Origin of the sequence: Candidatus Chloroploca mongolica, from assembly GCF_004762035.2 — a bacterium.
Lineage (GTDB): Bacteria > Chloroflexota > Chloroflexia > Chloroflexales > Chloroflexaceae > Chloroploca > Chloroploca mongolica.
The window spans coordinates 68,283-109,888 of the sequence record NZ_SIJK02000019.1; the positions used below are offsets into that span (position 1 = coordinate 68,283).

Here is a 41,606-nt window from a genome sequence, read left to right on the forward strand (position 1 = left end):
TTCGCCTGATGAGTTGACGTTTATCGAACGTTGCCAGGGCTATCTGGAGCGATTAGTTCAGGCTGTCGATCTGGCCGAGCTTGACCAATATAGCGCTGGCATCTTTCAGGCTCTGCTCCCTGAGCATCGATCTACCGTGGTGTGGGATGAGGAGCACCAAGCGACCGTGCCCCTGACCCACGCGGTCAGCAGCTTGAGCCAGCACCATGTTGTCACTGACCCTGAGCATGATCGGGTGGTGTTTGCGTTGCGTGCCACGGGCCATCTCCTCGGCTATGTCACCATTACACCAGGGAACCTTACCGCCGCGCAGGTCACCGGGATCAAACTGGTAACGTCGGTGATGGCCCTGGCCTACTATACGCTGAACCATCCGGTGCCCAGCGCCCTCGAGCAACGCAAAGCCCGGTTGCGCCCCGATCTCGAACGGCTGCGTGATGCCGTGACGATGGAGCCATTGCTGCATGATCTGTGCGCGCTGCTCCGCTCGGTCTTACCTTTCCGAGTCATCGCATGTCTGCTGCGCTACCGCAATAGTGTCTGGCTCGAGATGAGCTATATTAATAGTGGTGATATAGCCGAGGTGCCACGCCTCTATTGGCGCCTAGATGCCGGACTGATCAGTGCGGTCATCACAAGCAAGCAGAGTCTCTATGCTGAAGATTATGTCACCGAGTGCGAACGGCGGGGGATCGCACCCCTGACGGCTAACAGCCCAACGCCGATCTTTGCCTGGATGGGGGCGCCGCTCTACTCGAACAAAGAGTTATTCGGGGCGATGATCACCTATAGCGATGTGCCCGATGTGCGTCTCAGTGCCGACGATCAGGCATTGTTTGCGTGGGTGGTCGCCGAGATGGCAGGCCCGATCCGCAGCGCCCAGCGCTACGAACGTGCTGCCGAAGAGGTGCGCCAGCGCGAGGCGCTGAATCGGATCGCACGCGCCATCAATTCGAGCCTCGATCCGGATGCCGTGCTCCGCCTTATTGTCGAGCGCGCCCCGATCCTGCTGCACGCCGAAGAGAGTTCGCTCTTGTTGCTCGATAAGCAGACCGGGGAACTGGTCTTTCGGTGCGTCGCCAATCCTTCGGGGCATCAACTGGTCGGCCAGCGGATTCCGCCAGGGCAGGGGATCGCCGGCCATGTGGCAACCACCGGCCAGGCTATCATCATCAATGACACCCGATCAGATGGGCGCTTTTATCGTGAATTTGACAGCGAAAACGGATTTACTACTCGATCAATTCTCGCTGTCTCACTGCGTGGAGTCGATGGGATCAAAGGGGTCATTGAGGTTCTGAACCGCCGTGACAATGCCCCTTTTACCGACTATGATCGTGGCCTGCTCGAAGCTCTGGCCGATCAGGCGGTGATCGCCCTCGAAAATGCCCGCCGGTTTGCCTCGGTCGATCAGGCCTTGACCGAGCGCTTGCACGAGCTCGACCGTTCCAATGCCCGCCTCTATACGATCCTGCGTGCCTCGAATGTGCTGCGCTCGGCGCGTCAACTCGAGTTGCTCTTGCCAGAACTTGCCACGCTCTTGAGCAAAAGCTCGGGCTTTGCAAGCACAGCGATCTTTCTAACCCGGCGCAATGATACCGGTCAGAGCTATCTCGTTCAGGTGGCCCGGTCAGGCGGCGGGCAAACAGTTGTGCCCGAACAGATTGCGCTGGAAGCCTTCGAGACGATGTTGTGCCCGGTGGTCGCACGTGGACGCATCACCTATCTGCTTGAAGGCAGACCAACATCTGCGCCCCCAGAAGATCCGGCACCCGAAGCTCATCCGCCCCAGATTCAGCGCTGGCAGGCGAACGACCGCATCTGGTGCAAGCTCTTTGATCATCAGGGAACCTTGCTCGGTGCCCTGGGTTTTGATGATCCCGAGGATGGGCTGCGTCCAGATACGGTTCAGGTACAGATCCTTGAGATCCTCACAAATCAGGTGGCGACGGCGATTGAAAATGCTGAACTCTATGCTGCCCAACAAGTCAATTTGAATCGGATGCTTGCACTCAATGGGCTGGGTCAGGCGATCAATACGAGCCTGCGCTCACCAGAACAGATCTATGCCTTTACGACCCACGGCATGCAAGAGTTGAGCGAAGCCCGCTGGGCCAGGGTTTTTTTGTTCCACGCAACGACCAACGAACTCCAAGCAAAGTTTCACACGGGCGCACAACCAGGGGATCAACAGCGTGTGCTGCACCTCGCCCAGCGTGCGATCGCGACCCGGCGCCCTCAAAAGCAGGCCCATAGCGAAGCCGAAGCACGCGAGGGCATTCTTGCGCTGCCCCTGCCTGGCACCCTCAAACCCGCCGGTGCCATCTGTATGGGCTATAGTCAAAGTGTGCCTGAAGCCGCCGAAATTGAGACTTTGATCCTCTTTGCCAGCCAGGCGGCGCGTGCGGTTGAACATCTCCACCTGCTTGACGTGATCCGTCAGGGTCGAGATCAACTCGCTTCGATTATGGCCTCGACCCGAGAGGGGATGCTGCTGATCGATCAACAGCAGCAGATCGCCGTTGCCAATGACTCGTTTCTGCACCTGGCTGGCACGACTTCGTGGTCGCCAGTGATCGAAACGCCAGAGGCGCTCGACGGGCTAACGCTCGACGCGTTGCTTGCGCTCTGGCAGCAGAATGTCGAGGCGCTGCCTGATGAATTTGAACGACTGGCCCAGGGTATGGCAGCCGTGGCACATGGTGATGAACCCGCAGCCTATGGCCAGTTGCATAACTGCATCCGTGGGGCACGCTTTCTCGAATGGTCGGTGTTGCGGGTTGCGACGAGCGAAAGCGTACGGTATCAAGCCTCGCCGGGCCAGATGATGTCGCCGTATGCCATCCTGGTGACAATACGCGATATTACCGCAGCCAAAGAGGCGGAAGAACTGCGCAGCGAATTGACCAATATGATGGTTCACGACCTGCGTAGCCCCCTGACGAGTATTATTACCTCGATCGATATGGTGCTGCGCGGGCGATTTCATGCTGGCAAACCAGCGATCCAGCACGAGATTCTTTCGATCTCGTATGATAGTGCGCAAAAATTGCTCGCGATGGTAACGCTGCTCCTTGATATTAGTCGCCTCGAAGATGGTAAAATGCCGCTGGAGTATGTGACCCTCGCGGTTGATGATCTCGTGCGGCGGGTGCTCGATCAAATGCACCTGATCGCCGAAACGAAAGAGATCAGGTTCCAAATCGAGCTCGACCCCGAGGCCCAAACACTTGTTGGTGATGATGAGTTAATCCAACGGGTCTTCCAGAATATCATTGATAATGCGCTCAAGTTCAGCCCGTCGCGGTCGCAGATCACCCTTGAGGCGCGGCGCATCAATGACGCACAGCTAAAGTCCGCAGTTCCTAACGATCAAGCACCGCAGATTGACCCGACTTCTGCGATTGAGTTTGCCATCCGCGATACCGGCACCGGGATCAAACTCGCCGATCAAGAGCGGATCTTTAGCCGGTTTGCCCAGGCGGGTACGCACCGTAAAACCGGAAGTGGCCTCGGGTTGGCCTTTTGCAAACTCGTGATCGAGGCCCACGGGGGTCGGATCTGGGTCGAGAGTAGCCCAGAGCAGGGCAGTACCTTCTTTTTCACGCTCCCCACAGCAGCCAGGTAAGACGATGATGCTGTTCCGTTGTTTGCTTGTGATGCTCGCCCTTGTGTTGGTGGCTGGCTGCGGTTCGCTGCCGGCCACTGCAGGCATGGCCGAGGTAGCCCTCCAACCAACCCTGCCGATGACTGCGGTGCCTCCAGTGGCAACAGAAGACACAGCAACGCCAGTACCTTCTCTGTCCCCCACCCCCGAACCGTCCCCCACCCCTGAACCGACAGCAACGCCACAACCGTCCCCCACCCCCGAACCGTCCCCCACCCCCGAACCGTCCCCCACTCCCGAACCGTCCCCCACCCCTGAACCAACGGCAACGCCACAACCGACGCCGCCCCCGCTTGCGGCCTCCGCCGGAGCCTCAACGACGCGTCCGGGACGGCTCGTCATTCCAGCGATCGGGCTTGATCGCGAACTCTTTCCGGTGGGTCTGGATCGAAATCGCGTACCCATCGTGCTTGACCACGAGATTGCCTGGTACCAGACCAGTGCAACACCCGGTCAGGGCGAGAATATCGTGCTCTGGGGGCATGTCTTGCGTTTCCGCGCAACGCCGCACATCCCGGCACCCTTCGCCCGCCTTCAAGAACTGAGCATCGGGTCACGGCTTACGCTGTATGGGCGTGACGGCAGCGGTTATGACTATACGGTCACGCGCCAGGTCTGGGCACGCCCCGAAGAAGTCCAGTACATGCTGCCCCAGGGACGCGAGCTAGTCACGATGATTTCGTGCATCGGCGAGAAGGTGATTGTGGATGGCAACGTCGAAATGACGCACCGCTTGATCACCATTGCGGAACCGGTGCGGTAAGCCCAAGACAGAGATTGAATCTGCCCATACCTGATTATACTGGAACAGCTTGCTAAGAGATCGCATCGCCGTCGCTCCTTCACCGAACATCGCCGAGGTCGCTCGTTTCATCTTCGAGTATACAGCGTTCAGGCACAATTGTGTGGGCGGACAGACGCGCCTTCGCGCCTTTGCGTCACACAAAACCGCGCTGGGACACATCGCGTTTGCCGCCTTCTGCACCCTCTGGTATGATGATGCGACCCGTACCGCCGCCTTCGAGCGCCTTCGAGCCGGTCGGAACGCATCCTGGACATGAGCGCACAGGATTGGCAAGGCGCTCATAACCGAGGGCCTGCGCCGTGTCCGCGACCTGAGGCCGCGGCTGGTTCCTATGCAGAAGCAGCCGGGGTGTTGGATCCCTCGCTGGGTTTCACCGGGTATGATTGATGTGTCTAAACCCTGGATCATCGCATGGTAGACGATCAAAAAGGTCATTGCGGGCGGTTTTTGCGACTACTCATTCTCCCTATCGTTTTGCTGCTCACCGCCTTTCAGCCCGTCGCCGCACGTGAAACTGGCGCCACCTTTGCCCCCGGTGCGCACCTCCGCTTTGAGCATCTCACTATTGATGACGGCCTTTCGCAAAACGCCGGTCTTGCCCTGCTGCAAGACCGCCAGGGCTACCTGTGGATTGGTACGCAAGACGGCCTGAACCGCTACAATGGCTACACCCTCACCCACTTCAAACATGATCCCGATGACCCGGCTAGCCTCAGCCACAACAGCATCATCGCGCTCTACGAGGATCGCGACGGCTTGCTGTGGATTGGCACCTGGGGCGGTGGCCTGAACCGCTTTGACCCGGCTACACAACAATTCACCCGCTACGCGCCCGACCCCGCCAACCCCACTAGCCTCGGCCACCCCATTGTCACCGACATTCTCCAGGATGCGCAGGGTGTTTACTGGGTCGCCACCCTCGGCGGATTGGAACGCTTCGACCCGGTCAGCGGCATCTTTACCCACTTCCGCCACAACCCTGATGACCCCGCCAGCCTGTCCAGCGACGCGCTCTCGGTCATCTTGCCAACTGCCGATGGCAAACTGTGGATCGGTACGGGCGCGTTCAACATCCCCGGCGCAGGGCTGAACCTGTTCGACCCGGCTACCGGCACAGCCCAACACCTGGAAAAAACCGGCGACTGCCTGGCCTCCCCCAACATCGCCGACCTCCTACTTGCCCCTGATGGTGGCGCGCTCTGGATTGCCTATGGCGGCTACGGTGTTGCGGGTGGCGGCCTTGACCATTATCACCCCCAAACCGCTGCTTGCGCTCACTTCGACAACAGCCAAACCTTTGGCACCCAGATTGCCGATAACAACTTCACCGACCTGGCCTTCGACCGTGACGGTACGCTTTGGGTAACCAGTTGGTCGGGCGGTCTCTGGCGCATGGCTCCCGATGGACAATTTACCGGCATTCATCACAACCCCGCCGACCCCGAAAGCCTTTCCAGCGACAACACCTTCACCGTTTGGCCCGACCGCTCTGGCGTCATCTGGGTTGGCACGCTCAGCGCCGGCATCAACAAACTCAACCTCGATACGCTGCAATTCCGCACCTACCGCCACGATGCCGCTAACCCCAAGAGCCTGCCCAGCAATCACATCAGCGCCCTTACCGAAACCAGCGACGGCATTATCTGGCTGGGCAGCATCGAAAACGGCCTCGTGCGCTTCGACCCGACTAGCGGCGAATTTACCCCGTACCGTTCCGACCCAGCCAACCCAAACAGCATTTCTGGCGATATCGTGCTCACCCTCTACGCCGATTCCGATGATACGCTCTGGGTCGGCACCTTCGGCAGCGGCCTGAACCGCTTCGACCCTCAAACTGGCCTGTTCACCCGTTACCAGAACGACCCCGCCGACCCCAACAGCCTGCTCGAAAACCAGGTTACCAATCTCATCCGTGACCGGGCCGGGCGGCTGTGGGTGAGCAATTTCGCCGGTCTTTCACGCCTCGACCCTGGCGCGACGGGCTTTGTCAACTATCCCATGCCCGCACCGCCGGTCTCTTTTGGCCTGGTGGGGGATGAACTGTGGGCTGGAACATGGGGCGGCGGCCTCTACCGCCTCGATCTTGCCGACCCCCGCAGCCTGGATCCCACCACAGCGACCTTCGCCACCCTGAAAAACGACCCCGCCAACCCCAACTCACTCAGCAATGATGGCGTCTGGACGATGCTCCAGACCCCTGATGGCATCGTCTGGCTGGGAACCCAGGCCGGCCTCAGCCGCTACGACCCCGAAACTGGTCAGTTCACAAGCTACACCGAGAAAAACGGCTTGCCCAACGCCTCGATAATGGGGCTTTTGCAGGATCCACAGGGCTTGCTCTGGTTGACCACCAATCATGGCGTGGTCAGGTTCGACGCCCAGACCGAGACGTTCCAGGTCTACGAGAAAAGCGACGGCTTGCAAGGCAACGAGTTCAACTCGAATGCCTATTTCCAGGCCCGCAACGGCGATTTTTACGTCGGCGGCGTCAACGGCTTCAGCGTATTTGACCCGCTCAATCTGCGTCAGAACGAACTCCCGCCCCCGGTAGTCGTTACCGACGTTTCGATTTTCAACATCCCCCAGGCGTTTGACCCTGCGCAAACGGTTCGCTTAAACTACGACCAGAACTTCATCTCATTTGAATTTGCCGCCCTCGATTTCCAGTCACCCTCCAAAAATCAGTATGCTTACATGTTGGAAGGCTTCGATAAAACATGGGTGCAGGCTGGCACGCGCAATTACGCCAGTTACACCAACCTACCCGGCGGCGACTACACCTTTCGCGTCCGCGCCGCTAACAAGGACAGCATCTGGAATGAAACCGGAACCTCTGTGCGGCTGACGGTCGCGCCACCTTTTTGGCAGACCTGGCCGTTCCAGTTGGGGCTATTCCTGGGCATGGTTTTGCTCGTTGCCGGTGGCTTCCAGTGGCGGGTACGGGCGGTGCGCGAACAAAACGCCCAATTGCAAAAGGTGCTCGAACAGCGCATTGCCGAACGAACCGAGGAACTGAATCTTGCCAACGAGCGCCTACGCGAGAAAGCTGCGCAGGATGCCGTGACTGCCGAGCGCACCCGCTTGGCGCGTGACCTGCACGATGCCGTTACCCAAACCCTCTTCTCTATCACCATAATCGCCGACGTACTGCCCGATATTTGGAACATGAATCCGAACGAGGGCAGACGCCGCCTAGAGGAGATGCGCCAACTCACGCGTGGTGCGCTGGCTGAAATGCGCACCCTGCTCGTCGAACTGCGCCCCAACGCTCTGGTGGAAGTGCCGCTGCCGACACTTTTACGCCAACTGACCGAAGCGATGATTGGCCGCTCACGCATAAACATCCAACTCAGCGTCGAAGGGGAACGCAAGTTACCGCCCGATGTGCAGGTTGGCCTGTATCGGCTCGTCCAGGAAGCCTTAAACAATGTCGTAAAGCACGCCAAAGCGAGCGAGGCCGTGGTCACCCTACGGCTGGGCGAAACCGTCCGTCTGACTGTGGCCGACAATGGTGTTGGCTTCGATCCATTGGCGGTCACTGCCGACCATCTCGGCCTGAAAATTATGCGCGAACGCGCCGAAGCGCTTGGCGTGCAGTTGCGTATTTACAGCGAACCCGGCGAAGGGACGCAGATTTCAGTCGTTAAGGAGATCGTATGACTGGCAAAATCCGCATCATGCTCGTCGATGACCATGCCGTTGTCCGCTCTGGCCTGGGCGCGTTTATGAGCGTCAACCCTGACCTGGAACTGGTCGGCGAGGCCGAAAACGGTGAACAGGCCGTCGCCCTGGTTGCAATGCTCAAGCCGGATGTTATCCTGATGGACTTGATGATGCCGGTCATGGATGGCGTGGCCGCGACTGCCGCGATCAAAAAGCAACATCCGGGGATCCAAATCATCGCCCTGACCAGCTTCCACGAGGACGAGTTGGTCCAGAACGTGCTCAAAGCCGGAGCGATCGGCTACCTGATGAAAAATGTGACCGCATGGGAATTGGCCGCTGCGATCAAAGCTGCCAAAGAGGGCAAAATGATCCTCTCGCCCGAAGCAGCTCAGGCCCTTGTCCATGCCAGCCAGCAAGCCCAGGAAACGGAAGTGCTCACCGAGCGCGAGCGCGAAGTGCTGAAATTGTTGGTCGAGGGCCTGAACAACGCCGAAATTGCCGAGCGGCTGGTGGTCAGCCTTTCCACGATCAAGTACCACATCAGCAACATCCTGATGAAACTGGGCGTGGATAACCGCGTCGCGGCCGTGACGATGGCGATCCAAAAAAAACTCGTTTAATCCTCTTCCTGTCCACCTGACCAGCGCCCAACTCCCCCGTCGGCGGGGGAGTTTTTGTTTCCATAGTCGTATCATGCTGAATATCCGCATGTCACACATCACCTAAAGGAGTTCAACCATTATGACATTAGGAAATCACAGTGGAATGGTGAAACTGTCGGCGAAATCGGCATGACTATAGCCACCGCCGCTGTGTTGGGTGTTCCCCTGGTTTTTATCAGCGGCGACCGGGCAGCTGTGCGCAAGGCGCAAGCCTTTGTCCCAGATCTTGAGACTGTGGTGACGAAAGAGCCGATCTTTACGCATGTGGCAAATGTTTTCGACCCCGTGCCGTTGCTCTCACTCGCCCCGAAAAAAGCCCGCTTTCTGATTCGCGCTGCGGCAAAGCGCGCCCTCCAACGCCTGCCCGAAATCTCCCAGCCTCCCCAGCCGCCCTTCAACCCACTGGAGAGGTAGTAATCTCAATGAGTACCGTCATTCTCAGCCCATTTCTCGGCCTGATCATCTCCTTTGGTGAGAAATATGGCTGGCGCGGTTTTCTGCAAACCGAATGAAACAATCCTGCTCGTGCTTTCGTGAGACATGTATGAAACTGACCCTGAGAAAATACCAATCCGACCATGATTACTGGAACATTCGTGCGCTCCTGCGCGAACTATTCCTGGCGAACGACCACCGCGAAATCAGTTGGCCACTCTACCGTTGGGATTACTGGCGCTGGCACGTCAACGAGAATATCCTCAAATTCGACCTTTCGGCTGCGATTTTTATCTGGGAGACCGCCGAGGGTCGGCTGGCAGCCGTGCTTCATCCCGATGGGGCTGGGGAAGCCTTTTTGCAAGTGCATCCTACATGTCGCTGCCCTGAACTTGAAGTGGCAATGCTTTCAGTGGCAGAAACGCAATTTGCCACCACGCAGGCCGATGGGCGGCAGCGTCTGGTCGTGTGGGCTCACGAGAACGACCAATTACGGCAGGATGTGCTGAAACGGCGCGGCTATGCCAGGGGCAACCATCCCGAATACCAGCGCCGCCGTGAAATGAGCCTACCGATTCCAGACGTTCCTACCCCCGCAGGCTATACCCTGCGCGCCCTGGGCGACCTGGACGAACTTCGGGCCCGCAGTTGGCTCTCGTGGAAGGTTTTCCACCCACATGAGCCGGATGAGAAATACGAAGGTTGGGCCTGGTACACCAACATCCAGCGCGCCCCGCTCTACCGCCGCGACTTGGATCTGGTGGCCGTCGCCCCCAATGGCGCGTTTGCCGCCTTCTGTACCCTTTGGTATGATGAGGCGACCCGCACCGCCGCCTTCGAGCCGGTCGGAACGCATCCTGAACATCAACGCACAGGCTTGGGCAAGGCACTTATGGCCGAGGGCCTGCGCCGCGTCCGCGACCTGGGGGCCACGCTCTGCACGGTTGGCTCCTATACAGACGCCGCCGGGGCGTTGTATGCATCGCTGGGTTTCATCGAGTATGATGTGTCTGAACCCTGGGTTAAAGCATGGTAGACGATCAAAAAGGTCATTGCGGACGGTTTTTGCGACTGCTCATTTAATTCAGAAAGGAAAAACATCATGAAATCAAAATCTATTTTCATCGTTTTGTTCGCTGTTTTGCTCTCGATGCTCCTGTTTGGCTGCGGCTCAAGCACAACCGAACTCACCGGCACCGACATGGATGCCGTGCTGGCTTTCAGCGAAGACAAAACCGATGCACTGCTGTCGGGTATGAACAATAACGATTATGCTGCCTTCGCGCAGGATTTCGATGTGGATATGCGCAAGGCCATGCCCCAGGCGCAGTTTGACGCCCTGAAAAAGGATCGCGATGCAAAACTGGGTCTCTACGTCTCACGCGAGGTCAGTAGTGTGGTGCTGTCTAACGAGTTTTATGCGGTGAACTACACTGCGAAATTCGAGAAGGATGACAATGTGGTAGTGCGTGTGGTATTCCATGTGGCCGAGCCACACCAAGTCAGCGGGTTGTGGTTCAATAAATAACACGCACTGTTGGGGCGGAATTCCCAAAACAGGTTCCCGTCTGGCAGCGGCTGGCCTGGGGCTGCTGGTCGCCTTTTTCTAGATCAAACCGGCCGGCCGCCACGACATCAACGCCCCCACCGTGCTGACCGAGCAATACTACGCCGTGCTGGAAGCCCCGCACAAGTAGATCGTCTGGTTCGAGTCTTCGGGGCATACCTCCTAGCCGCCCGCCAATCCAAACGACTCAGAGGCTGTCTGAAAGGTCGACGGTACAACCGCTACGAGTTGGGCGACCGCGTCAGCATGGCGACCGAACCCTGCCCCTGCGGCATCACCCTGCCAGTGGTGAATGTGGAGGGGCGCACCGATGAAATTTTGCGCTTCGTCGCTCCGGGCGGGCAGGTTGTCCCCGTCCTGCCGCTGGCGCTCTGGTCGGTGATCAAGGAGACGCCGGGCGTGCTGCGCTTCCAGGCCATCCAGACCGCGCCCGATCAACTCAAAATCCAGCTGGAGGCCAAGCACGCCGCCGAGGGCGCGCCAACCTGGGAACGGGGTTACGCCAACGCCTATTTTGCCAGCCAGGGCCTAGGAAATGTGGCGATCATTCGCACTCCCGAAGTGCCTATGCGCGACCCCAAGAGCGGCAACATTCCGCAACATCTGGAAAGAGAATTCCCTGTCCACCTGACCAGTCTCAAACTCCCCCCTGGGCGGGGGAGTTTTTGTTTGTCGTCCGCTACACTATGAGCACGAAGCTTTCAAGATTGATTGGAAATCACAGATGAACATGAAAGCCTGGTTTGCCCGTCATCCCATTTTCACCTACATCCTCCTGACGATGATCTGGTCCTTCGGCATCTGGTCATTGTTATTCCTGTACATCCAACCCGGCGGACTCATGCAAGCCCCACCCAGCGCCTTCATCTTCGTCATTCTGGGTGGGTTTGGGCCTTCACTCAGCGGCCTGTTCACCACTTGGCTGGTGTACGGACAAGCGGGGCTGCACGCTCTGTGGGCCAGGGCACGTATGGGGAAGGTGGGAGGTTGGTGGTTTGCCTTGCTGGTGATCCCTGCAGTGACGGCGCTCACGCCACTCGTACGCTGGCTGGCAGGCTACCCGGTGGATCTCGGCGCCATGGCAAACCTGCTCGGCCCTGGCATTGCCTTGGGACTCACCGCCGGGTTGATGGAAGAATGCGGCTGGCGCGGCTTTCTCCTGCCGCACCTGCTCAAACGCCACTCCCCACTTGTCGCCACCCTGTTGCTGGGCCTGGTCTGGGGTGGCTTGTGGCACGGCTATGCGGATTACTTCGCGCTTGGCGGCAGGGGCCTCGACTCGCTGATTTTGATTAGCCTGCTCGGCCCGATCTTGTTGACCGCCTGGTCCTTCATTATTACCTGGGTCTATGAACGAACCCAGGGCAGTTTGCTGATCGCCTACTTTATGCATGCCAGTCTTTCCTCCAGTGCGTTGATTTTCGGGCAAACCTATACCACCACCGCCGAAGAGATGACCTGGACGGCAATCAGCACCGGGTTGGCCGTGCTCGCGGCGGCTTTTATCTGGCTGTTTATCCGGCGTTCTGGCCCACAAGCATCTTGCTGACGTTCTTTGAAGGCAAGCTTTAGCTCGAGTACCTGTATGATGCATACCCAACACGACTCCTACGCCGCCGACTATGACGCTCAGGTGCGCGCCTACGATTGTTACATCGCCGACCTGGTATTTGGGCTGTGTTATGAATTCATCCGTCCCGGTCAAAACCTGCTCGATGTCGGAACAGGCAGTGGACTTTCGGCGCAGCCCTTTGCCAAAGCCGGGTTGCACGTCGCGGGCATGGATTTTTCCCCCGCCATGCTTGAAATTTGCCGGGCCAAGGGCTTTTTCGCCGCTTTGCAGCGGCACGACCTGACGACAACGCCCTGGCCTTATCCTGCGGCGCATGTTGATCACCTGATTGCTTGTGGCGTTTTCCACTTTATTGCTGAGTTAGAATTCATCCTCGCCGAGGCCGCGCGCCTGCTCAAACCAGGTGGCCTGTTTGCCTTTACCACGCGCTTGCCAACCGCCGACCTGCAAGGAAAACCATATACCCATCACCTGGCGGGAGATCTCGCGATTTTCTCGCATGCGCAACACGACATCGAAGACGTGCTCAAACACTCAGCACTGACGCGTCTGAAACGGCAAAAATGCTTCATTGGTGAGGATATTTTTCTGATCTGGGTCACGCAGAAATCATCGCAACTTCATTGACATGCACGCGTGTTCCTGGTGAACACAAACACGGTATTACCACCAACCCCAACGCAAAGCGAAAAACTGATGTACAAAAAGTTCTTCATCTTTCTTGGCCGCCTGCTGGCACTTTTGCTGGCGCTCGTTTTGTGCCTGCCCATCTTGCTGCTGCCGCAGGCTACCGCCGTTCCCGCCTGGGTCTGGGTTCCGCTCGCCGCAGGTAACCTGGGCTTGCTGTTCGCCTTTTTCTGGCTTAAACCAGTCGGGAAAGCGACCCTGGTCTCGCTGGCTGGCGTGTTCGTGGTTGGCGTGCTGGCTGTTGCCGCCTCGCAGGCCTTTGCGATGACCCCGCCCATCCTCGGTGCCGATGGTAAACCCTTGCCCGGCAGCATCGCCACGCTCGAAACCGTCACGCTCAATGGCAGCCAGCAGTGGCTTTCGATCCGTGGCAAAGACACGACCAAACCGGTGCTGCTGTTCCTGGCGGGCGGGCCTGGCGGCAGTCAATTGGCCGCCGCACGCTTCGCCCTGGGCGGGTTGGAAGACCACTTCGTTGTGGTCAACTGGGAGCAGCCTGGCGCGGGCAAGTCCTTCGATGCCGTAGACCGTGCCACCCTGACCCCAGAGCGCTACATCGAAGACGCGCACGCCCTGGTGGCGATCTTGAAGGAACGCTTCAGTCAGGAGAAAGTCTATGTACTGGGCGAATCGTGGGGCAGCGCACTGGGTATCTGGCTTGTCCAGCGTTACCCCGAGGATTTCCACGCCTTCATCGGCACCGGGCAAATGGTGGCTTTCCTCGAAAATGACCTGATGTGTTACGAATTCGCCTTGAACTGGGCGCGTGAACGCGGCGATACCGCCAAAGTGCAGACATTGATCCAACAAGGCCCACCGCCCTACTACGGCGCTGGCATGGCATGGAAAGAAGCCGCCTTTCTGGGCGATACCTTCACCTACATGAACCAGAATCCAGCCATTCGGGATAACGGCTTCAACACCTGGCGCGACCTGGCCGCCCCCGAATATGGCCTATACGACAAGGTCAGCTGGTTCCGCGGTGTGCTGCAAACCCTGGATGTGGTCTACCCCCAACTCTGGGAAGTGGATTTCCGCCAGCAGGCGACGAAACTGGAGGTTCCGGTCTACTTCCTGATTGGTCGCCACGACATCAACGCCCCAACGGTCTTCGTCGAACAGTATTACGCCGTGCTGGAAGCCCCGCACAAGGAGATCGTCTGGTTCGAGTCTTCGGGGCATACCCCCTGGGTGAGCGAATCGGCGCGTTTTGTGGACGTGATGGTGGAGACCGTGCTGGCGCAGACGCCGCAGCTGTAAAGGGATTATATGATATCACCTGTCATTCAAACCTCATCGCTCACACGGCACTTTGGCGAAATAAAAGCGGTTGATCAGCTAACGCTTGAGGTACAAGCTGGCGAAATCTTCGGCTTTCTCGGCCATAATGGCGCAGGCAAAACAACCACCGTGCGTTTGCTCAACGGCGTGATCGAAGCCACCAGCGGGGAGGCACGGGTGCTCGGGTTGAACCCACAGACTCAGGGTTCCGCGTTACGTGCCCGAACCGGTGTGCTCACTGAAACGCCCTCGCTCGATGAGCGTCTCACAGCCCGCGATAATTTGTCCATCTATGCCGATCTGTATAACTTCCCGCGCGCGGACGTTTCGGCGCGGGTACATTTTCTGCTCACAGAATTTGAACTAGCTGAGCGCGCCGATGAAAAAGTTGCCGGGTATAGCAAGGGGATGAAGCAGCGGCTCGCGCTTGCGCGTGCCCTGCTCCATAAGCCGGAAGTTCTCTTTCTCGATGAGCCAACGTCAGGTCTGGACCCGGTGGCGGCGCGACACGTCAATGACTTGGTGGAACATCTGGCCCGCCGCGAAGGTTGTACGGTCTTTCTGTGTACACATAACCTGGTCGAAGCTCAAAAGCTATGTGACCGCGTAGCAGTGATGGAACATGGACATCTGGTGGCATTGGGCACGCCTTCAGACCTCACCCGCCAATATGTCAAACGCCTCGATGTGGATCTTGAAGTTGATCCCACGCAAATAGAACTTGTCCTTCAGATCGTGCAGGGGCTGCCTCAATTGGTGAGCGGCCCCCCAAAACGGAAGAAAGATATGCTCACATTGACTCTCTCCGGGCGGAAAGCCATCCCTGAACTCTTACACATTCTTGTGCAGAAGGGATTGCACGTCTATCGCCTCGCGCCGCAGGAAGCCAATCTTGAAGAAGTGTATTTTGCATTGCATGGAAACACCCAATGAACACACGGGCCATTTTCGCCATCGCCCGCAAAGACTTGAAAGTTGCCATCCAAAACAAGGGCGTGGTCTTGCCGATCATTATTCTGCCTCTCGTTTTGTTCGTGATCCTGCCCTGGATCATGGTCTATGCTTCGTCGTTTACCGAAACGACCGGTGCCTCCAACGACATAGGTGAATTGCTGGCGCGTATGCCCGCAGGTCTGCTTCATGAATTGAGCGGGTTTACACCCAATCAACAATTGATCGTTTTTAGCCTGGTCTATATGCTGGCACCCATGTTCCTGATTATGCCGTTGATGGTTTCATCCGTGCTGGCGGCGGATAGCTTTGCCGGGGAGAAGGAACGCAAAACACTCGAAGCCTTGCTCTATACGCCAATCACTGATCGGGAACTGTTCGCCGCCAAACTGTTAGGCTCATGGACTACGGCGCTTGCCGTCACGGTGTTGAGTTTCATCGTCTATGCGGTGATGGTAAACGCCGCTGGCTGGCAAAGCATCGGGCGCATCTTCTTCCCGAATTGGATGTGGATCGCGCTGGTGGTGTGGGTCACACCTGCGGTTGCGGGGTTGGGACTTGTGGTGATGGTCTTTGCTTCTGCCCGTGCGCAAGGATTTCAGGATGCCTACCAAACGGGTGGGTTGGTGGTTTTGCCAGTGATCGCTCTCATGATTGGGCAGGTTTCCGGTGTGATGTACTTCAGCCTCAGCGTTGTCATGATCGTGGGGTTGGCGATCTGGTTGATCGATGCGGTTCTGCTTTGGTTTGCCAGTAAAAGTTTCCGCCGCAGCCAATTGATGACAAAGTTCTGAATTGATCTTCGGCAGTGTCGTGTGCGCCCACTTCGACACCAAAATCAATACCCCCGGCGCCAGCGATAACGGCGGGGGCGCGGCGGCTCTGCTCGCGCTGGCCGAACGGCTCTCGAAATGGGAGGCAGGTGTCGACAGTGAACGAGCCATGACGGATTGCGTATGCCAGGCGTAACCCCAATACTTTTCAAAGAAGACCTCACAGGTCTGCTCGTCCGCATTGGGACGCCATCATCAAGACCGGTGAGGTCTCTTCTTGAATAAGAAATACGGTACGCGATGCTTCAAAACCTCATGCATCCAGACACCGCTGCGCGCGACACGCTCCTCCAGTGGCTTGTCGCCCAGATCGTCCACATTCCGGCAGCAGGCGTCACGCGGGTTGCTCTTGATGGGGTCGATGGAGCCGGCAAGACGATGTTCGCCGATGAGCTTGCGCCGCTGCTTGCGTCCGCTGGGCGACGCGTCATGCGGGCCTCAGTTGACTCGTTCCACCACCCCAGGATGGTGCGCTATCGGCTCGGGCACGCTTCACCCGAGGGCTTCTATCGCGATTCGTATGATTATGCGCAACTCCGCACCGTGCTGCTCGACCCGCTCAGTCCTGGCGGCCATGGCCGTTACCGTTCAGCCGTTTTCGACCATCGCGTAGACGCGCCGATCATCGTGGCAGAGGCCCAGGCCCTGCCCGGCGATATTCTCGTGTTCGACGGTATCTTCCTGCATCGCCCGGAACTCCGTGGTTACTGGGATTACTCGATCTTCTTGCATGTGAACGTAGAGGTCTCGGTGCAGCGTTGTGCCCAGCGAGATGGTGGATCGCCGGATCCACACGCCCCAGAGAATCGTCGCTATGTCGAAGGACAGCAGATCTATCTGCGCGAAGCCACACCGCACCAGCACGCGAGTGTGGTCATCAACCACAACGATGTCGCACAACCATGGGTGATGTGCTGCCGACTTCAGGCGGCTGAGCCGGAAGCCGACTGAAGTCGGCACTACCATAGACCCGATGGACGATTGCATATTCATGCGCAGCGCACGCCAGGCGTGCGACGCTTGCCGACAGAGGATCTGCTTGGCGATCTTCTCTGCAATACTTCGAGCCCGCATGCTTTCGGCGTGATTCGCCATCACTGATTGCAGGGCTACGCTGAAAATGGGGGAACCAAGTTCCCCCATTTTCAGCGTAGCCCTAGACTGATTGCTGCTCGGGATGGAAAAAGTTGAGTAAATCGGGTAGTATATTACATCGTGCGTATCTATACCTATGTGCGCGCAAAAGCCTGGGATGCTGGACAGCCAAGTATGAGCGCAGAGGATCTGCGCTGTGCCTTTGCCAAGCGCATGCGTGACGTGTTCGGCAGTATGGATATGGGTCGGCTGGTGCTTGATGCCGAGCCGGTGAAGGAGTAGGCGATGCAACAGGCAATACGGGCAACAACCATTGTTCGCCCAGATGGCACGCTCGCGCTCAGCGCGCCGCAGCTTGTGCCAGGTGAAGTGGTCGAGGTGATCATTCTCTTCCCTGAACACCCGGATAGCCTGCGTCGCTCTGCGGTCGATATTCTGCGTGATGCACCCGGCCAGCGCGCCTTTGCCACCGCCGAGGACGTGACGACCTACCTGAGTGAGGAGCGTGACGCTTGGGAGCGCTGAGCCTTCCCTCCGGCGGCCTGGTCTATCTGGATACCGACGCAGTGATTTACAGCGTCGTGACGAATGACCCTGGCTACCGCCGGATTGCTGCGCTACCGTTGGTGATACTCAATGATCTCTTCGATGACGCAGCGACGCCAGCGCCTGAGAGGGGTGTGTGATGGCGATGGCTGTGCTCAAGGAGCGGTTTGTGGAGCCGGAGCGCGCACCGGCGTTTGAGCTACGAGTGCTGCCGCGTGGCGCAGCGAGCGACAGCGGGCCGCGCTACCGCCTGGTGAAGAGGAAAGGTGACTTCCCGCTCGTGAAGAAGACAATGCTGCGCGGACGTACAGATCAATACCCTACGCTTCAATGGTTACGCTTTCCTCGCGCCCCGTATCACGATCGCGGTACGAAAAGGCGGTCAGCGGGAATTCCTGGGGGCTTATCTTGTGAAGCTGGACGCGTACACGCAGCCGTAATTCAATCGCCATACGCAGCATAAGGCGCGCATCATCTTGTTCCATCTCTCCAGAGGGAAAGAGGAGCTTGGTTAAGCCTGAGAAGGTGCGATTGATGCTGCGTCGGTCACGGGCGCTCCATTGTCCTTCGGTTGCTTCAAACCAGCGCTCCCAGAGGGCGCCGTAGTGGCCGATCCGGCGCAGTTCACGATGAAACAGTTCACTGGTGTAGTCAAGAATAAAGCCAACATGGCGCGTGAAGAGTTCTGGGGTAAGTTTGGGAATTTCCCACCCAGGCAGATAGGCTGACCAGCGGTCATGGAACGCGGTGTCATCGGCAATTCCTGCTGGCAATGGCTTAAAGAGGTGGTCGGCTTGCATGCTTCGGCGTGGGTCAAAGTTGATGTTTCCATTGAATACAAAGCCGGCCTCGCCTGGAACGTTGATCGTGCCGCGATTGATCTGCCCGTTTTCCATGTAGCTTTTGTAGAGGTTTTTGTCCTGCTCAGCGTCAAAGGTGCTGCCGGCTACCTCATCAAAGCCGACGACATCGCGTTGTGTGACCAGGCCAAAGCGGGGCGGGTTCGTGTTGCTGACAAAGAGCTTCGGTACCGTTACTGCGCCACCGGCAAGTAGGGTGCCGTATGGGCTAAACTCGGTGAAGCTGAAGGATTTGCCCGTTTGGCGGGGGCCGAGTTCAATCATATGATAATTGCTTTCGACCAGCGGGATTAGCCTGATGAGATAGAGCAACTTTACCCGGTCGGTGAAAACCGGGTGGCTCGACTCGTAGCCCATCGTGCGAATCAGGACGTCAATCCATTCCGTGCGGGTGAACTGCGCCCTTCCTGCCAGGTATTCCCTGAGATCGACGCGTCCTACCTGAACTGGTTCCAGGCGTTGGATGACAAAGGGGTAGACGCGGTTGCCGATTTTGAAGCTGTCGTCGTAATCAACCCGGATGTTGCACCACGCTCCTGCCATTAACAGCCGTTCGTAGCGCGTGACAATATCTGACGCGAACTGTCACGTAGTCTGATGATCGCGTCATGATAGCGCGTCAGAACGGGCTAGCCTGGAACTCTGGTGGGAGATCGAGGGTGAAGTGTAGTTCACATATTGTATCATCTGCTGTGGCACCGCCCAGCGTAATGCGCTGGCCTGGGCGCAAACCGGTTGTTTTTGACACACGCCCACCATGCGAAGCCGTTGCATCAAGCCAAGCGCTGCCGTCGCCTCGTGCTCGTGTACCGGCGGCCAAGGCTTCCCAGAGGGGTCGCGGGTGATATAGGCGGTGACGGGCATAGGAGTGCCTCTTCAGCTTTCTAGCCTCAAGTAAAAGATCGCAACCAACTCATACACAGTTGTCGATGGGTTAGGGAAGTTATCCCACTCCCGTTCAGGATGGCGCTCGTAACGCTGACGAGCACGTTCAATTGCAGCTAGGGTTAGCGGCTCTAACTGCTTAAAACAATCAGATGCTTCTTGATAATCATGAATATACCGGCGTAACGCCTGCTTAACTTCCTGCCCGTGGTGGAAAGGCATGCCTGTATCCTGGAAGTGCAACAGATACCAATACTCAAAGCAAGGATTCGAGATCGCTAGCTTGATCTGCTCACGTTCAGCCAACTGCACAGCACCACGAAAAGACATAGCCTCGTACTGACCTTCGCGATCAAAGACACACCAGGTCTGCTCAAACGGCGGATCGGCAGCTTCTCCACGGCGTACTGCATGATCATAGGCCGTCTTACGCTCATCACGCCATCGTTTAGCCTTACCAACGACTGTGTCCGGCTGTCCTGCACCGCCATAGACCTCAATCGTCACGGTTGCCAGGCGAGCGCTTTTTCGCCAGGCATTGAAGTAGTAATCTTCAGTGACAGCCCCCTCGCAGACTATCAGCAACACCGGACGTGGAATGCGCGTGGCATTACGTCGACCGAAGCTTGCATCGTTCCGTGCTCGATTGTTACGTTTCTGTCGCGACATCATCCACACCATTCATATGGCGGCTTGAATCGTCTGGTGTATGTACCTCTCACTGTTTGGCTTCGGAGGATTTCACCATTTGATCAAGAATCGGCACACCTCCATAACGACCCTGCAAATAACCACGCATCAGCGACTCTTCCTTGCGGGGGCGGTAATCGGTGAGAGGCGTCAGACTGGTTGCGCCATCTATCTGTTTTTCGGTCAACCAGATCTGATCACGGCGAAAAAGTTGGGTGTCAAGCAGAGTCGCATCATGGGTGTTCATCACCAGTTGGGCGTTATGAGGGTTGGTGGTCGATGTATGGAACAGGCCGATGAGATGGCGCACCAGAAGGGGATGCAGGCTGTCATCAAACTCATCGATACACAAGGTCGCGCCACGTGTCAAGGCATCCACCACCGGGCCAACGATCCCAAAAAAGCGGAGTGTGCCAAGCGACTCGTCATCGCGATCAAATTCGATAGACCCTTCAGGCAATTGCAACGCTCTGTGGCGCATACGAATGTCAACCCGACGAATGTCAAGCCCATCTATCGCGCTTAATAGCTGTTCAGGCACGCTTCCAAATAGGGGGTCTTCTTTGATCGGGATCTCCTGAACACGGAAATCCTCGATGCCAAAGTCGGCATGCGCGAGAAGATCGCGAATACGCGAACGCAACTCACTATTGTCCAGCGTTTGCCTAGCCGTTTCACCGGCCAGATCAGGGCGGCCCCACGGGTTGAGCACGCTCAACCCACGCGCAAACCAATCGAAGACATGGCGTAATTGCTGATTGCCGAAGGTGGCCCCGGTAGAGAGAAACGGTACGTCAATGCGCGATAGGTCAGTTAGACGCTGCTTTTCACCAGTCAGGCGCGGGCCAAAATACCAGGTGTAGAATTTAGCATCCCCTTGCCCAGTGTGCTCAACCGCGTTATCAGCGAAGCCTGAAGCTTGCTCACGGATCATATCAACCTGAAGGCGATTCTTATCGACTCCAGTGTGCCATTGACGGTCAAACCAGACTTGGGGCTGGCCCTTTGGATATGCGATCAGCCATTCCTCATAGATAGCACGACGATCAAGCGTAATGCCATACTGGTAGCGTACGCCTTCGTGCAGCATATGCAGTTCAAAGCGGGTCGGTGCCGTGCTGCTTGCGACCTCAAGCGCAAATGGTTTCAGCAGCGGATGATCGATTAGACGAAGCCCTGGTGTCGGGGAGCTTTGAGCTGCACGCAGGATCAGCAGTTGCAAAAAGCCCAGGGCCATGATCAGGTTGCTCTTGCCTGATGCGTTTGGGCCATAGACAACTGCACTGCGCAGGAGGCGGTGCTTAAATTTCGGGCTCGTGCCAACATTTTCGGCAAGCGATTTGTCAGCAGTGCTAGCCACGAGGCTGAAGCGCTGCTCATCACGAAATGAACGAAAGTTCTTTACGTTGAACTCGATCATCATGGCAGCATTCCCTTCAGCATTCAACGTATGGCGCAGCAGCCAGTGTTGTCCCATCATTTATCAGACATCGAGCACATTTCTCTGCTTATTTTACAAGAAATTCGCAAAAATGTCTATGATATCAATGCTTACCCCAGGGCTGTTGCAAAGTCCCAGGAGGGTTAGATAGCGTCCGCAGATTACGCAGATTACGCAGATTACGCAGATGCGGAAGCTATAATCTGCGTAATCTGTGGACGATCGAAATGACTTTGCATCAGCCCTAGGGCTGAATGGCGAAGGCGGGCCGGGCGCGCCTAAAATGGTGTAGTATATAGACAGCACACGGCCAGAGGATCATCTATCTGTAGTCACTGAGCAATGCCAATGAACGAGCAGCAAATCGAACAAGATTTGATCATAAAGCTACAGGATCTCAAGTATATCTATCGCCCTGATATCCACGACCGCGCTACGCTCGAGCGTAACTTCCGCGAGAAGTTCCAGGAACTCAACCGAGTCAGGCTTACCGATAACGAGTTCGAGCGGTTGCTGGAACAGATTATGACGCCCGATGTCTTTACGGCTGCCCGTACCTTGCGCGAGCGCAATAGCTTCGAGCGCGATGATGGTACGCCCCTTTTTTATACGTTGGTCAATATCCGCGATTGGTGCAAGAATGCCTTTGAGGTGGTGAACCAGTTGCGTATGAATACCAACAACAGTTACCACCGCTACGATGTGTTGCTGTTGATCAATGGCGTGCCCGTGGTGCAGATCGAGCTCAAGAACCTGCCGATCAGTCCGCGCCGCGCTATGCAGCAGATTGTTGATTACAAAAATGATCCGGGTAACGGCTACTCTAGAACCCTGCTCTGCTTTTTGCAACTCTTCATTGTGAGCAACCGCAGCGATACGTGGTATTTCGCCAACAATAGCGAACGCCACTTTAGCTTTCATGCCGACGAGCGCTTTTTGCCGCTTTACCAGTTTGCCGACGCAGACAGCAAAAAAATTACCCATCTGGACAGTTTTGCCGAGCAGTTTCTGGCGAAGTGTACGCTGGCTGAAATGATTAGCCGCTATATGGTGCTGGTTGCTAGCGAGCAAAAGCTGCTGATGATGCGGCCCTATCAGATCTATGCGGTCAAGGCTATTGTCGAGTGTATTCATCAGAACGCCGGCAATGGCTATATCTGGCACACCACCGGCAGCGGGAAAACCCTGACCTCCTTCAAGGCGTCTACACTGCTGAAAGATAACCCCGACATTGAAAAGTGCCTATTTGTGGTTGATCGCAAAGATCTCGACCGGCAGACGCGCGAGGAATTCAACCGCTTTCAGGAAGGTAGCGTCGAGGAAAATACCAATACGGCCGCCCTGGTGCGGCGGCTGCTTTCCACCGATTACGCCGATAAGGTGATTGTCACCACTATCCAGAAGCTCGGGCTGGCGCTGGATGAAACGAACCGTAACAAGTATAAGGAACGGTTGGCGCCACTGCGCAAGAAGCGCATTGTCTTTATCTTCGATGAATGCCACCGCTCGCAATTCGGCGAGAACCATAGGGCGATTGTGGAGTTTTTCCCGAACGCACAGTTGTTTGGCTTTACCGGTACGCCGATCTTCGAGCAGAATGCGACGTATCAGCAGATTGATGGTCAGCAGGCCTCGTATAAAACCACTGCCGACATCTTCCAGCGGCAGTTGCACGCCTACACGATTACCCACGCGATCGAGGATCGCAATGTGCTGCGCTTTCATGTTGACTACTATAAGCCCGAAGGCAAGCAGGCGCTGCTGCCGGGACAACCGCTGGCGAAGAAGGCGATTGTGGTAGCGATCCTCGAGAAACACGCCGCCGCCACTGCTGGGCGCAGGTTTAACGCTATTCTGGCTACCAACTCGATCAACGACGCGATCACCTATTATGAACTGTTCAAGCAGCATCAGGCGGAAAAACAGGCGGCGGACGATACCTTCCAGCCCTTGAATGTCGCCTGCGTCTTTTCGCCCCCCGCCGAGGGCAATAGCGATGTCTTGCAGATCCAAGAAGACCTGCCGCAGGAACGGGCTGATAATACGGTCGAGCCAGATACGAAGAAGGCGGCGCTGAAAGCCATTATTGCCGACTACAACGCCCGCTATGGCACCAATCATAGCGTCAACGAGTTCGATCTATATTATCAGGATGTGCAGAAGCGTATCAAAGACCAGCAGTATCCCATGCAGGATGTGCCGCGCGCGCAGCGGATTGACTTGGTGATTGTGGTTGATATGCTGCTTACCGGTTTCGATTCCAAATACCTGAATACGCTGTATGTTGATAAACAACTGAAGTACCACGGCCTGATTCAGGCGTTTTCGCGCACCAACCGCGTGCTGAACGATACCAAGCCCGACGGCAATATTCTCGATTTTCGCCAGCAGGAAGATGCGGTTAACGATGCCATCGCCCTCTTTTCTGGCGAGCATATCGATCGCGCCAAGAAGATCTGGCTAGTCGAGCCCGCTCCGGTGGTGATCGACCAACTGAACGCAGCCGTTCGGAAGCTAGACCTGTTTATGCAATCGCAGGGGCTGTCCTACGCGCCCGAAGCGGTGCCCAACCTCAAGGGCGATGCCGCACGCAGCGTCTTCATCGAACGCTTCAAGGATATTCAGCGCCTCAAGACCCAACTCGACCAGTATACCGACCTGACCGAGGAGAACACCGCCAGCATCGAGCAGATCATCCCCCACGAACAGTTGCAGTCCTTCCGTGGCGTGTACCTCGATATCGCCCAGCGCCTGAAAGCCAAGCAGGACAAAGCCAGCGCCAACGACGAGGTGCAGCAGCTTGATTTTGAGTTTGTGCTGTTTGCCTCGGCGATCATTGACTACGACTACATTATGAAGCTGATCGCCCGCTATACCGAGGACAGACCGGGCAAGCAGACCATGGACCGCGACAAACTGATCGGCTTGATCAGCGCCGATGCCAAGTTCCTCGACCAGCGTGAAGATATTGCCGCCTATATCAACACGCTCCAACCTGGACAGGCGCTGAGCGAACGCGAGATCCGCAGCGGCTACGAAACCTTCAAAGCCGAACAGAACGCCCGCCAACTTGCCGCGCTCGCCGACAAACACGGCATCACCAGCGCCGCGCTGCACGCCTTTGTTGAGGGCATTCTGCAACGCATGATCTTCGACGGCGAACAGCTAGGCGATCTGCTGGCACCGCTTGGGCTGGGCTGGAAGGCCCGCACCCAAAAGGAGTTGGCACTGATGGATGACCTGATACCGCTGCTAAAAAAGCGCGCCGCCGGGCGCGAGATCTCCGGGTTGGGTGCATATGAGCAATGACAGCGACACCAACGATATGACCTACGAACCAACACGCGGCTTGACGCCTCGCCTGCGCTTCGCGGAGTTTCACGGTGATTGGGAATATCAAAAACTTAATGACATTGCTTTCATTATTACTGAAAAGGCAGGAAGTAGTAAATATACGCTGATGAGTATTACCACAGGTGTGGGACTAGTTTCCCAAATGGAGAAATTTGGACGAGAAATAGCGGGAGAACAATATAAGAACTATTTTGTTATTCGTGAACATGATTTTGCTTATAATAAGAGTGCAACTAAAGAGTACCCAGAGGGTTTCATCGCTATGTATTCGGGTGAGGAAGCAGCAGCAGTCCCGAACAGTATATTTACATGCTTTAGGGTTCGGGCGGGTAAGGTTATTCCTCAATATTTGAGTTATTTATTTTTGGGAAACCTCCACGGTAGATGGCTCAGAAATTTTATTACTGTGGGTGCCCGAGCTCATGGATCGCTTAATGTTGATAATGCAGATCTGTTGTCATTGCAAGTTCCAATGCCCCAAGGCGGCAGATCGCTTGAAGAGCAGCAACGCATCGCCGACTGCCTCGCCTCGCTCGACGAGCTCATCGCCGCGCAGAGCCAGAAGCACGACGCGCTCAAAGCGCACAAGAGCGGGTTGCTACAGCAACTCTTTCCCGCCGAGGGCGAAACCACGCCGCGGCTGCGCTTCGCGGAGTTTCGGGATGCGGGGGAGTGGGAGGTGAAGCCGTTAGGTGAAGTAGCCACATTCTATAATGGCAGAGCCTATAAACAAGAAGAACTACTTGAACAAGGCAAGTATAAAGTACTCCGAGTAGGCAATTTTTTTACAAATAATAGTTGGTACTACTCGGATTTAGAATTAGATGAAACCAAGTATTGTGAAAAAGGAGATTTACTCTATGCTTGGTCTGCATCATTTGGGCCAAGAATATGGCACGGTGAGAAAGTTATTTATCACTATCACATTTGGAAGGTTGTAATGAAGGATAACATCAGTAGAGATTTTCTTTCTACGGTTCTTAGTTATCAGACTGAAAAAATAAAGTCTCAATCAGCTAATGGTCTTGGACTACTGCACATTACCAAAGGTACTATTGAGGGTTGGAAGTGTAGCTTTCCATCACTCCCCGAACAACAACGCATCGCCGCTTTCCTCACCTCCCTCGACGACCTCATCGCCGCGCAAACGCAGAAGCTCGACGCGCTCAAGGTGCATAAAAAAGGGATGCTGCAGCAGTTGTTCCCTTCTATTGACGAGGAGCAGGGATGAGTAGAATTCTTCCCATCAAAGACCTGAAATCGCTCGCTACATATCTGCGCAAAAAACTCAAAGAGAAGAATCCGAACAACGCGCAGCAACTAAAATATAAATACATGTTGCTCTATGCCTATAACGGCACTGGTAAAACCCGCCTCTCGGTGGAGTTCAAGAACGCAGGCAAGCGGGGCGGACAGGGCGACACGCTCTACTTCAACGCCTTCACCGAAGACCTGTTCACATGGGATAACGATCTGGATGGCGATAGTAAGCGCGTGCTGAAGTTCAATGCTGCCTCGCGCTTTTTTGCGGGCATCAAAGAACTGGAGATGGAGAACCGCATTCGTCCCTTTCTTAACCGCTATGCAGACTTCGACTTCAGGATTGACTACGATGAATCGGCGGTCAGCTTCTCCCGAACATTCACCATAAAACCTGATGATGGCGGCGAGGAAATAAGCCAAACCATCGACAATATCAAGGTTTCACGTGGTGAAGAAAACATCTTCATCTGGTGCTTCTTTCTTGCCATCGTTCAGTTGGCAATTGATGGTGCAGATGCTTACAAATGGGCAAAGTACATCTATATTGACGACCCAATCTCCTCGCTCGACGACAATAATGCCATTGCTGTCGCCACCGATCTGACACGCCTGCTTAGAAGGGAGGAAAACCATCTCCAAACAGTCATATCATCCCACCATACCCTCTTCTTCAATGTGTTATGGAACGAATTGTCGAGTAGTAGTAAACGGCTCTTTCTTGGTGCCAACAAAGCTACCAATAGGTACTACCTGCGTAACACGGATGACACACCCTACTTTCATCATGTAGCCACCTTGGTCGAACTACAGAAAGCCGCACAGAGCGGCAAAATCTACACCTATCACTTCAATATGTTGCGCGGCATCCTGGAGAAAACCGCCAGCTTCCATGGCTTCAGACATTTCTCAGCCTGCGTGAGAAAGGATGATGATGACATCGAGGGGATCATCCATTCGCGGCTGATCAACCTGATGAGCCACGGCAACTATTCACTGTACGAACCACAGGAAATGGTAGAAGACAATAAAGAGTATTTTAAGAAGATTTTGAGCGACTTCATGGGTCGCTATGCATTTAACGAAGAACTGTTTAGCGAACCTACAGAGGTAGATGAAGCGAACTTTGATCGACGTAGATGAGACAACCAATGACCGATAAAAACCATCAACAGTTAGGCAAAACCCTCTGGGCGATTGCCGACCAGCTCCGCGGTGCCATGAATGCCGACGACTTCCGCGACTATATGCTGGCGTTCCTCTTTCTGCGCTACCTGTCGGACAACTATGAAGCGGCAGCCAAGCGTGAATTGGGTTCAGATTACCCGTACCCCCAGCCCCAAATGCTGCCGCTGCAATTGTGGTATAAAGAAAACCGAGACGACATTGAGGAATTTGAAAAGCAGATGCGCCGCAAGGTACACTATGTCGTCAAGCCCGAATATCTTTGGGGCAGCATTGCCGAAATGGCCCGTACTCAGGATGGCGAACTGCTGAACACCCTGGAACGAGGCTTCAAGTATATTGAGGAAGAATCGTTTGCCAGAGCGTTTGACGGCCTGTTCTCGGAAATCAATCTGGACTCGGAAAAGCTCGGTAAGCGCTACGCCGAGCGTAATGCAAAGCTCTGCACGATCATCACCAAGATCGCCGAAGGATTAACAAGGTTCTCTACCGACAGCGACACCCTCGGCGATGCCTACGAATACCTGATCGGTCAGTTCGCCGCTGGTTCCGGAAAAAAAGCCGGCGAGTTCTACACCCCGCAACAGATCTCCAGCATCCTTTCCGGCATCGTCACGCTCGACAGCCAAGATCCCAGCACCGGCCTCAAGAAGCGCCTCGACAGCGTCTTCGATTTCGCCTGCGGCTCCGGCTCACTTCTGCTGAACGTGCGCAACCGGCTTGGCGCCGCCAACATCGGCAAGATCTACGGGCAGGAAAAAAACATCACCACCTACAACCTTGCACGCATGAACATGCTGCTGCACGGCGTCAAAGACTCGGAGTTCGAGATCTGGCATGGCGACACCCTGCTGAACGATTGGGATATGCTGCGCGAAGATAACCCGGCAAAAAAGCCACAGTTCACTGCCGTCGTCGCCAATCCGCCCTTTAGCTACCGTTGGGAGCCAAACGACGCGCTGTCACAGGATGTGCGCTTCAAGAACCACGGCCTCGCCCCTAAATCCGCCGCCGACTTTGCTTTTTTGCTGCACGGGTTTCACTACCTAGCCCAAGAAGGCACCATGGCGATCATCCTACCCCACGGCGTACTGTTCCGTGGCGGCGCGGAAGAACGCATTCGTCAGAAACTGCTGAAAGACGGCCACATCGACACCGTCATCGGCTTACCCGCCAACCTCTTCTACTCCACCGGCATACCCGTCTGCATTCTGGTGCTAAAAAAGTGCAAAAAGCCCGACGATGTCCTATTCATTAACGCCAGCGAGCACTTCGACAAAGGCAAGCGCCAGAACAGCCTGTCGCAGACGCACATCGACAAGATCATCGACACCTACCAGTATCGCACCGAAGAAGATCGCTATTCGCGGCGCGTCTCGATGGAAACGATCGCGGCGAATGACTACAACCTCAACATCTCGCGCTACATCAGCACCGCCGTCTCAGACGAGGAGATTGACCTAACTGCGGTGAATACGCAACTGGTAGAACTAGAGGCGAAGATCGCGGAATCAACACAGCGCCATAACAAGTTCCTCAAGGAGCTTGGCTTGCCGCCTTTGCCCGAATAGTGAGCCACCACCTGGAACAGTTCCACGCCTGCCCCTGCCACCGCTCACCCCAGGCGATCCAGCGCGTCGCTGCGATCGTCACCGTTTGAGCGCAGAGCGGTAAAGCGCAGAGCGGTAAAGCGCAGAGCGGTAAAGCGCAGAGCGGTAAAGCGCAGAACGCCGAGAACCTTTTGGCGGGCGCTGCCAGCGTTGGTGCGCTGCTCGCCGTCGGCCTCACTGGGCACTGCATTCAACGAGACGAGCAGCGCCGCCGTGCCGCCAACGAGCGCTGGATGTGATCGGGCATCGATTCTCCCTCTGGCATCATGGCACACGTTGCCCCGATCAGGGTTCAGCCCTCGCGCTTCACCCGTTCACGGCGTGCGATCTCTGCGTCACTGGGGTTCGGAGGTTCAGGCGATATGGTGGGCAGTTGACCGGTGGGCTCATACGTGGCGATCACGACGCCGGTGGATGAGACGGTGCTGTGAACCAAGCGCATGCCGCCCGCAGGTGTCCCCGCGCCGAAGAGCCGCTTGCCGTGGCCTAGCACGATGGGAAACGTCTGGAGATGCAGCCGATCAATGAGGCCCGCACGAAACAACGGGGGATACAGCGTCGAGCTGCCCTGGATCAAGAGGTCAGGGCCAGCGGTTGCCTTCACATGTGCAATGGCGTCGATACTGGTCAGTCTATGACTATTGGCCCATGCGAGCGGGGTATCACTGTGGGTGAGTACATACTTCGTGGTGGCATTGAAGCGTGCCGCGATGGCGTTGTCGGCGGGCATGAACGGCCAATATGCGGCGAAGATGTCATAGGTCTTGCGCCCGAGCAAGAGGGCATATGGTGCGCCGAGCAGGTACGCGAACACGGCATCGCGGGTCTGCGCATCAGTAAACGCTCCCACCCAGCCTCCGAGGTCAAAGGCACCCGCACGATCTTCTTCGGGCCGACCAGGAGCCTGCATCACGCCGTCCAGCGACTGAAAAACACCACCGATGATCAAGCGCACGACGACCTCCTCATCAGAACAGGCCACGCAACGCGCCTGCCGTGACACGGATAATCACAACTGCCGAACGCAGAAGCGTGGAGCGTAATCTATGATGGATGCTCCCTCAGACCGAGCGGCGTATGCTCCGCACCAAGCGTAGTATACCACGCTGGGTTCTCCAGATGCTGTGCCAGCATGACGCCACCACGGCTGATTCAAAGTCCCGGTAGGGTTAGATAGTGTCCGCAGATTACGCAGATGCGGACGCTCTAAATCTGCGTAATCTGCGTAATCTGCGGATGATCAGGAGGACTTTGCAACAGCCCTGATGACGCCACGATCAACGAGTGCCACGCTGCCGTCGACGGAATTAAATTTCGCCTGCTCAACAGCGACCCTCGCCGAAGCCAGTGGGTTTACCGTCGCGGCGATCACCCAGACTGATGAACCCACGCATCACCGAACGAGAGCACACCCATAACCTCGCCCCACGACCGTGCCTATCAGGTGGTTTTTTTGACGCAACGGCGCAACGGCGCAAAGCTTTTCGCGTCGGTGAGCTTAACCCTTCGCGCCTTCGCGCCTTCGCGTGAGCTTCTGTGAGGTGCGAAGGTGTGATGCATTTCCAAACGCACCTTTGCGTCAAAAAAGCATCGTAAAAAAGCCCCCAGACCCGGCACTTTATGGCGAGTCCTCTCAGTTTGCGCGTGCCGGTATCGCTGAACCGTCGTCTTGGTTTACAATGCGGGCGTTCGGCGTTTATGGCAAGCTCTCATCCGCATGTTCTTAAAGATCTCAACGAAAGGCACACCAAGATGAGCGATACCGGCGATCAGGTATTTCTTGCAAAGGTGCAGCAAGAAGGACGTTTTACGTTTGTCGCAATTCCCTTCTCTCCCTGCGAAGTCTGGGGAGTGAGACCACGGTATCCTGTTTCAGGAACAATTAATGATGTTGCGGTTCAGGGCACTCTGGGCGCATTGGGAAAGGACTATTTCCTTCGTTTGGCAGCGGCATGGTTACGCGCCAGCGGCATTGAACCCGGTGCCGAGGTGACCGTGAAATTGTCATTCGCAGCGGCGCGGTTGAGCGGCTCGAACAAGAAGGAGGGCCGGCAATGAACAAGAGCGAAATCGCTACGTTGATCCACTTCAATTTTTGGGCAAACAACCGCATCCTTGCCGCATGCGAGCGTATTTCAGCGGACGAGTTTACCCGCGAACACACCCCGGATTCTGGCTGGGGGAGTGTGCGCGGTATGCTCGTGCATACGCTCGATACCGAGTACGGCTGGCGCATGGTATTGCAAGCTCAAGACGGGGATGCGATCCTGCAGGCCGACGATTTTGGCGATGTGGCGGCGCTGAAGCACCGTTGGCAACTCGAACAAGCTGCCTGGTTTGCGTACGTAGACGAATTGAGCGAAGACCACATCAATCAAGGGTATGGTGATGATCCACAGCGTGGTCCGAAGGTATGGCAGACCATCGTCCACGTCGTGACTCATGGCATTCAGCATCGCAGCGAAGCCGCAGCGCTCCTGACGGGCTATGGGCAATCACCGGGCGAGCTTGATTTTGATCGATTCTTGCAAGAGAATTCTGATCTTTGAGCTTCTTGGCAAGCTCTTGCGCCTAGATCAGCGCAAAAAAAGCAAAAACCCCCACGAGCACCACCAAAATAACAATGAAAAGGAGGTAGATCACCCGTTCCCAGTTGAAAAAGCGCCAGTCGGGGGGGATGAGGTTTTCGAAGCCATAGATTGAGAGGCGGTAGAGGCTATCTTCGTCGGTGTTGCCGAGATCAAAGAGCACGTCAGTCACGGGGATGAGGCTGATGCTCAACTCGCTGAGCACGATGCGGGTGTCGGTATCGAGCTGTGCTTCAGCCTGATGCATGATTTCAGCCACCGGCTCGATCAGTTGCCACGTAGAATGGAAGCCGCCAGCCTGACGTTGCTGATAGATCGGTTCGGCCTGACAGGTACGGGCCAGCCAGGTTTCATCAACCAGGGGCAGATCATCCTGGGCATCAAAACGGCGTGCGTTCCGGCTCCAATGAAACGTCTTGCGTTGGATCAGACGTGTCGCACCCTCGCACTGCGGACAGGTGAGGCTCCCACGGCCATCACAGTCAGGACACGAGATCAGGATCTGTTGCGGCTCGGGGGTGGTTGTCGTGCCAGTACCTGACGCCGAGGATCCCGCAGCCGTGCCCTGCGCCGAGGATGGGGTTGTCGTCGGACGTGGGATATAGATGCGCTGTTTGCCCTGGCAACGCTTGCACACCAGAAGCCCCCGGCTCTTGCAGTTTGGGCAATTGATGACGCGGGTCGAACCAGGGAGGGTACGGCGTTCGCCGGCGTGGTCGGCAAAGACCTGCGGTTCATCGAGCGTCACCTTCCACCGTTCGATTTCGCGTTCGAGCGGAAAGGCTTCGCCGACCAGGTCCGGCTCTTCTTCATCCTCACCAGCCACCCGGCGTTCATAGAGCACCTGGAGTTGATAGAAATAGACATTGTGGCTGGCAATGCGGTGCATCCGGGCGAGACGGCCAAGCAGCGGGCGACCGCGCAGGCGATCCTGGGCTGACCAGTGATCGAGCAGCGCCTTGACCACCACTTCATTCATCAACTCGTTGGCACGGCGGTGGGCACGTTCAAGCACCGGTCGCTTCAACTCGTTCCCCAGCACCTGCTCGACCACATTTGGTTCCACGCCGCTCGCCTCGAGCTCAACCAGGCTCTCGGCGGGAAGCATGCCAATATTCAAGACCTGCGTCTCGGTCTCGTGGCGCTTGAGCAGTTGCTCTAAGGCATGGATCGCCGCACTACCCGAACCGAAGCGCTGTGTCGGATCATGAGCCAGAAGCGTGCCCAGCACCTCGTCCATCCCACGGGGAATGCCCTCGATGCCCCGTTCGCTGAGCGGGATCAACGTACTGAAATCGGGTTGTTCAGGATTACGCCCGCTTTGAACCCAGGGCACCTGCCCACAGAGCAACTGATAGAAAATAATTCCCAGACAAAAAAGATCAGAAAGATGCGTAACCCTCGTGGCTGAATCAAGATGTTCAGGTGAGAGATAATAGGGCGTCCCCATGATTGCATTCGAAACGGTGATGGGATGGATCGCATCACGGGCAATGCCAAAATCGGTGAGCACCGCACGCCGGGTCGTCTCTTCGATCAGGATATTGCCGGGGGAAACATCGCGATGGACAATGCGCAGGCTATGGGCATAATCAAGCGCCTCAGCGATCTGCTTGAAGATACGCACCGCCTCGGTCAACGGCAACGCCCCACGACGCTCGATCACCTCGCGGAGCGATAAACCCTGGATATATTCCATCACGGCATAGAAGAGAGGCGGCGTCTGACCGAAGTCATAGAACTGGACAATATGGGGATGGTGCAGACGCGCGGCAATCCGTGCTTCGCGCTGAAAGCGTTCGATCAACTCGGGTTCGTGCGACATCAGCAACTTGACCGCCATGATGTGATCATGGATCTCGACGTGGCGCGCCATCCAGACTTCACTGGACGCACCACGCCCAATGATGCGCACCATTTGAAAGTTGCCGAGTCTTGTTTGATGGGGTACTGATACCATGAGATGGTTATGAAGAACTACATCCGGGAGTGCCGACTGAAGTCGGCTGAACCGGAGGCCGACTGAAGTCGGCTGAACCGGAGGCCGACTGAAGTCGGCACTCCGATACTCCCCTATACCCGCTTTTATGCTTCAGTTTCATTCCTTGGCATAGCCATGAGGATGCGTCCGATGCCACTCCCAGGCACTCGCAATGATCGCCTCGAGGTCAGGATAGCGTGGTTGCCACCCCAGTTTCTCACGGATCGTCGTTGATGAGGCCACCAGGGTTGCCGGATCACCGGCGCGCCGCGGCCCAATCACATGCGGGATCGGATGGCCGGTGACCTTACGGGCCGTCTCGATCACCTCGAGGACACTGAAGCCACTGCCATTGCCAAGATTATAGACCTGTGAGCCAAATTGATCGAGCGACTCCATCGCCAGAATATGGGCCTGCGCAAGATCGACGACATGGATATAATCGCGGACACAGGTACCATCAGGAGTTGGATAATCGTCGCCAAAGACCGTAATATGGGGGCGCTGACCAAGCGCAACCTGCAGCACCAACGGGATCAGGTGCGTTTCGGGATCGTGATCTTCGCCACGATTGGGCGTATCGCCGCTTGCATTGAAATAGCGGAGGCAACAGTAGCGCAGGCCATAGATGCGTTCAAACCACGCGAGCAGTCGCTCGATAAAAAACTTGGACTCGCCATAGGGCGAACCAGGCACAATGCGCTCGTGCTCATCAATCGGCATCCTGGCCGGATCATCAAAGAGGTTCGCGGTAGAGGAGAGAATAAAGCGCCGCACGCCCGCCTCAACGGCATATTCAAGCAGATTCGCGGCATTGACCAGATTATCCCGCAGGTAGAGCAACGGTTTATCCATGCTTTCGCCGACGAGCGTATACGAGGCGAAGTGCATAATGCCATCAATGTCGGGATGGTCGGCAAAGAGTCGAGCGAGGGCGGCGCGATCAGCAAGATCGGCCTGCACAAAGGTTGCCTCGGGTGGAACAGCGGCCCGATGGCCCTGATAGAGATTATCGAGCACCACCACCTGGTGGCCTGCCGCGAGCAACTCAGCCGTCGTCATTGAGCCGATATATCCGGCTCCACCTGTCACAAGAATCTTCATAGATGTTTACCCTTCAGGGCGTTCCTCCCACCCGCTTCCAGCGGTGGGAGGAACGCCCCTGCTTTCGCCGCTTTAGCGCATTGGACAGAACCTGCTCCTTCTTTGCTGTTGTTCCGTTTTGGCGTTTTCGCCACCAAAACAGAACAACAGCACAGCATTTGGGGCCTGCCCCATTGAACGCCTACTCAGCCGACGCAGGCTGAGCTTGAACATCGTGAACTGGGGCCTCAGATGAAGGCACGGGCGCATTGGTCATCGCCATGCCAAGCGGATAGAGCACCTGAATATGATGCCGATTGAGGCAACCAAAACTCCGCGTCACCGGAGCGCCGCTATGATGAGGATAGATCGTAATATTGCGGAGAGGCACAAAATCATCGTTCATCTCACTCAGCATTTCGATCAACTCGCGGTCGGTACGCTTATAGAAATCGGCCCGTAGCGCAAAGAGGGGCGTAAAAAACATCATCGGCTGCGTATTGCGCGGCGGCTGAGCATGTTTGAAATCGGGGGGCGGATCAGGCTCACTGATCGTCGCAACGAGCAACGCATCACTCCAGTCAACCAGGATCTGGGGCACCTGCTGGACATGTTGCACCCGATCAGCGGGCGCGATCGTTGCATCACGCAGCACAATATAGCGATGCAGACGACTATTGAGCGCATCGCTCACCCGACGATAAAGGGGCAAGTCATAACTCCCCGTAATAACGAGCGCAGAGGTATAAATCTCAATCGTGAACGTATAGCGTTTACTCATCGCTATGGTACCTATGCCCTTCTTCACAGCCAACTCAGCCAAGACTCGCGAGGGTCGCCCAGAAAGCGGGGTAGCTCACATCGGCACACGCCGGATTATCAACGATCACATCGCCTTCAGCCACGAGGGACGCGACAGCCCAGGCCATCGCGAGGCGATGATCACCGTGGGTCGCCAGCGGTGTACCGCGTAGCGCAGGGCGCCCGAGGCCAACGATCCCCATGCCATCATCAGTTGGTTCAACCGTCACCCCGAGGGCCTGCAAACCGGCCACCACGGTCGCAATCCGGTCGCTCTCTTTGGCACGCAACTCACCGGCATCACGAATGACAGTATCGCCCTCGGCGCAGGCCGCCGCCACAGCCAGCACCGGAATTTCATCAATCAGGCGTGGAATAAGGGAACCACTAATCGTCGTGCCGCGCAGATGCGACGACTGCACCAGCACATCGCCAACCGGCTCACTCCCTTCGATCCGCTCATTCGTAATGGTCACCTCGGCCCCCATCGCTTGCAACACCTCGAGCGCCCCGGTGCGCGTCGGATTCAGACAGACGCCAGGCGTGAGCAATTCGGCATCGGGATGGATCGCGGCGGCGACCCACCAGAAGGCTGCTGACGAGGGATCGCCGGGCACGCGCAACGAGAGGGGATAGGGAAAGACGGGATGCGTGGGCGGATGCAAGACCAATTCATCGTCGGCAACGTTCAGATCAAGGCCCATCGCCTGGAGCATCCGTTCGGTGTGATCACGCGACGCGATCTTGCCCGTCAGGGTCAACGGCCCCGTACCACCGAGGGCGGCGAGCAGTAGTGCCGACTTGACCTGTGCCGAAGCGACGGGGAGCGCATAGGTGCCCCCTTGCAGACCACCGCCACGTACCACAAGCGGAGCCCGATCACCGTCAAGGCGCCCATCAATCGTCACCCCGAGCTCGCGCAGCGGGGTCACGATGCGGCGCTGAGGGCGGGAACGCAGCGAAGCATCGCCGGTCAGCACCGCAAAGAGCGGCATCCCGGCCAGCAAACCCGTCAGCAAGCGCAGCGTCGTCCCCGAGTTGCCACAATCGAGCACATCACCTGGCTCGCGCAACCCTCGAAGGCCCACCCCGCGTACAAAAACATCGGTCTCATTGCGGTGGACATCGACCCCGAGGGCCTGCATGCACCTAATCGTCGCCAAGCAATCGGCCCCTGCCAGGAAATTGGTAATCCGCGCATCACCGTTGGCAACGGCATTGAAGAGCACCGCACGATGCGAAATCGACTTATCACCAGGCACATGCACAATCCCGCGCAGGCTGGCCGGAGCGCTCAAGGTAAGTGCTGACATAGAACCTATGGTACTGATGGGCAATTATGCCTCGGGCGTTGTCACAAGTTTGTAGCCAAACCCACGCTGGGTCACCAGATAGCGCGGATGCGCGGGATCGGGCTCGATCCGCTGGCGCAACCGATAGACCAGCGCATCAATCGCATTGTAGTCAAAGACTTCGTAATCCCAGACCTGGCGGGCGATCTCGTCTTTGCTGATCACCTGGCCCGTGCGTTGATAGAGCAACTCGAGCAACTGGAACTCTTTCACGGTCAACTGGGGTTGCACCAACTGACCCTTCACAAAGACCTCTTTGGTGCGACTATCAACACGCACCTCTTCCCGTGCGGCACGCAGCAACTCGGGCGGGACAACCCCTTTGACCGTTGCTTCGGGGTCGTGAAAAACAATGATCGTATCAGCAATAAAGATCTGATCTTGATTGTGTAGATGCACAAGGCCTTCAATGCGTTCTTGATTCACAAAGGTACCATTGGTACTCTCAAGATCGCGGAGCACAAAACCATCCTCGATCTGCTCGAGACGAGCGTGCCGTCGTGAGGCAAGAGGATGATCGATCACAATATCGTTAGCCCCATCACGCCCGATCGTCAACTGTTCGCGATCCCAGTCGAGTTCACGATAGTGACCATCCTGGCGTTTGATGATCAATTTTGGCGCAGGCGCAGCGACCATGCCTGAGTTCCTCTGTACAGCTTTGAAACCAAAGGTGCGATGTGGTACAATCGCTCTAATATGCCTGATTATACCATCAGGCTGGTAAAAATACCACACTATCTGTTGAGCACCATCCTGTGCAGAGTGTCACCGGTCTGATCGGGCGTCGTCTAGGGCGCTACGAGATCCGCGCCGAGTTGGGTCGCGGCGGCATGGCCCGGGTCTATCTGGCCCTGGACACGCAGCTGCAGCGCCAGGTTGCGCTGAAAGTTCTGGCGGCCCAATTAAGCCTCGATACCGAGTTTGTGCGTCGCTTCGAGCGTGAGGCTACGACGGCGGCGAGTCTGCGCCACCCTGCGATTGTGACCATCTATGATGTGGGCGAAGAAGACGGCCTGCATTATATTGCGATGGAGTATATCAATGGGCAGAGTCTCGCTGCGGTGCTCCAGGAGCGGACGCGGCTTGACGCGGGTTATGCGGTGAGTCTGCTTGAACCCGTCGCCCTGGCGCTTGATTATGCGCATGCACAGGGTGCGGTGCATCGTGATATCAAGCCGCACAATATCCTGGTTGACCGGGAAGGCCGGGTCTTGCTGGCCGATTTTGGCATTGCGCAGACGAGCGAGGCCGATGGCGAGCGCCTGACGCGCACGGGGATCTTTATGGGCACCCCCGAGTATCTGTCGCCCGAACAGGCCGAGGCCCGCCGGGTCGATGGCCGCAGCGATCTCTATGCGCTGGGGGTGGTGGCCTATGAGTTGCTGACGGGGCGGGTTCCCTTTTCGGGTTCACCTCCGCAGTTGATTGTCGCCCATGCCCAATTGCCGGCCCCGCCACCTTCAAGCGTTGCTGCACACCTGCCCGGTGAGTTTGATGCGATCATGGCGCGCGCCCTCGCCAAACCGCCCGAGGCGCGTTATCCATCAGGGCGTGAACTGGTTGAGGCGCTGCGGTCGGTGCTGGTCTATTACGGTATTCCGCTCGCCACCCGTGCGCAATTGGCCGATCTTGCGTATCCCATCGGGAGTGCGCCAGAACCGCCGCAACTCGACGTTCTGCCACCGCCCGCTGCCTATGTGCGGCCACCCGCCCCCGGTGCGCCGCCCCCGGGAGCGCCACCGCCGCGGGCAGAACCACCACCCTTGCCACGGCAACCCGCCAGCAGTGCCGGTCAACCAACCGACCGCGCCGAGGCGGTGCCACCGAGCCTCCGGGTGCCTCCGCGCACCTCGGCACGCCCGCCAGGCAGCGGGGCGCAACCCCGTGCCGGGCGGATGCGTGCGCCCGAGGCTGAGCGTGCGCGTTCGGGGGTACTTCCGATGACCCTCATCGGGGCGTTGCTTGTGATCGGGATGATCCTGGTAATTATGGCCGCTGCCCGAGGTTTTGCCGATGATGGGCGCCCGCCCCTCTTTCCGTCACCGACAGCGACAGCAACCATCGCCCCGACCGAGCCACCAGCGGCAACCGCGCCACCCCTGGCAGGCAGTGCCGTCCCGGTGATCACACCGACCGCCACCGAAGCCCCACCGCCGCCACCGGCAACCCAGATTCCCGTGCGAACCGCAACGCCGGTGCCACCGCCACCGGTGCGCTCGCCGACCCCGGCGCCGCCAACCCTCGAACCAACGGTAGCAACACCGCCGACGGCGACGCCAACGGTGCCCCCTACCGCCACGCCGACGCCAACCGAGTCGCCGACGCCAACCGAGTCGCCGACGCCAACCGAGTCGCCAACACCCTCGGTGACACCAACGCCGACGGCGGCGTCGCCCACACCGACCGCGTCGCCCACACCGACCGCATCGTCCACGCCGACCGCGTCGCCCACACCGACGGCGGCGTCACCCACGCCGACCGCGTCACTCACGCCGACCGCGTCTGACTCAGCGACAGATACACCGACGCCTTCGGCGCCTCCAACGGAAGCGCCGAATCCTACCGAGGGGCTTGTGCCAACCGGAGGGCCGACGGCAACATTTATCTTGACGGTGACCCCAACCGAAGATCCGTTGCTTGCCAAGACACCAACCACCGAGGTGGTGCCTGAAGTGACGGTTTTGCCAGATCCGTAGAAGCCATGCAGATTGCTTTTTTATTTATTGCTCATATGCCCTATGTGCGCCATGCCGGGCCTCAGCCAGAGGGTGAAGATGCCCTGCATGCGATGATTGCGCAGAGCCTCTTGCCTTTTGTCGAGATGCTGGTGGAACTGCATAGTACCAGGTTGCCGATCCAGGTTGGTATGGCCTGTTCGCCGCTTTTGCTCGAGCAACTTGCCGATCCGCTGGTGCAGAAACATTTTGTGCTCTGGATGGAGAAGGTGATTGCGCAACGCGAGGCGAGTCTGGCGGAAGCCGAGGCGCGAGGCGACACGCATGCAGCCTACCTTGAGCGTTTTTATGTCGAGTGGATCGAGCAACGGCTCAGCGCGTTTACCGAGCGGTTCAACCGGCACTTGCCTGCGTGGCTGCGTGAACTGACGATAGCGCGGGTGATCGAACCGCTGGCGTGCCCGGCAAGTTATGCCTACTTGCCGCTGCTGGGGCGTGAAGAGTCGGTGCATGCGCAGATCGAGTGTGGCATGCTGCATACGACCCGCCATCTCGGGCGTCTCGACGGGCTCTGGTTACCGGGATGCAGCTGGCGTCCGGGGCTTGAAGGCATGATGGCAGAGATCGGGTTACGGTATGTCGTGGCCGACCGCAGCAGCCTGGTAACACAGCAGCAACCCGCGCCAATCAACGTGATCCCGGGGCGCGTCGCGGCGCTCTTCCCTGACGAAGATCTCGCCCGCCATATCTGGTCCGAAGACCTAGGCTACCCAGGCGATCCGCTCTACCGTGATCCCGACGATCCTTCGGGCTACCACGCACGTAGTGGGGCACCCTACGATCCTTACCACGCCCTGAGGCGGGCCCAGAACCACGCGGTTCATTTTACCCAGTTGCTTGTGGCCGAAGAGTCCCGCGCCGGAGCCGACGATTTGCGGCTCATCCTGCTCGATGCCGGGCAACTCGGCACCCGCTGGGTCGAAGGCCCAACCTGGCTCCAGGCGATGTTGATGCTCAGCGCGACGCACGGAAGCCTGCGCCTAACTACACCGGGCGCATATGTGCGCAACCATCGCCCACGGGTGCAGGGGTTGCTCAAAGAGGGTTCCTGGGCAGCGGGGGTTCACGGAGCGTGGCAAGGCGGGGTCGCCGAGGTCTACTGGCAAGAGATCCATCGGGCCGAAGAGGCGATGGTCGAACTGGCGCTGGCCTTCCCCGATGCCGTTGCCGAGCACGAACGCCTGTTGAACCAGGCGGCACGCGAACTCTTTCTCGCGCAGACAAGCGACTGGCCGGCGCTCTTGAGTGCCGGCGCAGGCGAAGAGGGCTGGGCGGCCCGCTGGCGCACCTATCTCCAGCGCTTCGGCCAGCTTGCCGAACTCGCCCGGCACCGTCACCTCCAGGAAGCCGATCTCGCCCTGCTGGGACAACTCGAAGAGGAGGATGGCCTCTTTGCGAGCCTGAACTACCGTATCTTTGCGCCAGCGTCGTAATTGGGTTGCTGTGCGCAGCATGACCAGGGCACCCGCCAGGGCACCCGCCAGGGGTGCCCCTACACCGAACCCGGCCGTAGGGGCACCCGCCAGGGCACCCGCGAGGGGTGCCCGCCAGGGCACCCGCGAGGGGTGCCCGTACACCGGGCCCGGCCGTAGGGGCACCCCTCGCCTTTTGGGGGTAGGGTTTTTTATCCAAGCGCCGAGGGAGCGACATGACGTTCGTTTTTTTCGCACGAAGGTGGCGGTGTCGTTGGCCAAGGTTCGGGGCACAAGCGTCGCGGCATGGGGATGGGTTGCTGGTTCAGTGCCCGCACCAAGGGGGGCCAACGCCAGCCATGTCATTCCGAACGGAGTGAGGAAGCTTCGCTGTGGCGCATGGAAGACCCCTCGCTGCGCTCGGGGTGACATTGCTGGCGCAGCGGGGTGACATGGCTGGGCGCAGCGGGGTGCCAGAGCGAGCGCAGCGGGGGTGCCAACGCCAGCCATGTCATTCCGAACGGAGTGAGGAATCTTCGCTGCGGCGCATGGAAGACCCCTCGCTGCGCTCGGGGTGACATTGCTGGCGCAGCGGGGT

At 57.4% G+C, this 41,606-nt stretch carries 37 protein-coding genes (1 of these 37 only partly in view); 25 read left to right on the top strand and 12 right to left on the bottom strand.

What is annotated here, in order from left to right; genetic code table 11:
- From EYB53_RS12070 to EYB53_RS12150, 17 genes are all read left to right on the top strand, one after another.
- On the top strand, nucleotides 1-3,628 hold the 3' portion of the coding sequence (locus EYB53_RS12070; protein ID WP_135478432.1) for a GAF domain-containing protein. The gene continues 11 nt to the left of window position 1, outside the view; 3,628 of the gene's 3,639 nt are visible here — the last part of the coding sequence; its start codon lies beyond the left edge, outside the window; it ends in the stop codon at nucleotides 3,626-3,628.
- Nucleotides 3,629-3,632: 4 nt separating this feature from the next.
- Nucleotides 3,633-4,430, top strand: coding sequence for a sortase (locus EYB53_RS12075; protein WP_135478433.1), 798 nt, complete (start codon nucleotides 3,633-3,635; stop codon nucleotides 4,428-4,430).
- Nucleotides 4,431-4,883: 453 nt separating this feature from the next.
- Complete coding sequence (locus EYB53_RS12080; RefSeq protein WP_135478434.1) at nucleotides 4,884-8,132, top strand: ligand-binding sensor domain-containing protein; 3,249 nt, start codon at nucleotides 4,884-4,886, stop codon at nucleotides 8,130-8,132.
- Entirely contained in the window at nucleotides 8,129-8,758 is a 630-nt protein-coding gene (locus tag EYB53_RS12085) for a response regulator (RefSeq protein ID WP_135478435.1), read from the top strand. Before EYB53_RS12080 ends, EYB53_RS12085 begins: the two co-directional genes overlap by 4 nt.
- 126 nt (nucleotides 8,759-8,884) lie before the next feature.
- Nucleotides 8,885-9,214: a M55 family metallopeptidase gene (locus tag EYB53_RS12090; RefSeq protein WP_135478436.1), complete on the top strand. Its 330-nt coding sequence runs from the start codon at nucleotides 8,885-8,887 to the stop codon at nucleotides 9,212-9,214.
- 130 nt (nucleotides 9,215-9,344) lie between these two features.
- Nucleotides 9,345-10,271 (top strand): GNAT family N-acetyltransferase, encoded by a 927-nt coding sequence (locus EYB53_RS12095; RefSeq protein ID WP_135478437.1) that lies wholly within the window; start codon nucleotides 9,345-9,347, stop codon nucleotides 10,269-10,271.
- 66 nt (nucleotides 10,272-10,337) lie between these two features.
- Nucleotides 10,338-10,763, top strand: a complete 426-nt coding sequence (locus EYB53_RS12100; protein WP_135478438.1) for a DUF3887 domain-containing protein — start codon at nucleotides 10,338-10,340, stop codon at nucleotides 10,761-10,763.
- Between the two features lie 285 nt (nucleotides 10,764-11,048).
- The gene (locus tag EYB53_RS12105; protein WP_135478439.1) at nucleotides 11,049-11,492 is read left to right on the top strand and encodes a hypothetical protein; all 444 of its coding nucleotides are present in this window, start codon (nucleotides 11,049-11,051) and stop codon (nucleotides 11,490-11,492) included.
- A 34-nt stretch (nucleotides 11,493-11,526) separates the two neighbouring features.
- Entirely contained in the window at nucleotides 11,527-12,351 is an 825-nt protein-coding gene (locus EYB53_RS12110; protein WP_135478440.1) for a CPBP family glutamic-type intramembrane protease, read from the top strand.
- Between the two features lie 36 nt (nucleotides 12,352-12,387).
- Entirely contained in the window at nucleotides 12,388-13,002 is a 615-nt protein-coding gene (locus EYB53_RS12115; RefSeq protein WP_135478441.1) for a class I SAM-dependent DNA methyltransferase, read from the top strand.
- 69 nt (nucleotides 13,003-13,071) lie between these two features.
- Entirely contained in the window at nucleotides 13,072-14,322 is a 1,251-nt protein-coding gene (locus EYB53_RS12120) for an alpha/beta fold hydrolase (protein ID WP_135478442.1), read from the top strand.
- Nucleotides 14,323-14,331: 9 nt separating this feature from the next.
- On the top strand, nucleotides 14,332-15,276 hold the full coding sequence (locus tag EYB53_RS12125; protein ID WP_135478443.1) for an ABC transporter ATP-binding protein: 945 nt from the start codon (nucleotides 14,332-14,334) through the stop codon (nucleotides 15,274-15,276).
- Nucleotides 15,273-16,088 (top strand): ABC transporter permease subunit, encoded by an 816-nt coding sequence (locus EYB53_RS12130; RefSeq protein ID WP_135478444.1) that lies wholly within the window; start codon nucleotides 15,273-15,275, stop codon nucleotides 16,086-16,088. The genes EYB53_RS12125 and EYB53_RS12130 overlap by 4 nt, the downstream gene beginning before the upstream one ends.
- 19 nt (nucleotides 16,089-16,107) lie before the next feature.
- A complete protein-coding gene (locus EYB53_RS26620; protein WP_371879109.1) occupies nucleotides 16,108-16,263 on the top strand; it encodes a M28 family peptidase in 156 nt (51 codons plus the stop codon).
- Between the two features lie 104 nt (nucleotides 16,264-16,367).
- Nucleotides 16,368-17,078 (top strand): nucleoside/nucleotide kinase family protein, encoded by a 711-nt coding sequence (locus EYB53_RS12140; RefSeq protein WP_205712643.1) that lies wholly within the window; start codon nucleotides 16,368-16,370, stop codon nucleotides 17,076-17,078.
- A 429-nt stretch (nucleotides 17,079-17,507) separates the two neighbouring features.
- Nucleotides 17,508-17,747, top strand: a complete 240-nt coding sequence (locus EYB53_RS12145; protein WP_135478446.1) for a hypothetical protein — start codon at nucleotides 17,508-17,510, stop codon at nucleotides 17,745-17,747.
- A complete protein-coding gene (locus EYB53_RS12150; protein WP_167857369.1) occupies nucleotides 17,735-17,908 on the top strand; it encodes a hypothetical protein in 174 nt (57 codons plus the stop codon). The genes EYB53_RS12145 and EYB53_RS12150 overlap by 13 nt, the downstream gene beginning before the upstream one ends.
- 180 nt (nucleotides 17,909-18,088) lie before the next feature.
- Here EYB53_RS12150 and brxL read toward each other — a convergent pair whose 3' ends face one another.
- From brxL to EYB53_RS12165, 4 genes are all read right to left on the bottom strand, one after another.
- The gene (gene brxL / locus EYB53_RS12155; RefSeq protein ID WP_371879110.1) at nucleotides 18,089-19,198 is read right to left on the bottom strand and encodes a BREX system Lon protease-like protein BrxL; all 1,110 of its coding nucleotides are present in this window, start codon (nucleotides 19,196-19,198) and stop codon (nucleotides 18,089-18,091) included.
- Between the two features lie 49 nt (nucleotides 19,199-19,247).
- On the bottom strand, nucleotides 19,248-19,376 hold the full coding sequence (locus tag EYB53_RS26050) for a hypothetical protein (RefSeq protein ID WP_256439705.1): 129 nt from the start codon (nucleotides 19,374-19,376) through the stop codon (nucleotides 19,248-19,250).
- A gap of 128 nt (nucleotides 19,377-19,504) precedes the next feature.
- The gene (locus EYB53_RS12160; RefSeq protein ID WP_167857370.1) at nucleotides 19,505-20,185 is read right to left on the bottom strand and encodes an RloB family protein; all 681 of its coding nucleotides are present in this window, start codon (nucleotides 20,183-20,185) and stop codon (nucleotides 19,505-19,507) included.
- A 46-nt stretch (nucleotides 20,186-20,231) separates the two neighbouring features.
- Nucleotides 20,232-21,626 carry an AAA family ATPase gene (locus EYB53_RS12165; RefSeq protein WP_167857371.1) on the bottom strand — a complete coding sequence of 465 codons (1,395 nt, stop codon included), beginning with the start codon at nucleotides 21,624-21,626 and terminating at the stop codon, nucleotides 20,232-20,234.
- A 366-nt stretch (nucleotides 21,627-21,992) separates the two neighbouring features.
- On the opposite strand from EYB53_RS12165, the gene EYB53_RS12170 reads away from it, so the two are divergent.
- From EYB53_RS12170 to EYB53_RS12185, 4 genes are read left to right on the top strand one after another with little or no spacing between them, the layout of a single operon-like run.
- On the top strand, nucleotides 21,993-24,953 hold the full coding sequence (locus tag EYB53_RS12170) for a type I restriction endonuclease subunit R (RefSeq protein ID WP_205712645.1): 2,961 nt from the start codon (nucleotides 21,993-21,995) through the stop codon (nucleotides 24,951-24,953).
- Complete coding sequence (locus EYB53_RS12175) at nucleotides 24,943-26,229, top strand: restriction endonuclease subunit S (protein ID WP_135478451.1); 1,287 nt, start codon at nucleotides 24,943-24,945, stop codon at nucleotides 26,227-26,229. The genes EYB53_RS12170 and EYB53_RS12175 overlap by 11 nt, the downstream gene beginning before the upstream one ends.
- Complete coding sequence (locus tag EYB53_RS12180) at nucleotides 26,226-27,401, top strand: AAA family ATPase (protein WP_135478452.1); 1,176 nt, start codon at nucleotides 26,226-26,228, stop codon at nucleotides 27,399-27,401. The genes EYB53_RS12175 and EYB53_RS12180 overlap by 4 nt, the downstream gene beginning before the upstream one ends.
- Before the next feature lie 8 nt (nucleotides 27,402-27,409).
- Nucleotides 27,410-29,014: a type I restriction-modification system subunit M gene (locus tag EYB53_RS12185; RefSeq protein WP_135478453.1), complete on the top strand. Its 1,605-nt coding sequence runs from the start codon at nucleotides 27,410-27,412 to the stop codon at nucleotides 29,012-29,014.
- Nucleotides 29,015-29,058: 44 nt separating this feature from the next.
- Here EYB53_RS12185 and EYB53_RS12190 read toward each other — a convergent pair whose 3' ends face one another.
- Nucleotides 29,059-29,328 carry a hypothetical protein gene (locus EYB53_RS12190; RefSeq protein ID WP_135478454.1) on the bottom strand — a complete coding sequence of 90 codons (270 nt, stop codon included), beginning with the start codon at nucleotides 29,326-29,328 and terminating at the stop codon, nucleotides 29,059-29,061.
- A 17-nt stretch (nucleotides 29,329-29,345) separates the two neighbouring features.
- Nucleotides 29,346-30,008, bottom strand: a complete 663-nt coding sequence (locus EYB53_RS12195; RefSeq protein ID WP_135478470.1) for a dihydrofolate reductase family protein — start codon at nucleotides 30,006-30,008, stop codon at nucleotides 29,346-29,348.
- A 665-nt stretch (nucleotides 30,009-30,673) separates the two neighbouring features.
- Between EYB53_RS12195 and EYB53_RS12200 the strand changes: the two genes are divergently transcribed.
- Entirely contained in the window at nucleotides 30,674-31,111 is a 438-nt protein-coding gene (locus tag EYB53_RS12200; RefSeq protein ID WP_135478455.1) for a DUF1905 domain-containing protein, read from the top strand.
- Entirely contained in the window at nucleotides 31,108-31,602 is a 495-nt protein-coding gene (locus EYB53_RS12205; RefSeq protein WP_097654518.1) for a DinB family protein, read from the top strand. Before EYB53_RS12200 ends, EYB53_RS12205 begins: the two co-directional genes overlap by 4 nt.
- Before the next feature lie 22 nt (nucleotides 31,603-31,624).
- On the opposite strand, the gene EYB53_RS12210 is transcribed toward EYB53_RS12205, so the two are convergent.
- The 5 genes from EYB53_RS12210 to EYB53_RS12230 form a co-directional block, all read right to left on the bottom strand.
- A complete protein-coding gene (locus EYB53_RS12210; protein WP_167857372.1) occupies nucleotides 31,625-33,559 on the bottom strand; it encodes a serine/threonine protein kinase in 1,935 nt (644 codons plus the stop codon).
- Between the two features lie 180 nt (nucleotides 33,560-33,739).
- A complete protein-coding gene (gene galE, locus EYB53_RS12215; protein ID WP_135478457.1) occupies nucleotides 33,740-34,726 on the bottom strand; it encodes a UDP-glucose 4-epimerase GalE in 987 nt (328 codons plus the stop codon).
- Nucleotides 34,727-34,907: 181 nt separating this feature from the next.
- A complete protein-coding gene (locus EYB53_RS12220) occupies nucleotides 34,908-35,486 on the bottom strand; it encodes a hypothetical protein (protein WP_135478458.1) in 579 nt (192 codons plus the stop codon).
- Between the two features lie 34 nt (nucleotides 35,487-35,520).
- Nucleotides 35,521-36,819: a 3-phosphoshikimate 1-carboxyvinyltransferase gene (gene aroA / locus EYB53_RS12225; protein WP_135478459.1), complete on the bottom strand. Its 1,299-nt coding sequence runs from the start codon at nucleotides 36,817-36,819 to the stop codon at nucleotides 35,521-35,523.
- Between the two features lie 24 nt (nucleotides 36,820-36,843).
- Complete coding sequence (locus EYB53_RS12230; RefSeq protein ID WP_135478460.1) at nucleotides 36,844-37,497, bottom strand: winged helix-turn-helix domain-containing protein; 654 nt, start codon at nucleotides 37,495-37,497, stop codon at nucleotides 36,844-36,846.
- Between the two features lie 119 nt (nucleotides 37,498-37,616).
- On the opposite strand from EYB53_RS12230, the gene EYB53_RS12235 reads away from it, so the two are divergent.
- Together EYB53_RS12235 and EYB53_RS12240 are read left to right on the top strand one after the other, a co-directional pair.
- Complete coding sequence (locus EYB53_RS12235) at nucleotides 37,617-39,557, top strand: serine/threonine-protein kinase (RefSeq protein ID WP_371879107.1); 1,941 nt, start codon at nucleotides 37,617-37,619, stop codon at nucleotides 39,555-39,557.
- A 5-nt stretch (nucleotides 39,558-39,562) separates the two neighbouring features.
- Nucleotides 39,563-41,029 carry a 1,4-alpha-glucan branching protein domain-containing protein gene (locus EYB53_RS12240; RefSeq protein WP_135478461.1) on the top strand — a complete coding sequence of 489 codons (1,467 nt, stop codon included), beginning with the start codon at nucleotides 39,563-39,565 and terminating at the stop codon, nucleotides 41,027-41,029.
- Nucleotides 41,030-41,370: 341 nt separating this feature from the next.
- Here EYB53_RS12240 and EYB53_RS12245 read toward each other — a convergent pair.
- Nucleotides 41,371-41,606, bottom strand: a 236-nt coding sequence (locus EYB53_RS12245; protein ID WP_205712647.1) for a hypothetical protein, incomplete at its 5' end; no start/stop codon positions are given.

Coding starts and splice junctions, on each gene's coding strand:
- EYB53_RS12140 (WP_205712643.1), top strand. CDS start 16,368: ATGCTTCAAAACCTCATGCATCCAGACACCGCTGCGCGCGACACGCTC.
- EYB53_RS12240 (WP_135478461.1), top strand. CDS start 39,563: ATGCAGATTGCTTTTTTATTTATTGCTCATATGCCCTATGTGCGCCAT.
- EYB53_RS12165 (WP_167857371.1), bottom strand. CDS start 21,626: ATGATGATCGAGTTCAACGTAAAGAACTTTCGTTCATTTCGTGATGAG.
- EYB53_RS12110 (WP_135478440.1), top strand. CDS start 11,527: ATGAACATGAAAGCCTGGTTTGCCCGTCATCCCATTTTCACCTACATC.
- EYB53_RS12120 (WP_135478442.1), top strand. CDS start 13,072: ATGTACAAAAAGTTCTTCATCTTTCTTGGCCGCCTGCTGGCACTTTTG.
- EYB53_RS12145 (WP_135478446.1), top strand. CDS start 17,508: ATGCAACAGGCAATACGGGCAACAACCATTGTTCGCCCAGATGGCACG.
- EYB53_RS12205 (WP_097654518.1), top strand. CDS start 31,108: ATGAACAAGAGCGAAATCGCTACGTTGATCCACTTCAATTTTTGGGCA.
- EYB53_RS12200 (WP_135478455.1), top strand. CDS start 30,674: ATGGCGAGTCCTCTCAGTTTGCGCGTGCCGGTATCGCTGAACCGTCGT.
- EYB53_RS12105 (WP_135478439.1), top strand. CDS start 11,049: ATGGCGACCGAACCCTGCCCCTGCGGCATCACCCTGCCAGTGGTGAAT.
- EYB53_RS12230 (WP_135478460.1), bottom strand. CDS start 37,497: ATGGTCGCTGCGCCTGCGCCAAAATTGATCATCAAACGCCAGGATGGT.
- EYB53_RS12075 (WP_135478433.1), top strand. CDS start 3,633: ATGATGCTGTTCCGTTGTTTGCTTGTGATGCTCGCCCTTGTGTTGGTG.
- EYB53_RS12210 (WP_167857372.1), bottom strand. CDS start 33,559: ATGGTGCGCATCATTGGGCGTGGTGCGTCCAGTGAAGTCTGGATGGCG.
- EYB53_RS12095 (WP_135478437.1), top strand. CDS start 9,345: ATGAAACTGACCCTGAGAAAATACCAATCCGACCATGATTACTGGAAC.
- EYB53_RS12170 (WP_205712645.1), top strand. CDS start 21,993: ATGAACGAGCAGCAAATCGAACAAGATTTGATCATAAAGCTACAGGAT.
- EYB53_RS12100 (WP_135478438.1), top strand. CDS start 10,338: ATGAAATCAAAATCTATTTTCATCGTTTTGTTCGCTGTTTTGCTCTCG.
- EYB53_RS12175 (WP_135478451.1), top strand. CDS start 24,943: ATGAGCAATGACAGCGACACCAACGATATGACCTACGAACCAACACGC.
- galE (WP_135478457.1), bottom strand. CDS start 34,726: ATGAAGATTCTTGTGACAGGTGGAGCCGGATATATCGGCTCAATGACG.
- EYB53_RS12085 (WP_135478435.1), top strand. CDS start 8,129: ATGACTGGCAAAATCCGCATCATGCTCGTCGATGACCATGCCGTTGTC.
- aroA (WP_135478459.1), bottom strand. CDS start 36,819: ATGTCAGCACTTACCTTGAGCGCTCCGGCCAGCCTGCGCGGGATTGTG.
- EYB53_RS12115 (WP_135478441.1), top strand. CDS start 12,388: ATGATGCATACCCAACACGACTCCTACGCCGCCGACTATGACGCTCAG.
- EYB53_RS12160 (WP_167857370.1), bottom strand. CDS start 20,185: ATGATGTCGCGACAGAAACGTAACAATCGAGCACGGAACGATGCAAGC.
- EYB53_RS12130 (WP_135478444.1), top strand. CDS start 15,273: ATGAACACACGGGCCATTTTCGCCATCGCCCGCAAAGACTTGAAAGTT.
- EYB53_RS12125 (WP_135478443.1), top strand. CDS start 14,332: ATGATATCACCTGTCATTCAAACCTCATCGCTCACACGGCACTTTGGC.
- EYB53_RS12185 (WP_135478453.1), top strand. CDS start 27,410: ATGACCGATAAAAACCATCAACAGTTAGGCAAAACCCTCTGGGCGATT.
- EYB53_RS12180 (WP_135478452.1), top strand. CDS start 26,226: ATGAGTAGAATTCTTCCCATCAAAGACCTGAAATCGCTCGCTACATAT.
- EYB53_RS12080 (WP_135478434.1), top strand. CDS start 4,884: ATGGTAGACGATCAAAAAGGTCATTGCGGGCGGTTTTTGCGACTACTC.
- EYB53_RS12220 (WP_135478458.1), bottom strand. CDS start 35,486: ATGAGTAAACGCTATACGTTCACGATTGAGATTTATACCTCTGCGCTC.